Origin of the sequence: Rhodococcus sp. TAF43, from assembly GCF_052113525.1 — a bacterium.
Lineage (GTDB): Bacteria > Actinomycetota > Actinomycetes > Mycobacteriales > Mycobacteriaceae > Prescottella.
Genome location: NZ_JBFRDL010000022.1, coordinates 57,672 through 115,342, shown reverse-complemented (window position 1 = coordinate 115,342; position 57,671 = coordinate 57,672). Strand labels below are relative to the sequence as shown.

Here is a 57,671-nt window from a genome sequence, read left to right as displayed (position 1 = left end):
TCGCCCCGTCCGGACAACCGGGCGGCCTCGCGCCACACCGACACCGACACGCCGAGCCCTTCGTGTTCGGGCCGCAACCCGCGGAGGGCGGGCAACACGGCCGGCAGGTCCACCGCCCGCGCCTCCACCGTGCGTGGTTCCACCCTCGTGCCGTCGACGGGCACCGCGAGCCGGCACGTCGTGGGCCGCCCCGCCGGTAGTCCGTTGTCCGCCAGCGCCGCCTCGACGTCGTCGACACCCCACCACACGAGCGTCCCGAGCGCGGGATCGAAGGTGGCCTGCAGCCGTCCGGGATTCACGCTCGACTCGTCCATGTCCGCCGAGACTAGCGCCGCAGGGGCCTCCGCCGCCATCGGAATCGGCCCGGAAGTTCGCAGTTCAGGTGTGGTTTTCCCAACATTGACGGCCGCAGGTTTGCGGTGCCTCGAGGCCGTTCCGGCTAGGGTTCTGCAGCATGGAACGCAGCGACGCCTCGTTGGACGTGTGGCCGGGCAGTGCGTATCCACTGGGCGCGACCTACGACGGTGGCGGCACCAACTTCTCGCTCTTCTCCGAGGTGGCCGACGCGGTCGAACTGTGCCTGATTGCGCGAGACGGGACCGAGACCCGCATCCCGCTCGACGAGGTTGACGGGTACGTGTGGCACGCGTACCTGCCCACGGTCACCCCCGGTCAGCGCTACGGCTTCCGGGTCCACGGGCCACACGACCCGGCGGCGGGTCTGCGGTGCGATCCGTCGAAGCTGCTGCTGGACCCGTACGGCAAGGCGTTCGACGGAGCCTTCGACGGAGATTCGTCGCTGTACACGTTCGGCGAGGACACGTTGGGGCACACCATGACCACCGTCGTGATCAACCCGTACTTCGACTGGGCCGCGGACCGGCCGCCGCGGACGCCGTATCACGAGACCCTCATCTACGAGACCCACGTCAAGGGGATGACCGCGACGCACCCGGAGGTGCCGGAGGAACTGCGCGGCACGTACGCCGGGCTGGCCCATCCGGCGGTCATCGAGCACTTGCGCTCGTTGGGAGTCACCGCGGTCGAGCTGATGCCGGTCCACCAGTTCATGCACGACCAGATCCTGCTGGACCAGGGCCTGCGGAACTACTGGGGCTACAACACCTTCGGGTTCCTCGCCCCGCACGCCGAGTATTCGTCGGTGACGAAGCCGAGCGGTGTCGTCACCGAGTTCAAGGCGATGGTGCGCACCTTCCACGAGGCAGGCATCGAGGTCATCCTCGACGTCGTCTACAACCACACCGCGGAGGGTGATCACCGCGGGCCCACCATCGCGTTCCGCGGCATCGACAACGCCGCCTACTACCGGCTCGACGACGAGGACCCCGAACTCTACAAGGACTACACCGGCACCGGGAACAGTCTGGGTGCCCGGCATCCGCACACCCTGCAGCTGATCATGGATTCGCTGCGGTACTGGGTCACCGAGATGCACGTCGACGGCTTCCGGTTCGACCTCGCGTCCACCCTCGCCCGCGAGTTGCACGACGTGGACCGGCTTTCCGCGTTCTTCGACCTCGTCCAGCAGGATCCGGTGGTGAGTCAGGTCAAGCTGATCGCCGAGCCGTGGGACGTGGGCGAGGGCGGCTACCAGGTCGGCAACTTCCCCGGCCTGTGGACCGAGTGGAACGGCAAGTACCGCGACACCGTGCGCGACTACTGGCGCGGTCAGCCGTCGACACTCGGTGAGTTCGCCTCGCGTCTGACCGGGTCGTCGGACCTGTACGAGGCAACCGGGCGGCGCCCCGGGGCGAGCATCAATTTCGTGACCGCCCACGACGGCTTCACGCTCGCCGACCTGGTGTCCTACGACGAGAAGCACAACGCGGCCAACGGCGAGGACAACCGGGACGGCGAGAGCCACAACCGGTCCTGGAACTGCGGCGTCGAGGGCCCCACCGACGACCCCGGAATCCTCGCCCTGCGCGCCCGCCAGCGCCGGAACATCCTCGCCACGCTCCTGCTCAGCCAGGGCACACCGATGCTCGCCCACGGCGACGAGATGGGGCGCACCCAACAGGGCAACAACAACGTCTACTGCCAGGACTCGACGCTGTCGTGGATGGACTGGACGCTCCTCGACGCCAACGCGGACCTGGTCGAGTTCACCCGACGGGTCAGCGCCCTGCGATCGACGCACCCCGTGTTCCGCCGGCGGCGGTTCTTCGCGGGCCGCCCGGTACGCGACGCCGAGCACAGCCGCGACATCGCGTGGTTGACTCCGTCGGGACGCGAGATGACCACCGCGGACTGGGACAGCGCGTTCGGCAAGGGCCTGGCGGTCTATCTCGGCGGAGACGCGATACCGGAACCCGACCAGCGCGGCCGTCGGGTGGTCGACGACTCCTTCCTGTTGCTGTTCAACGCCCACGACGACGCCCTCGAGTTCACCGTGCCGCACGGCGAGGTCGACTCCCCATGGACCGGCGAACTGGACACCACCGCACCCACGGGGGGCACCGATGTCGTTGTCGCGCCGGGTGACTCCATCGCCGTCTCGTCCCGCTCCCTGCTGGTACTGCGCCGGGACCGAATGCCATGAGGCCGATCACCGCCACCTACCGGCTCCAGTTGCGCGGTGACGCGTTCACCCTCGACGACGCCCGGCGCCTGGCCGACTACCTGGACCGGCTCGGCGTCTCCCACCTGTATCTCTCGCCCATCCTCACCGCCACCGCCGGATCGACGCACGGGTACGACGTCATCGACCCGACCACGGTCTCGGCCGAAATCGGGGGGCGGGCGGCACTGGTCGCACTGTCCGCGGAACTCGCCGAACGCGACATGGGGCTGATCGTCGATCTGGTGCCCAATCACGTCGGCGTCGGCCGGCCACGGGAGAACCGTTGGTGGTGGGACGTGCTGACCAACGGCCGACGGTCGCCGTTCGCCCGGTTCTTCGACGTCGACTGGCGCGAGGACAACGGGGCGGACGGGCGAATCGCACTGCCCGTCCTGGCCGATGAATCCGACCTCGGCGGTTTGAGTTTCGACCACGACCGGGGCACCCCGATGCTCGCGCTCGGCGACCAGCGGTTCCCCATCGCTCCCGGCACCGAGGACGGCAACCCCCGCGAGGTCCACGACCGGCAGGCGTATCGGCTCGTCGGCTGGCGCGACGGGGCGGTGGGATATCGGAGGTTCTTCGCGATCAACGACCTCGCCGCGCTCCGACAGGAGGATCAGCGGGTGTTCGACACGACGCACCACCAGTTCGCGTCGTGGGTGCGCGACGAACTGGTCGACGGCGTCCGCGTCGACCACCCGGACGGCCTGAGCGATCCGTCCCGCTACCTGCGCACCCTGCGGGAGGTGATCGGCACCGACCGTTGGCTGCTCGCCGAGAAGGTCCTCGCGGCCGGGGAACCGCTCGACCCGACGCTGCCGATCGACGGAACCACCGGATACGACGCCCTCGCCGAGTACGGCGGCGTGTTCGTCGACCCCGCCGGTGAGGCGACGCTGACAGCGCTGGCCGACCGTGCGGGGGCACCCGGCGATGCGGCCTGGCTGCGCGACAACGGAATCGAACTCCGACGGCGTGCCGCGCGCACCGAGTTGGCGCCCGAGGTGCGGCGCCTGGTGCGGGCGGTACTGCGCGACTCGCCGACCTTCTGCAACCCGGACCAGTTGCGCGATGCGCTCGTCGAGGTACTCGTCCACATGCCGGTCTATCGCGCCGACTACGCACCACTGGCGGGCACGATCCCCCGGATGATCGGGGAGACACTCGATCGGCACCCCGAGTGGGCCGCCGCGCTGACGACCCTGGCCGGCGCGCTCACGGATGCGGCCAGCGAAGCGAGCACCCGCTTCCATCAGGTGTGCGGCGCACTGACCGCCAAGGCGGTCGAGGACTGCCTGTTCTACCGCACCTCCCGGCTCGTCTCACTGCTGGAGGTCGGCGGCGATCCCGGCCGGTTCGGCTGCTCCCCCGCTGAGTTCCACCTCCGCGCCGCCGAACGCGCCCGGCTGTGGCCGAGGACGATGACGACACTGTCGACGCACGACACCAAACGCGGCGAGGACGTCCGCGCGCGCATCGGGGTGCTGTCGCAGGTTCCGGAACTGTGGGCTCGCTGCGTCGCCGACTGGGAGATGTCCACCCCGAGCCCCGACGGCACCACCGGACTCTTCCTGTGGCAGAACATGTTCGGAGTGTGGCCGGCGGACGGATCGGTCCCGACATCCGCCCTGCGGGGACGACTCCACCAGTATGCGGAGAAGGCCACCCGCGAGGCCGGACTACGCACCGCCTGGACGGACATCGACCAGCACTTCGAGACCGCGCTGCACACCTGGCTCGACAGGGTCGCCGACGGACCGGTCGGCCGCAGCATCGGCCGGATCGCGCAGCAACTCGCCCCGCACGGATGGTCCGACGCGTTGGGACAGAAGCTGCTGCAACTGTGCGGACCGGGCGTCCCGGACGTCTACCAGGGCACAGAGTTGTGGGAGGACTCGCTGGTCGATCCGGACAACCGGCGGCCGGTGGACTATCGGCCTCGCCGGAGGCTGCTGCAGTCGATGGACACCCCCGGCGTCGAGACGCCGCCCCTCGACGGATCGGGTGCCGCGAAGTTGCACGTCACCCGCACCGCGCTGCGACTGCGCCGCGAACGCCCGGACAGCTTCGTCGGAGGCCACTACCGCCCCATGTTCGGCGTCGGACCCGCCCACGATCATCTCGTCGGCTTTGCTCGCGGCCCGGCCGGTCAGGCGTCGGACGTCATCGTCCTCGCCACGCGGCACAGCGTGCGACTCAACGAAACCGGTTGGGGCAGTTCCAGCATCGCACTACCGAACGGAAGCTGGTTCGACCGGCTCACCGGCGAACTGTATGCCGGGGCTGCTCCGCTGACGAAGATGTTCGACCGACTGCCCGTGGCACTGCTGGTGCGACTGGACCGGCCGTGACGAGTCGAGTCTTGCCCGCTTCGCGTGCGCGCCCGACGCCGTCGCAGCACTGAAGGCCGCTGCCGTACCCGACCAGCCGGGTGTGGCAACGACCTTCAGCAACCCCTACGCCCCAAGGATGGGGCGCGCTACTACTTCAACACCAGACGTGAAGTCGGACCTTTTCTCAGCTGAAGGTGGCGAGCGCACCGATCAGGCTGAGCAGTGCGCCGACGCCCGCGAGTACGCCGCCGATACCACTCACGACAGGCTGAATCTGCTTGATCAACGCGAGGTCTGCATCAGAAGAACCCATAACCACTCCTCATCCGAATGTCGTTGCGCGGTTGCGCAAGCAAAAATGTACTACAGCACGTAGTAGCCGCGCTACGCGTGAGAGGAGCTCACTCGGAGCCATCGAGCCCGACAGACGTTTGATCGCTGATAGCGTACCGTCCGCCCTGCCGACCACCCCCGCCGGCTGGCGGACGGGTACGCCGGCAGCGGCGGGATGTGTGCGCGCCCACGTCACCCGGGGCTTCTCCGCTCGGGTCGAGGGCTGCGGGCGCTCTCGCGCCGCCGCGTTGCGCACCGATCCCCGCGGCCACGACGAAGCCGATGCCGAGTACGGCCAGGGGATTCGGGATCTGCCGTAGCGCCACGAGTCCGATGAGAGCCGCGATCGCAGGTTCGAGGCTCATCAGTGTGCCGAACGTCCCCGCGTCGAGGCGGCGCAGCGCAACCAACTCCAGCGCATAGGGCACCACCGGGAGCAGCACCGCAAGCCCGAGGCCGAGGAGTACGAGCTGCGGTGTCAGGCGCGCGAAGACGTCCGGCGCTGCTACCAACGTCGTGACAACCCCGGCGACCGGCATCGAGATGGACAGGCCGGCAAGGCCGCCCACCTCGTCACCGACCTTCTGCGTGAGCAAGATGTATGCCGCCCAACACACGGCAGCGCCCAGCGCGAAACCCGCACCCGTCGGATCGACGTGGCCGCTCCAGGGTTGCGTCAGCAGCACGACACCGCCGCCGGCGACCAGCGCCCACAGCCGGCCGACTCCGCGGGTTCGGGTCACCGCGATCCCCAGGGGTCCGAGAAACTCCAGTGCACTCGCAGTTCCGAGAGGGATCCGCGACGCGGCGGCCATGAACAGCATCGTCATGCCGGCAGTGGCCACACCCAGTGCCGCCGCGGAACGAAATGCGCGGCGAGTGAACTGCTCTGGACGTGGTCGAACGATCGCGACGAGGAGCAGACCGGCCCAGGCGAGCCGTAGCCAGGCGGCACCGGCTACACCCACCTGGTCGATGAGCGCAACCGAGGCCGCGAGACCCAGCTGCACGCACAGCATCGCAGAGAGCGCCATCCCGGCTCCGGCCCGCGATGCACTTCGGGCCTCGATCGTCGTCATCACGTCAGTGAACCGAACTCATCCGTCAAACTCCACGCGAATAAAGTGGACTGATCGTTCACGAATCCTGAACAATGCCTGCATGGACCTGCACCGACTCCGCATCCTTCTCGAACTGTCCCGGTGGGGTTCGATGCGCGAGGTCGCCGACGAGCTCGGAATGACCACTTCTTCTGTCTCCCAACATATTGCGGCGCTGGCCCGAAGGATCGGCACGCCGCTGACAGAACCCGACGGTCGACGGGTGCGCCTGACCCCGGCGGGCCGGCGACTCGCCGAGCACGCGGTGACGATCCTGGCCGCGGTCGATGCCGCGATAGTGGATCTCGACGTGGACGCAGCGCCGGCCGGTACGGTGCGTGTAGCGGGCTTCGCGTCCGCCATTCGGCGCTCGCTGTTGCCGACCATCGCTCGGCTCGGGGCGGCTCAATCGGCGGTGACGGTCATGATCGCCGAGCAGGAGCCGTTCGAGGCTCTCGAACGGCTCGCCCGCGACGACGTCGACATCGCGCTCACGTACGACTACAACCTCGCTCCGGCGACACTTCGCAACGACTTCAGCGCGACCGCACTCTGGACGATGAAATGGGGCCTCGGCACACATGCGGCCCAGCGCCCCGGCCCGCTGTCCTCATACGCAGGCAGCAACTGGATCGTCAACTCGCGCAACACTGCAGACGAAGAGGTCCTACGCATCCTCGCCTCCATGGCCGGCTTCACTCCCCGGATTACCCACCACATCGACAGCCTCGAGCTCATCGACGATCTCATCGCCGCGGGCCACGGCGTCGGTTTGCTCCCCCTCGAGCGCACCCGCCAGCACTCCGAGGTACGGGTCAGGAGCCTCGACGATCTCGAGGTGATCATGCGAACCTATGCCGTCATTCGCCGCGGTCGCGAACAATGGTCGCCGCTGCGGCTCGTACTGGACGAATTGAACGCCGAGGAGCCCTGATCCAGGAACAAGACTGCGAACGCGTCCGCACAACCGCGTCCACCCCATCACCGGTAGCGGCACCGGCGAGCATTTTTCGATGCGACCGCTGCCGTCCGCCCCGCGATCTCACTTCCTCACGGCCGACACCAACCACCGGTTTCCCGGCCGCAACTGCTTCAGCACCGAGTGTTCGGGCAGCACACGCCCGTACCGCCGCGCGAGGTCGTCGACGATCACAGCGGTGGCACGCCAACCGTACGAGTCGAACCAGGCCTCCGGATCCGCGGGACCGTTCGAGTGCAACAGGGCGAGCCAGTCGCGCCGACTGAGGGGGCTACCCCGGAACAGCGGTGCGTCGTCCATCGCCGCCGTGAAGTCGACGTTGGTTATGGTGGCGCCGATCGCACTTCCCGCTCCCGACAACTCCCCCACGTGCCGCATCAGGGCGTCCACGCCGTCCTCGGGTAGATACGCCAGCAGACCCTCGAGGATCCAGGCTGTGGGGACGTCGGGACCGAACCCGGCTCCGCGCAGGGCCGCGGGCCAGTCGTCGCGCAGGTCGATCGGCACCGTGACGCGGGCCGCCTGCGCGGACGAGACACCGTCCAGGACGGCGTCCTTGAACTGCACCATCTCGGCGGTATCGAGTTCGTAGACGGTCACCGGCTGCGGCCAGGGCAGCCGGAAAGCGCGCGTGTCCAGGCCGGCGCCGAGGAGGACGAGCTGCCGACAGCCCGCCGCAACGGCGTCCAACACGAAGTCGTCGAGGAACTTCGTCCGCACCGCGACCCACGTCGTCAGCTCCTCGCGGCTGCCGTCGTCCATCTGATCGGTCGGCGGATTCCAGCCGGATGCTCTGACGAATTCACCGGCCCACGGGTCGTCGAACAATCTGTCGGCGCGACCGCTCTCCATCGCGCGGGCCGCTGCGACGAACACCGCGGTCACTCCGACGCCTCGAGGTTGATTCACGGCGGCACCTCCTCGGTCTACCGTCGATTGTGCTCCCGGTCACCGAGAATGCACGTCCGCGCACCCCGTCGGCCGAATATGGTCCAGGTCACATGACCGTCAAGGACTGGAGGACATACCCATGAGCGCGAACCGTTTCGTCGGCAAGGTCGCTTTCATCACCGGAGCCGCCCGCGGCCAGGGTCGCGCCGAGGCGGTCCGGCTCGCGTCCGAGGGTGCCGACATCATTGCGCTCGACGCGTGCGCGGATTTCGACTCCACCGCCTACGACGGCGCGACCGAGGCCGATCTCGCCGAGACCGTCGCCCTCGTCGAAGGTCTGGGCCGCAAGATCGTCGCCACCAAGACCGATGTCCGGGACTTCGACGCGCTCGCGGCCGCCCTCGCCGACGGCATCGGCACCCTCGGTCGCCTCGACGTCGTGGTCGCGAACGCCGGCATCTGCTCGGGCGCCATGTCGTGGGAGATCACCCCCGAGCAGTGGCAGGAGACCCTCGACGTCAACCTCACCGGCGTCTTTTACACCGTCAAGGCCGCGATCCCGCACCTCATCGAGCAGGGCGAGGGCGGCTCCATCGTCATCACGAGTTCGGTCGCCGGCCTGCGCGGCCTGCCGTTCCTCGGGCACTACGTCGCCAGCAAGCACGGCGTCACCGGACTCGCGAAGACCCTCGCGGTGGAACTGGGCGCACACAACATCCGCGTCAACACCGTCCATCCCAACGGTGTCGAGACCGGCATGCAGGTCAACGACATGCACGCGCTCGTCCAGGAGTACAGCACCACCCTGGCCCCGATCTTCATGGGCAGCCTGCCGGACCAGATCAGCCAGCCCGAGGACATCGCCAACGCCGTCGCATGGCTGGCGTCCGACGAGGCCCGGCACGTCACCGGCATCCAGCTGCCGGTCGATCTCGGCACGCTGATTCGCTGACGCCACCCCCGGACGGCTGCGGTGTGCACGTGATCGGTGCATTCTGATCACGTGCACACCTTCGAGGTCTGGGCCCCCCTTCCGAGTTCGGTGCGCGTCGAGGTCGACGGGTACGCGCACGAGATGACCCGCTCCCCCGACGGCTGGTGGCGCGCCGACGTCGCCGCCGAACCGGGCGCGCGGTACGGATTCGTGCTCGACGGCACGCCGCCGGTGCTGCCCGATCCACGCTCGCGACGGCAGCCGGACGGGGTCCACCTGCCGTCGCAACTGCATCGGCTCGATCCCGCAGGCTGGACCGACTCGGCGTGGACGGGCCGCCAACTGGCGGGCAGCGTCGTCTACGAACTGCACGTCGGCACCTTCACGGCGGAGGGCACGTTCGACGCCGCGATCGCCCGGCTCGATCACCTCGTCGATCTCGGCGTCGGATTCGTCGAACTGATGCCGGTCGCCGCCTTCAACGGCACCCACAACTGGGGCTACGACGGCGTGCTCTGGTACGCGGTGCACGAGGGCTACGGCGGCCCGGACGGCTTGCAGCGCTTCGTCGACGCCTGCCATCGGCGCGGACTGGCGGTGATCCTCGACGTCGTCTACAACCACTTCGGCCCGTCCGGCAACTACCTGGACCGGTTCGGCCCGTATCTCGCGGACGGCGCCAACTCGTGGGGTCGCGAGGTGAACCTGTGCGGCCCGCACAGCCACGAGGTGCGTCGCTACATCATCGAGAACGCGCTGAGCTGGTTCCGCGACTTCCACATCGATGCGCTGCGCCTCGACGCCGTCCACGCGCTCGTCGACAACACCGCCGTGCACCTGCTCGAGGATCTCGCGGTGGAGGTGCACCGACTGTCGGCGCACCTGCGACGGCCACTGACCCTGATCGCGGAGAGCGACCTCAACGACCCCAAGATCATCTCGGCTCGGGCCGCCGGTGGCTACGGCCTCGACGCGCAGTGGGACGACGACGTCCACCACGCCATCCATGCCGCAGTGTCCGGCGAGAGGCAGGGATACTATGGCGATTTCGGCTCCCTGCAGGCGTTGTCGCACACGCTCACGCACGGCTACTTCCACGCCGGCACCTTCTCGACGTTCCGGGGCCGCAACCACGGCCGCCCCATCGACATCCGCAGGATTCCCGCCGACGCCCTGCTCGCGTACACCTGCACCCACGACCAGATCGGCAACCGCGCCACGGGCGACCGACCCGGTTCGTACCTCACCGCGGGTCAACTCGCGATCAAGGCCGCCCTGGTCCTGTGCTCCCCGTACACACCGATGCTGTTCATGGGCGAGGAATGGGGTGCGCGAACACCCTTCCAGTACTTCACGTCTCACCCCGAACCCGAACTCGCGAAGGCGACCGCGGAGGGTCGCCGCCGCGAGTTCGCGGAACACGGCTGGGACAGCGCCGACATCCCGGATCCGCAGGATCCTCGAACGTTCCAGCGATCGAAACTCGATTGGGGCGAGACGGCGATCGCGGCGCACGCACGGTTGCTCGAGTGCTATCGGGAACTGATCGCGTTGCGGCACAGCCGCGCCGATCTGACCGACCCGTGGCTCGAGCACCTCAAGGTCGAATACGACGAGAACGAACGCTGGCTCGCACTCATTCGCGGCGACCTGCGGATCGCCTGCAATCTGGGCACCGACCCCGTGACCGTGCCCATCGGCGGGATTCCCCTCCTGTGGTGGGAGGAGCCGACGGTGGACGAGACGGCGTCGGCGATCGTTCTGCCCGGGCACTCGTTCGCGGTTCTCGACGCCGGCCGGATCGGATAGCCCGGAACAGGACGGCGCAGCCTATACGGTGACGTCCGAGTAGGGCATGTGCTCGGAGACCCAGGGAAATACCACTTCCATGAGCAGCAGCACGAGCGCGACAACGAGGACGATCAGGAGTAGTGCCTTCACCGGCCGGGGGCCGGGGAGCGCGTGCCAGAGGTAGCCGTACATTCATCGCTCCTGCAACGCCGCGGGACCGTGGCCCGAGGACTTGGGGATTGTTTCGACGAGCATGGCATGCACGATCATGCGCTCGGTGTTCGAGAACAGCGGATGGCACGTGGTCAGCGTCAGCATGCTTTCCAGCCCGGGGGCTGCCTCCACCCAAGCGGCGCCGGGCAGCGGGTTGACGACCTCGACGTCGGTGGGCACGGTGATGTGCCGCCCCAGGACGTGGGCGTAGTCGCCGTCCGAGACGCGATCGGTCTGCTCGGGGCTCAGACAGGCTTCCGCCGCCGCACGCCTTTCGGGCGAGGCCGCCTCGAGTGGGAGCAGCCGGTAGGTCATCCATTGGAACTCGGTCTCCACGACGACGGCATCGCACGACGCGAGCCGATCCAGGTGCTGGAACACCGCACCGGTACCGATACGATGCCCGGCGAGCGCGAAGTTTCCTGCCTCGCCGGGCATCTGCGTCTCGGGATAGTGGCCGGGGCCGGCCCGCAGGTCCTCGTTGCGGGTGCCCTCGACGACGGCGTACACGGTGTCGAGGGCGGGGAGGTGCACCCGCGCGAACCCCTCGCCGAGCGCCGGGGGCAGCGGGGCAACCGGCTCATCACCGGCCGCCCCGGAGTCGTTGCCCCAGGACTGCTCCAGGTGGGCGTTGACATCGTCCTGCAGCCGCCCCGAGACGATATTGGTCCAGAACGCCTCATAGATGACGAAAAGCAGGACGAGGACCCCGGCCGTGAGGAGCAGCTCGCCGAGAATCTGCCCTGCGCCCGGCCGCGGCCGATGCGGGCCCGGAACCTTGCTGTCACTCACGGACCGGGGCCCCTTCCACAGATGTGTTGACCTAGCTGCCCGCGTTGATCATGACGCTTCCGGTGCCGCCGAGAAGATCATAGAGAAGCACGGACAGGCGACCGAGCCCGTCGATCGCGGCGGAACCGGTGGTCTGGATGTCGCGGGCGGGTGCGACCAGGTGTATGTAGGTCGCACCCGCCCCGCTACCGTGTGCCGGCTGGGGGTTATCCCTCGCCGGACACCCGCCTGCGGTTGCGCAGGGTCAGCCATGCGCCGCCGACGATCAACGCCAGCCCCACACCGGCGAGCCAGATGACGTTCGCACCCGTCACGGGCAGGGACGGCGACTGGTCCGGCTGGGTCGGAGCCGGCTTACCCGGAGCACCGTTGTGTCCGGAGTCGCCCGGCTTGGACGGCTGCTCCGGCGAACCAGGTCCGCCCGGCTGGTTGGAGACCGGAGGGGTCGGCCACTCGGAGCCAGATCCCGGCGGGATCAGCGATCCGTCCCACGGCGGGATCGGGATGGGGAGCGGAATGATGACCAGCCCATTGCTGCTGGTCTTGTTCTCGAGTCCCAGCACCACCGATCCGTCCGCGTCACCGGCGAGGGTGACGGAGACTCCGGTCGGCTTGCCGTCGATCGTGACGACGTCCGCACTTCCCTCGTTGACGCCCCACACCACGTCGCCCCACTTGACGTTGGTCACGTCAGTGTGGGCGCCGGTCTCGACGAAGGTGATCTCGGTGTCGAGCGGGAACTGGACCCGGCCGTCGATGACGGCGGCGTCGCACTGGGCGGTCGGGGTGACCGATGCGCCCGGCTTGACGTCGAGGATGCAGGTACGCGCCTCGTCGTCGACGTCCGTCCATGTCGCCGTGACCTGGAACGTCGTGGACGGGTCCTTCGTGACCTGGTTGCCCTTGGGGCCGGTCACGATCTTCTCGATATCCACATCCGTGGTCGGGATCGGGCGGTTGTGGATCTCCACCTTCGCCTCGTCTCCGGGCACGATTGCGACGGTGTTGCGGTAGTCCGCGTCGCCGGCGTCCTCAGCCACCCAGTAATACGGCCGCGCCCAGGCGATGCCGGGCAGGGGGTTGGGATCGACCTCGGAGAAGGTGACCACGGTGTTCCGCGGCAGCACGTCGCCGGACTTCCAGCTGAAGCCGTTTCCTGCGTTGAGGGTGATGGTCTCGCCCACTGCCGGGAAATCGGTGCCCGCGGGGAGCGCCGGATCGATGCCGTCGATCCGAACCTGGAACTCCGCGCCTGAGGGCAGGTCGGCTTCGGTGGCGGGGATGGGGTCGTCGCCGTCGAGGATGTACTTCGTGAACTCGACCGAGCCGAAGGCCCACAGGGCCTCGTTCGTCAGCGTGATCAGACGCCCCTCGGTGGGATCGTCGGACACGATGCCCGTCACCGAGCCATTGCCGTTGTCCTTGAGCCAGGACTCACCGTTGGGGTCGGTGCCCCACTGGATCGTGCCCCACTCGCCGGCAACATCCGGGCGGCCAACCTCGGTAAAGGTCACCTCGGTGCCGACGGGAAGCTTGGCGTTCAGCGGCGTGGCCACGCCCTTCTTGACGGTCAGCGTCTCCTTGGCGTAGTTGACACCGTCCTTCCAGCTGGCCTCGACCGTGAACTCCACGTCGTCGCCGATCTCGCCGGCGGCCTCGCCCTCAACCTGCTTGAGGATGCGCAGGGTGCCGTCGTTCTTGTCGACGAAGTTGACGACCTCGACCTTGCGCAGGTCCTTGCCGATGGTGACCACGCCGGACTCACCGATCGTGACATCCCCGGTGTATGCGGGCACGCCATAGGCGAGACCATTGCCGTTGGCCGGAACCGTCTCGGTCAGCGTGATCTTGGTGCCGCCGGGCAGGTTCTCACCGAACGGAACCGCGGTGCCGTCGGACGGGAGCGTCAGCGTCTTGGACTGCGGAACGTTGTTCGCGTCGGTCCACGTGGCGACCACGTCGAAGGTCTTGGGAACGTCCTTGTTGAACGCCTCCGGGCCCGTGAGCTTCTTGCTCAGCTCGAAGGTGCCCTGCGTGATCTTCGCCTCGTTGGTGACGGAGACCGTGTTCGCTGCCGCATCGGTGCCGATGACGAGCGTCTTCGGTTCGATGACGGGCGCCGACCACGTCACACGGTCGGTGTCCGTCGGCTGAACCTCGGTGAAGGTGACCTTCGCTCCGATGGGCAGGTTCTTCAGATCGAAGACCCCGCCGTGCGTCAGCGTGAACGGGCGGATCTCGTTACCGGAACCGTCACCGAGGTCGATCTCCGCATTGACGACGAAGGCCTCGTTGCCGGTGAGTGCGCCGAGCGCCTCACCGATGACGGTCTTGGTGATCTTCGCCGAGCCCAGGACGGCCTTGTTGACAAGGGTGACGCCGACGTTGCTCTTCGGCGTGATGGTCACCAGCGCCTGGGTGCGGTCCGCGTTGAGCGTCACGCCCTCCGCCGGGCGGAACGTCCCCTGCTCGAAGTAGACGCCGTCGACCGTGGGCAGGTCGATCTCGGACAGGCGGATCTGCCAGCCGGTGCCGCGGGGGTAGAAGCCACTGACCGGTGTGCCGTCAGCCTTCACCTTGACGTTGTAGGTCGCCGACGGCTTGTCCATCTCCGGGTTCTTCCCGGGGGCGAACTCCTCGACCTTCACGGTGAACTCGGTGCCCTCCGGGAACTTCTCGGAGGAGGAATCGATCTGCTTCAGCAGCGAGTTCCGGGGATTTCCACGTGCCAGTCCATGGTGGTGCCTGCCGACTGCTTCTCGCCGGCGACCTCCCGCGAATCGGTGTTGATCTTGCCGTTCTTCTTGCCGTTGAAGTCGGGACCCTTCACCGAACCCTTGACCGGCGTGCCGTTGACGGTCGCCGTGTTGGTGAACACATCTCCGGAGTCCGGCACTTTGTCCTCGGTGAGGCAGGTCCGGTACGTCACGTAGTAGTACTGCTTCGGGTCGACCTTGCCGGCGTCCTTCGGCGTGATCGTCACGGACATGTCTTTGGCACCAGCCGCGGCGGTGGAAACGATGTCGAACTCGCCGGTGACGTCGGTGCGTTTGGGCCCTGAGCCGTCCGGCCCGGGCAGACGGTCGGCGCGCCAAACCTTGAGCCCAAGGCCCTCCTCACAGACGGCATGATTGCCACCGAGAGTGTCCGCAATGGTGACTACCTTGCCGGGGCTGGTTTCGATGAAGCTGCCCGGGACCGTGATGGTCCACTCGGCCGCCTTGTACCGCTCACCATGCAGGAGATTGCCGGACTTCTCTGGCCCAGTCTTCGGACGCCAGTCCTGCCCGACACCGGGCGCGCTCACCGTCGTGCCGCCGATCCTCACGGAGTTGTCGTAGACGGCTTGCAGGCCGTCCTCCCCGGGGAGATCCACCTCGCCGCTGGTCGTGCACGAGGTGTACTCGACGCGGTAGAGCTTGCCCTTCTCGAAGGGTGCGCCGTTAGTGATCGTGATGCCGACCGCACCCGCGCCGCCAGGCTGGGTGACGGCGACGCCGCCGGGGACGTTCTTGAGATCGCCCGGGCGACCGGACAGCAACTTCGCGTTGAGCACTGCGTCCTCGCACAGCTTCATGTTGCTCGAGAGCGTGTCGCTCAGGGTCACCGAACCRTTGCCAGCTGTGTCCAGAGCGGCCAGGTCGGCGCCGGGGATGTCAATGGTCCAACGCACAGACTGTTTGTTGTCCTGGAGCTTGCCGGACTTCGTGGCCTCGCCGATCACGCGGCCATCGCTGATGCCGCCCTCGCCGGGCAGATCGACCGGCACGACCTTCTCGTTGATCTCGAAGTCGATCGTCTCGGACGTGGTGTACTCGACCGCCTTCGTGAAGACCTCGAAGTCGCCGAACACTTCTTCGGGGCGATCCGTCACGGCGTCGGTGAGCACACAGGTCATGACATTGGTGGCGGCCACCAGATTGCAGGTGCCCCAGGCCGTCCCGTCGTCGCCCTCGAGGACGAACGCGGGGTTGGTCCCGAGCTTCAATTCGGCAGGGAACTTGATCGTGAACTCGTCGCCCGACTGCGGGTCCGCCTTGCTCGCGTCCCAGGTGCCCTTCACAGTGACGGAGTCGCCGACCGTGATCTGCTGGCCGTTCTTCCCCTCGACCTGAACGTCGGTGATCTGTACATCGATCTTGGGATTGAGTCCGCGCGGGGTGACCGCCGCGCTTCGCTTCGCCGTCGTCGGGGCCACGCTGGTCGTGCTCGCGGGCGACTTCGACGTGGACGCGGACGGCGCCTTCGTCGTGGTCGCGGGCGACTCCGATGCGGGCGCCGTCGTCGTGGTTGCAGGAGCCTTCGTCGTGGTCGCGGTCGACTCAGACGTGGACGACTCCGGCGTGGACGCGGGCGGCGCCTTCGTCGTCGAGGTGGCCGGAGTGGTGGTCGCGGTCTCGCTTGGGTCCGCCGAGGCAACCGGGGCGAGCGAGAACGACGTCAAGACCAGGGTCAGGGCCATGAACATCAACCCCAGCGCCGTCCACCGAGACACCACCCCCTCTCCGGCACGGCGAAGGAAGACACGGTTACGCATGGGTTATACCTTTCGTTACACACACAAATTTTCTATCGACCTGCCGGAGGCTGCCGACCTGGCACACGGGATTCTCAGATCGGCCCTGCCCCACTCCAGCGGCCTACCCGAGGACCGGGAACGACTTGCAACTACCCCCGGGCGGCGCCACCAAAGTGCGCGCAAGTTCGGATGTCGACGCTGCGACCGGCGAGCAGTCTTCGGGCCGCGCGTGACGCGGCCACAAGGCTTGCCATTCGACCCCTTCCACTGAACGGCACAAGTTGGACAACTATCCATATATACGATCGGGGGACACACGCGCTGAGCCGAACCAACGTTTGATTCCGGGCCTTCGGACCACAGACGAGCGCCGGTACGTAGCGAAACCTGTTGCGCTACAGGGCGATTGAGTCGCTTCCAGCGAGAGCGGAGCGAACCATGGAGCAGTCGCGGCCGAGCGGAAACTTCACCCCCGGAATCACCCTCATCTACTGGTCGCCCGTCCAACTCCGTTGGTCATTCGTTTGGCGGAGGCGCCCGCTTTCGCGACGGCGGGGTGGCTGCGGACTGCAGTGTCGGCGCACACTCCACCGCGTGTGAGTGATGTACACCACTGTCCCGCAAGGGATCTGATGCGATGGCGGGACGAGCTGGTGAGGATCTCGCGGGAAGCGATGTTCACGGGTCACGTACCCACAAAGTCGTTCAAGACCGAGCGCAAGGTCGAAGCATCCCATCGGGTGATCGATTCGGGCCGGACGATCGCCGCCGGATCGAGGCGGCCGCCGCCCAGGGTGATCAACCCCTCGACGGTGCCGAGTGCGCCGAGTTGCTGCGGTTGCGCAAGCAGGTCGCCGAGTAGAGGCCCGGATGACTGACCTGCTCGAGGCATCGCCCTCCGGACACTACGAATACTGCACGCGTTCTGCAGCAACAGGATTGATTCTTCGGATGTAGCGGCGGGCAGAGTTGGCGGTCAAGATCGCCGAATGTCACCGAGCCTCGGGTGGAGTGTACGGGTCGCCAAAGATCATGGCCGAACACGGGATCGTCGGGATCAGTTCACGCACGAGTACTACTACCGGATCAGAACGGGACAGCGGTCACCACCACGTTCTCCAGATACGTCCCGCGCCCCTGCGCATCCTTCACGATCTCCCCACCACACGTCACGACATGCAACTCACGCGGACCACCAGCACCCTGGAACACCCACTCCGGCAACACCTGCTTGACGAACCGCTCCATCCGCGTCACCTTCCACCGGGTGACCACCCCGTCCTTCGTCAGATACACCGCATCACCCGGATACAACGTGTGCATCCAATACAACGCACCCTCACCCTGATTCGCGTTGTCCACATGACCGGCCACCAGAATCCCGCCATCCGGCGCCTCGATCGGCGCCGACCCGGTCCAGTACGTCACCGCACTCACATCCCGAGGCAGCAACAAACTCCCGTCCGCCGCCAACCCCAACGGATCGAGCGCCGTCTCCACCCCGATCGCCGGAACCACCACGCTGTCGTCCGGCAACGGACCGAACGGAATCTGCGGCCGGTCAGCTGGATTCGCCGCCGCCGGACCCGGCTTACGCGCCTTCCCGCCGTCGCCGATCACGGGCGCCGGCCCAGCAACGGGATCGTGGACTCCGTCCGGCGACAAGTCGAACGTCGACTCGGGCACCGGCGCCGCGGACGCCGACTCCGGTTGCAGGCCACGGAAGACCAGAAGACCACCACCCGCGAGCAGCACCAACGCCATGACTACCAGCAGAATCGTCCCGCTCCGACCCGACCCACGCTTGGCCGCATGCTTCCCCACGCTTCACAACCCTCTCCATCACCCCCGACCTGAACGCGGGTGGCCCGAGACGGTTCTCGTCTCGGGCCACCCGGTCAATCATCAGCGGTCATCACAGATCTGTGACGTCACCTTCCGCAGCCTTGCGCCTGCGCAGTGCCATGAACAGGACACCAGCCGCGGCGACCAGCAGCGCCAGTCCACCGGCGACGAGGCCCGTGTTCAGACCGCCGTCACCGTCGGCGCCCAGACCCGAATCGATCAGCGCGCCCTTCTCGGTGTCGGAGTTGCCGGCGGCTCCACCATTTCCGGCATTCCCGTTCCCGGAGTTGCCCGCGTTGCCGGGAGTACCCGGGTCACCGGGCGTACCGGGGTTGGCGGGAGTACCGGGATTGCCACCGGGAGTACCGGGGTTACCACCGGGAGTACCGGGGTTACCGGAACCCGATCCGGCCGAACCCGAGTTCTCCTGCGAACCAGCAGAACCCGACGAGCCGGCCGAACCCGCGTTCTCCTGCGAGCCGGAGTTCTCCAGCGAACCCGCTGCGAGGGATCCGGCCGCGAGCGAACCTGCCGCCAGCGAGCCCGCCGCCAGCGAACCGCTGCCGAGGGAACCGAGCGAACCGAGGCCCAGCGAGCCGAGCGAACCTGTTCCGCCGGGCTGTTCCCCAGCGGTGACCGTCGCGTCCGACGGATTCGATTCGATCGGAGCCTTCGACGGCGGGGTGCCGGTTGCCGTGGCGACGTTGTCGATCGAGCCGGCCTTCATGTCCTCATCCGTGAACGTGTAGGTGGCCTCGCAGGTCACCGACTCGCCGGGATCCAGCGAGTTGTCCGGGCACGTGATGTCCGACAGCGTTCCGGTGCCGGAGAACTCGTTCTCCTTGACCTTCACCTCGGTGAGGGTCTGATCACCGGTGTTCGTGATCGCGAACTTGTAGGTGACGGTGTCACCCACCTGGACGTTCTCGCGCGGCTCCGCGGTCTTCTCGAGCGTCAACCCCGACTTCGGATCCCCTGCCAGGTTCTCCTCGTCCTGGGGCGACTCGATCGGAGTCTCGGTGCCCGGAGGCGTACCCGTGGCGATCGCGACGTTGTCGATCTTGCCGGCGTTGACGTCGTCCTGCGTGATCGTGTACTTCGCCGAGCACGTCACCTTCGCGCCGGGCGCCATCGACGTCGCCTCTTCCGGGCAGGACAGGTCGGTGATCTTTCCCGAGCCCGAGAACGCGCCCTCGGCAACCTTGACGTTCGACAGCGTCTGGTTACCCGTGTTGGTGATGTCGAACGTGTACGTGATCTCCTGGCCGACCTTGAAGTCCTCGACACCCTTTGGCGACGCGGTCTTCACGATCTCGAGTGCAGGCTTCTGGTTGCCCGACAGGTTCACGTCATCGGGTTCCGAGGTCACGTCCCCACCCGACGGCGGGGTACCGGTCGCGGTGGCGGTGTTATCGAGAGTGCCCCGATCGACGTCGGCCTGGGTCAGCTCATACGTGGCGGTGCACACCGTAGACGCATTGGGCGCCAAAGGCTTCGACGCATCTGGGCAGACGAAGTCACTCAGTTTCGTCTTGTCACCCGAGAAGGTGACCTCGTTCGGATGCACGTCCGTCAGCGTCACATTGCCGGTGTTGGTCATCGTGAAGCTGTAGGTGACGGTCTCACCCACCGCGAACTTGTCCGCCTCGGTCGGCGTGGCGGTCTTCTCCAGGCTGATCGCCGGCTTCGGCTCGCCCGACAGCGTCTTGCCCGACGGCTTCGACGTGACCGGCTCACCCGACGGAGGCGTCCCCGTCGCGGTCGCGGTGTTCTCCAGCTTGCCGGCATCGATGTCGGCCTGCGTCAGCGTGTACTTCGCCGTGCAGGTCGTCGACTCGCCCGGTGCCAGCGACTTCGCGCCCGCTGGGCAATCGAACGCCGACATGTCGCCGTCACCCGTGAACTTGGTCTCGTTCGGATGCACGTCCGTGAGCGTCACTTCACCGGTGTTGGTGATCTTGAAGGTGTAGTCGATCTCCTGGCCGACCTTGTAGGACTCGGTCGTCGACGGCGATGCGTCCTTCACGATGGACAGCGACTTCGCGGGATTGCCCTCGAGCGTCTCCGTGTCCGGCGGGGACGTGATCGGTTCACCCGCCGGAGGCTTGCCCGTCGCGGTCGCGGTGTTCTCGATGCGCCCGCTGTCGATGTCCGCCTGGGTCAGCGTGTACTCCGCGGTGCACGTCACCGTGCCACCAGGGGCGACGGACGTCACCGGGCAGTCGACGGCCGACAGCTTGCCATTGCCGGTGAAATCACCCTCGTTGACCTTCAGATCGTTCAACGTCACGTTGCCGGTGTTGCTGATCTTGAAGGTGTACTTGATGGTCTGGCCGAGCTTGTAGGCCTCGGCTTCCTTCGGCGACGCGATCTTGTCGAGCGTGATGCCGGGAGTGGCCGGACCGCCGACGAGAGGGACGCTCGACTCGTTCGAGTTGACCGGCTTGCCACCCGGATCGGTTCCGGTCGCGGTCGCGGTGTTGTCGAGCTTGCCGCGGTCGATGTCCTCCTGCTGGAGGACGTACGTCGCGGTGCACGTCACAGATGCCTTGGGCGCCAACGACTTAGCGCCATCGGGACAGGTGAAGTCCGACATGTCCGCCTTGCCGGTGAACGTCTTCTCGACCGGCTTGACGTCCTTGAGAGTCACGGCGCCGGTGTTCGTCATCTTGAAGCTGTAAGTGACGGTCTTGCCGACGACGAAGTCTGCGGCCGTGTTCGGCGAAGCCGACTTCACCAGCTCCAGGCCAGGCTTCTTCGCCGCGTTGGTGAACGTGCAACTGGTGCTCTTGCCGCTCTGACCAGCTGGAATCTCCACGGTGATGGTCGCGCCTTCGCCGGACTTCTTCGTCTGGGTCTTGGCGTCGACGCACTCCCACGTGGTGACGTAGTTGTCGAGGCTCGCGCCGCCCTGGGCGGTTTCCGTGAGGGTGTAGGTCTTGCCTGCAAGTCCGAGGACTGGGCCGGCAGCCTGCTCCTGGATCCCCGTCTTGGTGCCCGACGTGGTCGCCGTGTTGCCCTCGCTCAGACCGCCACCGGAGATCTCCAGGCCGAACTGATCGTCCTTCCCAACGCGACCGTCGGGCAGGTTCTTGCGCAACTCGATCGTGTTCGGATCATTGCAGGAACCCATATCGGTCATGGGCGAGCTGGTCAGGTTTGCAGGGACTTCGTTGCCGGTACTCGGATCGACCTTGAGGAGGCTTCCGCCGCCACCGACGAACAGGTAACCGTTCGGTCCGAAAGCAATGGAATTGCTCTTCCTGAAGGCCTTCGATTCATCCGTGATCGCCTTGCCCGTCAGAGTCTTCAGGGAAGAGGTCGGCATCGGCCCCGGGACAGAGTAGATGCGGCCCTTTTCATCCCCAGCTGCGACGATGAACAGATTGCCGTTCGCATCGAAAGCGAGGTCGCCGTTACCGCCTGGGACCGTCGTCTTCTTGTCGAACGTCACCTTGAGGACGACATCGAGGGACGTGTTGTTGGCAGGGTCGTACGCCCCGAACGTGAACGAATCGGCGCGATCGTCCTTGCCGCCGTAGTAGTACAGGCCGTTCGCGGGGTTGATCGCACCGTGTGTAGTCTTCGCAACCTTGCTGTCGCGATCCGTCGAACTCGTCGTCCCGTTGGCGGCGTCATACTTGTAGATCTTGCCGTCGCCTGACGTGTAGATCGCGTATGTCCCACCCGGACCGATTCCGAGCTGGTTGTGGTCCGAATCCTTCGGCTTCAGTTCGAAGGCATCCGTCGCATTACCCGTGACGGGGTCAACCCACTTTGCCTTGTTCGCACCGTTGTTGACCGAGTACAGCACATCACATCTCAGGTTTTCCGCCGCTGCTGCGGTCCCTGCGCCGACCGTTACGGTCGACACTGTGGCCACGCCGGCGAACATCGCCATGACCACAGTTCGAATGACGCCCTTACGCAGGGCGCCGCCTAACCCCCCCATTTGAGGCCCTTCTTATGAACGCCCGGCCAGACCTGGCCACGGCGAAATGGATGATGAATGGAAAATCACCCCGACGCCGGACATACAAACACAAACGTCGATACAGCCCGCACCACCCGAATCGACGCGCCTCACCCCCGAAAGGATGGGGAATTCGAATGAAATACCCTGTTCAACAACATGATTCGATAGATTGTACTGAAGTGCAAAACGCATATCGAAGGCCGGAGGTGAGGCGGCAAATCACCCTCAGTTTCACCCGTTGAAAGTTGAACCAAAAGTCCCGAGCCGGACAGCCCCCTACCGGGCACTGGGCATAGCAGTTGCGGCACATGGCATCCGAGGCGTTGCCACTCGGACACGAAAGCGGCCGGTCCGATCTGCAGATCGGACCGGCCGCTCGAGCCGTTACACGTCAACTACAGGTCAACGCCGGCGCAGCATCCGCGCCACCAGGATCGCGGTCGCGAACAGGATGACCGCGGTCGCTCCGGCAGCGATGTTCATGCCGTCGACGAAGGCTGCTTGGGCCGAGTCGACGAACGCGGCCGCCTGCTCCACCGGCATCGACTTCGACACCTCCACCGCGCCGCCGAGCGTGCCCTGCGCGATGTGCGCCTGATCCGCGTCCAGCGCCGAGACGTCCAGTCCGCGACGGAAGATCGCGAGCACCACACTGCCGAGCACGGCGACACCCAGCGCCACACCAAGTTCGTACGCGGTCTCGGAGACCGCCGACGCGGCACCCGCGCGTTCCGGCTCGACCGCGCTGACCACGAGGTCGGAGGTGAGCGTCAACGCCACGCCGACGCCGGCGCCGGCCAGGATGAATCCGACGACGAACGCCTCCGGCCCACTGTCCGGCCCCAGCGCGATCATCACCGCCGCACCGAGGGCGGCGATCACGAGTCCGACGCTCAACACCCGGCTGGGCTCCCAGCGACGCACGAGCCATGCCGCCGCGAGCGACGCGGCCGCGCTGACGAGCGTGCCGGGCAGCATCAGCAGACCCGCCTCCAGCGGGCTGTAGCCGAGCACCAGCTGCAGGTACTGCGATCCGAAGAACAGCACGCCGGCGAGCGCGAAGATCGACAGCAGGTTCGTCACGACCGCCGTCGAGAACGCCGGCCGCGCAAACAACGACAGATCGATCATCGGGTCGGCGAGGGACCGCTGCCTGCGGATGAACACCCAGCCGGCGAGGGCGCCGACGAGACCGACTCCGGTGAGAATCCACGACGGGCCGTGCACGACGGACTCCTTGACCGCGTACACCATCGGGATCATTGCCACGATCGACAATCCGGCGCTGGCGAGGTCGAAGCGCCCCGGCTCCGGGTTCTTCGACTCCGGAATCACCAGCGGGCCGAGGGCGATGAGCGCGATCATCACCGGAATGTTGATGAGGAACACCGAACCCCACCAGTAGTGCTCGAGCAGCCAGCCGCCGACCAGCGGTCCGGCCGCGGCGCCGCCACCGGCCATCGCGCCCCACACGCCGATCGCGGTGGTGCGCTGGCGCGGGTTGACGAACATGGTCCGGATCAGACCCAGTGTCGCGGGCATCAGCGTTGCACCCGAGACGCCCTGCAGGACACGGGCGGCGATCAGCATCTCGGGGCTGGCCGACCATGCGGCGATCAACGACGCCAGGCCGAACCCGGCCGCACCGATGAGAAGCAGCTTCCGGCGCCCGATCCGGTCGCCGAGCGTGCCCATCGTGACCAGCAGGCCGGCGAGGACGAACGAATAGACGTCGATGATCCACAGCAGCTGCGTGCTGCTCGGCGCCAGGTCCTCACTGATGAACGGCAGCGCCAGGTCCAGCACTGTCGCGTCGACAGAGATGAGAAGGACCGCGAAGGCGAGCACGACCAGCCCGAGCCAGTCCTTCCGGCCGGCCCGAACGTCGTGCGGATCCCGCACCGTACCCAGAGACATCTCTACTCCCACGAAACTTCTTCGATGAACGAAAACCGACCAGAAGGTGAACCGTCCAGCCGGTACAGTGCCCAACCCAGGGTAGCAGTTCACCGTCCAGCCGGTACAGTGATTTTCATGGCCTCCGACACACGCGATCGCATCCTCGACGCCCTCGAACGCCTGCTGCACGACGTCGGCGTCGCCCACGTGACGCTCGAGGCGGTCGCCACCGCGGCAGGCGTCTCCAAGGGCGGTCTGCTCTACCACTTCCCCAGCAAGGAAGCGCTGCTCGCGTCGATGGTCCGCCGTCTCGGCGACCGGTCCGACCAACAGCTCGCCGACGCCGTCGCCGGCGGGCGGACCGTGTCCGAGATCTACCTGCAGTACCCCGGCGCCGACTCGGCGGAYGAGATGGCGCTGTACCGTTCGATGCTCGCCGCGATGCGCAGTGCCGACGGGCAGCACGACGAGGTGCAGCAGGCCGTCGCGGACGTCATGCGATCGTGGGACGACGGGCTGCTCGCCGAGATCGACGATCCGGTCCAGGCCGAGATCGTGCGCCTGGTCGGCGACGGCATCTACCTCGCCGCCCTGCTCGGCCTACCCGAGCCCGACCCGGAACTCCACCGCCGGGTGGTGAACCGACTGCTCGGCCCCACCGCGGCGGCGGAGGACGACTCCGCTACGTGAGGTAGCGGTACGCCGGGGACCCGGGCTCGAGCTGTTCCACCTGGAGGCGCGAGGCACGCATCCGGTCGAGCAGGTCGGTCAACCCGTCCGCCGAACCGAGCTCGACGCCGACCAGCGCGGCACCCGTCTCCCGGTTGTTGCGCTTGACGTACTCGAACAGGGTGATGTCGTCGTCCGGCCCGAGCACCTCGTCGAGGAATCGACGCAGCGCACCCGGCTCCTGCGGGAAGTCCACCAGGAAGTAGTGCTTGAGACCGAGGTGGACAAGCGAGCGCTCGAGGATCTCGCCGTACCGGGACACGTCGTTGTTGCCACCCGAGATCAGGCACACCACGGTGCTCCCCGGCTCGACATCGAGATGACCGAGCGCGGTCACCGACAACGCACCGGCAGGCTCGGCGATGATGCCCTCGTTCTGGTACAGCTCCAGCATCGCGGTGCAGATCGCGCCCTCGTCGACCTGGGTCATCGCGAACTTCTCCGAGCCGTGCCCCGTGCGGGTGCCCGCCACCAACGGCAGCGACGCGTGCGAGACGACGCTCGCGCCGAGCTCGGAGACCACCGCGTAGGGCAGGTCGCCGACCCGCTTGACCGCGGCACCGTCGACGAACGGGTCGACCTCGGGCAGCGTCACCGGGCCACCGGCGACGAGGGCCGCCGTCATCGACGCCGCCCCCACCGGCTCGACACCAACGATCGTGGTCTGCGGCGCGCGCTCGTGCAGGTACGTGGCGATGCCGGCGATGCAACCGCCGCCGCCGACCGGGACAATCACGCTGTCCGGCGCCTGACCCAGCTGCTCGAGGATCTCCGCCGCGATGGTGCCCTGGCCCGCCGCGGTGCGGGCGTCGTCGAACGGCGGCACCATGGTGGCGCCCGTCCGCTCGACGTCGGCGGCCGCGGCGGCCGCGGCGGMGTCGTAGGTCTCCCCCGTCGGGATCAGTTCGACGAAGCCACCGCCGTGGACCATGATCCGGTCGCGCTTCTGCTTGGGCGTGTTGGCCGGAACGTAGATGCGCCCGCGGATCTCCATCGCCCGGCACGCGAACGCCACACCCTGCGCATGGTTGCCGGCGCTGGCCGTGACCACACCCGCGGCGCGCTCGGCGTCGTTCAACTGCATGATCAGGTTGTAGGCGCCGCGCAGCTTGTAGGAGCGGACCACCTGAAGATCTTCACGCTTGAGGTACACCCGAGCGCCGGTCAGCGCCGACAGTCGATCACTGAGCTGCAGGGGTGTCGCGTCGATAATGTGCGCAATTCGCTCGGCAGCAGCATCGATCTCGTCCGCGGTGAGAGCGGGCGAGGTGACCTTCAGTTCTGCGAGTTTCGGCGAATTTGACACCCAACCATGTTCCCACTGCGCACCCGGTCGCGCGCAACCGCCCCGGCATCGACGGACGGGCGTCAATCCTTCCGCGAGAACTGCGACGGCCGCGGCACATTCCGCAGATTGGACTTCGCCATCTGAACAGCTTCTCCCACACCGCCGTTCATCACCATCCGCGACATCGCCAGCGCGAAGCCACGCACCTGCTCGCCGGTGATGGTGGGGGGCAACGACAGCGCGTTCGGATCGGTGACGATGTCGACCAGCGCCGGACCGTCGTGGTCGAGCGCCGACCGCAATCCCGACTCCAGATCGGCCGGATTCTCGATCCTTCGGGAGTAGATCCCCAGCGCCGCAGCAACAGCCGCATAGTCGACGGACGGGACATCGACACCGAAATCGGGCAGGCCGTCGACCAACATCTCGAGCTTGACCATGCCGAGCGTCGAGTTGTCGAACACGACGATCTTGACCGGCAGCTTGTACATCGCGACGGTGACGAGATCGCCCAGCAGCATCGACAGCCCGCCGTCACCCGACATCGCCACCACCTGACGGTCCGGCCGCGCGAACTGCGCGCCGATCGCGTGCGGCAGCGCGTTCGCCATCGAACCGTGCAGGGCCGACGACAGGAACCGGCGTCGGCCGTTGGGATTGAGGTAGCGGGCGGTCCACACATTGCACATGCCGGTGTCCGCGGTGAAGATCGCGTTGTCGGCGGCGAGGTCGTCGAGGATCGACGCCGCGAACTCGGGATGGATCGGGACCCGCTGCTTGGCCGCCTCGGTGTAGGCCCCGACGACCTTCGTCATGAGCTTCTCGTGCCGGTCGAGGGTCCGGTCGAGGAAGCCGCGATCGGACTTGCGGTCGACGAGCGGCGCGAGCGCCCGCAGCACCGACCGCGTGTCGCCGTGCACCGCGAGGTCGACGCCCGTGCGCCGGCCGAGTTTCTCCGCCGCGATGTCGATCTGCGCGGTGCGCACGTCGTCGGGCAGGAACTGGTCGTACGGGAAGTCGGTCCCGACCAGCAGCAGCAGATCCGCGCCGTGGATGCCGTCGTGCGCCGCGCCGTAGCCGAGCAGACCGGTCATGCCGACGTCGAACGGGTTGTCGTACTGGATCCACTCCTTGCCCCGCAGGGAATGTCCGACCGGGGCACCGATCGCGTCCGCGAGGGCGAGCAGTTCGTCGCGGGCGCCGCGGACACCGGCACCGGCGAAGATCGCCACCGCCGACGCGGTGTTGATCGCGTCGGCGAGCGCCCGGACGTCGTCCTCCGCCGGCACCACCGACGGGGTGCCGGTCCGCACGAGCGGGGGCGCCGAGCCCTCCGCCGGCTGATCGGCGACATCGCCCGGCAGCGTGATCACGGCGACCCCCGACTGCGCGATCGCGTGCTGCATCGCGCTCTGCACGATCCGCGGCGCCTGCACGGGGACGCTGATCATCTCGTTGTACCGGGAGCACTCGACGAACAGCCGGTCGGGATGCGTTTCCTGGAAGTATCCGGTCCCGATCTGCGCGCTCGGAATGTGGGACGCGATCGCGAGCACCGGCGCGCCCGAGCGGTTCGCGTCGTACAGGCCGTTGATCAGATGCAGGTTCCCGGGGCCGCACGAGCCCGCGCACACCGCGAGCCTGCCGGTGATCTGTGCCTCGGCCGCGGCCGCGAAGGCCGCGACTTCCTCGTGCCGGACGTGGACCCAGTCGATGCCACCGGATGCCGATCCGCCCGTGCGCCGCACCGCGTCCACGACCGGATTGAGACTGTCTCCGACGATGCCGTAGATACGCTGCACGCCCGCATCCACCAACTGGGAAACGAGTTGATCCGCAACAGTTTTCGCCGCCATATCCGCCTCCGCCCGAACGGTCCGGAATCGAGAGCTTGCTTCTCGCAGGCTACCCGGGTCCGCCCCGTTCGGCGCAGAGACGACGACTGTCCCGGCGAGCTAGTCCTGCGGGGACAACACGAAGACCGGAATCTGACGCTCGGTCTTGGTCTGGTAGTCGGCATAGGGCGGCCACGCCTCGACCGCACGCTTCCACCACTCGGCCTTCTCGTCGCCGGTGACCTCGCGCGCGATCATGTCCTGCTTGACCGGACCGTCCTGCAACTCGACGTGCGGGTCGGCGACCACGTTGTGGTACCAGACCGGGTGCTGCGGGGCGCCGCCGAGCGACGCGACCACCGCGTACTGCCCGTCGTGCTCGACGCGCATGAGCGGCGTCTTGCGCAGCTTGCCGGACTTGGCGCCCTTGGTGGTCAGGACGACGACGGGCTTGCCCTCCATCATCGTTCCCTCGGTGCCGCCGGAGCGMTCGTACAGATCGACCTGGTCCGCGGCCCACGAGCTGGGGCTGGGTTCGTATTCACCGGTGAGAGGCATGTATCCAGTGAACACCGCGCACATGATCTTGACCACCCGAATGCCCGGACGCTGGGAGTTTCATCCGCCTCCTCCAATTGTTCGCTGGACCGAACTTCGAAGTATGCGTACTCTGAACTCACCGGAGGAACGGACCGAAACCAGGAGACGAGGTGATCGCGATGACGACCGCAGCGCCGTCACGCCACACACGTCACCGGTCGAGTCTCACCGTCGACATCGCCGGCACCGCCTGGCCGCTCTACAAGATCGAGGCTCTGGTCGCCGCGCTCGGCGTGTTCCTCCTCGTCCTGGCGATCGCACAGGTCCTGCAGACCGCGGTCCTCACCGCCGCCGCCGTGGCGGTCGTCGTCTGGTGGACCCGGCGCGCCATGCTCGCGCACCGGCGCGACTGACCGGATCCCCGGTCAGGGCCCGAGCGGACCTGTAATTCTCTGCGAGCAACGGCCGGCTTGCGGAATGTCATGACTGTGCCGTCGTGGCAGTTGCAGCGCCGTCCTCGGTCGTCAGTCGCACCGGGACCCCGGCGGGGTCCAGCAGAACATCCACCGTGGTGTGACCGTCGGCGGAGACGGCCTCCACCGCGTAGCGGGTGCCGTCGCCGGGGGCGACGACCATGCCGACGTCGCCGGAATGCGACCGTAAGTCGACCTCGGCGCGCGTGTCGGTGACCGTCAGGTCCCCGGAGCGGGTGTCGGCCCGGACGACACTGCCGTAGGGCACCTCGATCTCGTAGTGGGCGATGCATGTGGGGTGCCCGACCGCGAAGCGATCGGGACATCGCGTGGTGATCGTCAGGCCGCCCCACTCCTGTTCGATGGTCTCCTCCGGCTTGTCGCCGTCGGTGTACTCGAAGGTCCGGCGAACCTGGATGTCGTGGCGGTCGGCGCCGACGATGTGAGCGTTGAGAGCGGCGGTGGTGAAGCCGATCTGCTTCGCGCCCGAATCATCGAACTGCAGTACGACGGTGGCGATGTCGCCGGCGTAGGTGTCGCTGCGCGACTCCTGGCTCGTCGTTCCGCTGGTGCAGGCGGTGAGCGTGACGGCGGCAAGTGTCATCGCCGCGACACCGCTGCCGCGCCGACACCATCGGAGACCCCGGGTACGAGGTGTGACGGATTCAGCGACGGACATGACGAACCTCCTGAACGAGCAACGCGGCGGCGATCAGCACGACGCCGACGGCGAGAGAGAAGACGGGCGAAGGACCGGCGAGCCGACCGTCGTCGCGGAGTGCACCCATGACGTCGACGGCGGCCACGCCGTTGAGGACCGCGTACCAGAGCACCAGGTAGACGGCCTGGAACACGCGAGGACTGCGGACGATCGAGCCGATCAGGAGTGCGAGCGCGGGAATCAGGGCCGCGCCGGTGACCCACGCGGCAATGCCGCTCACATCCGCTGCCGCCAGCATCCGCAGCAGCGGTCCGGCACCGGCCAGGACCGCGATGAGCACGCCGGCACCCCACTGGGCGACGAGTCGCGTGCGGAACGACACGCCACACTCCACGAGAGGATCGACGCCCTGTTCGAGGGCGTGCGTGCCCAGACGCGACCAGATCAGCACCGGCAGCAGCCACGCGAAGAGCAGCGCGGTGTCGACGCCGTCGGCCGGGACCACCAGTGCCGCACCCGTCACGATCGCAAGCGCGAGCCACCACCACCGCGACACGCCTCCGAGGTGGATGCGCACCTCGCCGACGAGAAGCCCCCAGAACGGGTTTCCGCGGGCGACCGGAGACAACGTTCGTGCGGTCCCGGCGAAGGCGGTCGACGCGCGCGCGACAGGCGATTCGACAGAAGTGGTCGCCGACGAGCTCCTGGCACCGATGCGCCGGGAAAGGCGGCCGCGGCGTGACGGGTCGAACCGACTGAACCACAGGGCCGGCAGTGCCGCGACGACCGTCGAGGCCACCGCCAGTCCCACCCCCGCGACGACGAGAGACAACGCGATATCCATACCGGACCACGCGAACTGCCCGAGCGCACCGGGTTCCGCTGTGAGACCGATGGAGATCTCGTCGTTCGCTCCGGGGTACTGGGCGGCCAGGTCGGCTTGGAACCCTGCGGTCGTCTCGGCGTAGATCAGGGGAAGGCCGGCAAGGAACATCGCGGGATACGCGAAGAACCACACGATGTTTCCCAGACCGCCTCGCAGCGGCGGGATCGTCTCGAAGACGATGGCGGCCGCCGCCGCGACGGTGAGGACCGGGAGACAGAAGAGCACGATCGGCAGCCACAGCGCCGTCAGGTCGAGGGTCGAGGATTCGCCGCGGAGCAGCTGCATCACAGGTGCGATCAGCGCGAGTGCCACAGCCATCGCGGCCAGCACCAGCAGGTTGCTGAAGTACTTGCCCAGCAGGTACATCGGAGTGCGCAGTGGGCTCGCGGCGAGTGTTTCACCGACGCCGGTGGAGACGTCGCGGCCGATGCTGTCCCGAACGACGTAGAACCCGAACAGCGGGAGCCACAGGCTGCCGATCATCGCGAGCATGACCCCGACATAGCCGCTGTCATATATGCCCCGGAACGATCCGACCTTGACCATCGCGTAGGTGGCCGACGCGGGCGGGATCGCGACGTAGCCGAGGGCGAGAGCTCCGAGCACGGTGACCAGGAACGCGGGACGTCGCGAGCGGTCCCGGAAATCTGCGAGCGAGACTGCGGCGACTGCAGTCGTCATCGGGTCACCTCGAACTGCGTGGTCGCCGGACCCACGGCGAACATGTAGGCGTCCTCGAGATCGGGTTCGACCGGACACGCATCGGCAGTCGGCGGGGCGGTGGCGACCGCGCGGACCCGTACGCCGCCAGCCGTGCGGACAGTCCTGGTGACCATGCCCCGCCGACGGATGTCCGCGACCGCATCGGCCGGCACCACCAACTCCCACACCGTCCCGGTCGCGGAGCGGAGCAGATCCGCCGGAGCGCCGCGCCACCGCAGGTGCCCGCCCGCGAGAACCGCGATGTCGTCGGCGATCGCCTCGATGTCCGACACGATGTGGGTGGACAGGATGACGATTCGGTCGGACGCCAGATCACCGAGCAGGTTGCGGAACCGCATGCGCTCCTCGGGGTCCAGCCCCACCGTGGGTTCGTCGACGACGAGGACCTCGGGATCGCCCAAGAGTGCCTGCGCGATCCCGAGCCGTTGGCGCATGCCTCCGGAGAACTTGCCCACCGGCCGCGAGCCCGTATCGGCAAGGTTGACGAGTTCGAGCAACTCGTCCACCCGCGACCGGGCCGATCGCGCACTCAGCCCCTTGACCGCGGCGAGGTACCGCAGGAACTCCCTGGCACTGAGGTGCGGGTAGACCCCGAAATCCTGTGGCAGATAGCCGAGTACCCGCCGAAGGCTCGCGGGTCGGACCGCGATGTCGGCGCCGTTCCAGGTGACCGAACCGGCGGTCGGGCGGGTGATCGTGGCGAGAATCCGCATCAGCGAGGACTTTCCGGCTCCGTTAGGTCCGAGAAGACCGAGCACGCCGGGTCCGATCCGCATCGTGACGTCGGAGACGGCCGGTTTGCCGCGATACGTCTTGGTGACATTGCTCAGCTCCAGTTTCATGGGTCCTCGTTCCTCTGCGAAATCACTGGCAGCAAGCGGACCATTCGACAGGTGATGCGGGCACTGGGTCCACGCGGYGAAAACGGGGTGGTGCCAGCACCACCCACGAGGTGCGCTCCGGACCATTCGCACCAGGCAACCAGCCCGATAGGCTCTGCGGGGTGCCCTCCGACGAACCGCTCACACCTCTCGCCGCGATCACGCGGCGGCGGTTCCTGCTCACGGGTTGGCCGTGGCGCGCACTGGCCTATCTGTTGACGACGCCGCCGGTGGTACTGGCGGCAGCGTTGCCGTTCTCCGGGCTCGTCGCGCCCTGGATCGTGCTGATGGTCTGGGCCGGAGACGGCTCGTACCCACAGCCACTCGGCACGGTTCTGTTCCTGGTCGTCCTCGGCGCGATTCTGGTCGTGGGACTCGGACCGCTGCTCGCGGTACCCCTGGCGGCACTGGAACGACAACGGATCAGGCTGGTGATCCCCGGCCGGGCGATCACCGCACATCGCCACCCACCCGCAGCAGGATTGTGGCCGCGGCTGCGAACGCGATACACCGAGGCGGCCACCTGGAAGGCACTCGCCTACGCGAGTCTGTTGATCGTCGTGGCGCCCGCGGCATACGTCCTGGCGGCGGTGTTCGTGTTGCTGATTCTCATCATGCTGGCCAGCCCTCTGCTGGTGAGCGAGGGGCAGCCGGTCGCGCTGGGACTCAGCCAGCTCACGTCGGCCCCGCAGGCTGTCCCCTACGCGATCGCGGGTCTGGCTCTGCTGCCGACGATCCCGTACGTGTTCGCGATCCTGGCGGGTCTCCATGCCGTGATCGCCCGGGCGCTGCTGCTGGCCGACGACCCGGACAATCTGCGCGCTCAACTCGTCGATGTCGCTCGATCCCGCGCACGGTTGGTGGACGCGTTCGAAGCCGAGCGGCGACGAATCGAACGGGACCTGCACGACGGCGCCCAGTCTCTACTGCTCAACCTCACGCTGCAGCTCGGCATGGCCCGGCTCGATCTGCCGACAGGATCTCCGGCCTCGGYGAGTGTGGCGCACGCGCACGAGCAGGCCAAGCAGCTCATGACCGAACTGCGGCAGCTCATCCGTGGAATCCATCCGCGAGTGCTGACCGACCGTGGCCTGCCCGCTGCGTTGCGCGAGCTGACCGAGGACGTGGCGATTCCGGTGACCGTCACCGCCGACATCCCGCGCCGACCACCATCGCATGCCGAGATCGCCGCGTACTTCGTGGTGGTCGAAGCGCTCAACAACGTCACCAAGCACGCCGATGCCACCGAGGTCGCGGTGACCGCCCGCATTCAGGGCGACGCGTTGACCGTCGAGGTCGTCGACGACGGCCACGGTGGTGCCGATCCGGGCCGGGGCAGTGGCCTGACCGGCCTGGCCGACCGGGTCGCCGTGATCGACGGCAGAATGCTGTTGTCCAGCCCGCCCGGCGGGCCCACCATCGTCCGTGTGGAGCTTCCGTGCAGCCAGAATTGACAACCGACATCCGGGTGGTGCTCGCCGAGGACGGCGCGCTGCTGCGAGAGAGCCTTGCCCTGATGCTCGAGCGGTTCGGATTCCTTGTCGTGGCAGCGGTGTCGGACGCCGACGCACTGGAATCGGCTGTGGCCGAGCATGCCCCGGACATGGTTGTCACCGATGTGCGGATGCCGCCGGGGTTCACCGACGAAGGGTTGCGTGCCGCCGTGGGGTTGCGGCGCCGGTACCCGGATCTCGCCGTCGTCGTGCTGAGCCAGTACGTGGAACTGAGTTACGCGGACGACCTCCTCGGCGGGGAGGGCGGTCGGGTCGGTTACCTCTTGAAGGACCGTGTCGTCGACGTCGAAGACTTCGCCGCCACGCTGCGGCAGATTGCGAGCGGCGCCACAGTCATCGATCCCACGGTCGTACGCCAACTCTTCCGCCGCCACCGTGACCCGCTGTCCGCACTGTCACCGCGCGAGCGCGAGGTACTCGCCTTGATCGCCGAGGGCCACTCCAACATGGCCATCGCGAAGCTGTTGTTCATCACCGAATCGGCGGTCGGCAAACACGTCGGGAACATCTTCGCCAAGCTGGTTCTGCCGCCGACCGACGATGCGAACCGCCGGGTCCTCGCGGTGCTCGCGTACTTGAGACGCGACGAGGTGGACTAGTCGACACCAGGGCGGCCCTCGGGACATCCTCCGTACCACCGAAACTCCCGGGCGCATTTGTGGCGGACCATTCCGGGATACGCTGACCTACGCATTCTCGCCGAGGCGACGCGCACGACACGCCGCCAACCCCGTCTGGCGAGGTTCGACGATGGCGCGATACGGGGTCTGTCAGGTGGCCGAGGACATCTATCGCACCGCCGACGACTGAGCCGACGAACGGAGAATCGATGCGAACCCGCCGCTCTCCCGCACCCCTCATCGTCGTGCTCGGCGCCCTACTGACAGTGGTCGCACCCGGGCCGGCGCAGGCAGACGCGCCGCAATCCGTATCGACGGCGTGCGGATCACCCCTGAGCGCAAACGAGGTCGATCGAGTCCTGGAACTCGCCGACACCTCAACCGTGCCGGGATCCGGGCTGGACCGCTTCGAGGCCGCCGTGGAGCGGCACCGCGAGATCACCGACATCCTTGTTGCGCACAGGGATCGGCGCGGGCTGTTCTCCCTCGGACTGAACGCCGTGGAGCACGAGGCCGTCCTGCCCCTGCAGCGCGACCCCGCCGCACTCCCCGACCGACGATGGTCCCCCGCGATCAGCTACGACCTGCTGGCCCGCTATCTCCGCAATGTGCACGCCGAGTTCTCCGGCACCGCCACCGACCCCGCGTGGGCGAACTACTTCGCGATGACCCGGCAGTGCTCACTGAGCCCGGCGCGGGTCGCGATGGCCGGCTACAACGCCCATCTCACCGTCGACCTCGCGCACGCGGTCGCGACCAGCGGAACCACCACCGACAACGTTCCCGACTACTACGAGATCGTCGACTCGATTGCCGTCAGGGGCGGTTCCATCGTCACGCTCTCGAAGGATCTCTACGGCGCCGACCTCGGGCCGCTGTGGCGGTTCTACTTCGTCGGTGAGGGACTCGACCGCCTGGCCGGGAACAGCGAGCCGTCGAAGCTGCTGCTGCGCGCCGCCGACAGCGGATACAACACGATCACCCTCGCCAACGGATTCGCGCTGCAGGACCCCCGGACCGCGCAGCCCGCCGACCAGGAGATCGACGGGCTGTGGCGCGCCACCGACGGCGCCCTGCAGACCCTGTCCGACATCGGCGGACTCTGACGAACCAGCCGACTTCGGCGCGCGTGGCTTCCTGTGAGTCTCCTAGGAGTTTCGACCAACCGGACAAAACCGGCAATATCATGGGGCTTGCAGCAACAGCAGCGGTGCGCCTGAGAGCCGCCCTCGAGGACGCCAGTGGACGTGCCGCGCCGGCCCCACGACACCGTCGACCGCCCACCGGGACGACGCGATCCGACCCCGCCATACCGACCCGAGCCGAACCGCTCCGACGATGCACCCGAGACGCAAACCCGTCCGGGGGCCGTGCGGAAAGGATCGCCATGGAACACAGGAAGCAAACCCCGGACACGGCGCGCAGCGCACGCCGGGTACTCGCGAGAGTCCTCGTCACGCTGTCGTTGGCGGCCGTCCCCCTGGGGCTGGTCGCAGCACCGGCACTCGCCGATCCCGCGACGCCCGCAACCAGCCCGAGCGCGGTTGCAGTGACGCAGGTGCACCACCACCACCATCACCACCATCACGGCGGTTGCCGGCGCTGGGAGCAGAACCATCAGGGCCAGTGGAACTGGATGTGGCACGAACACCACCGGTGACACTGCGCCACACCCCACCGTCCGGGCCTTGCCGACCCGGACGGTTCGCGTCACCGCTCAGCCGGCGAGGCAACTCGGCCCGAGCAACGCCTTGAGATCGCCCATCAGCGCCGACGACGGCTCCACCCGCAGGACCTCGTCCACCATCCACAGCGACGTGCCGCGACTGCCGATCAACCGCACATGGACGTCGGACGTACCGGGGTGACGCGTCAGCACCTGCTTGAGGGCACCGAGCTTCTCCTTGGTGCACTGCCGCACCGGCAGGCTCACCGCGACCGGCTTCGCGACACCGATAGCCGAAAGGTCCGGCACCGCAAGGTCGTTCGCGATCAGCGAGACGCGATCGTCCCGGATCGACACGCGCGCCTTGACGAGCACCACCGAGTCCTCGACCACATCCATCCCGTACACCGAGTACGCCTGCGGGAAGAACAACACCTCGATACCACCGGAGAGGTCCTCGAGCTGCGCGGACGCCCACGTCAGTCCGTTCTTGTTGATCCGCCGGTTGACCGACGCGAGGATGCCGCCGACGGTGACCTGGGTGCCGTCCTTGATGTCGCCCTCGAGGATGGTCGGGATCGCCGTGTCCGACTGCGAGGCGAGGACGTGCTCGATGCCGTTGAGCGGATGCCCGGAGACGTACAGGCCCAGCATCTCGCGCTCGAGCGCGAGCCGGTGCTTGGTGTCCCACTCCTCGTCGGGAATCTTCACGTTGAAGACCGACGTCACCGACTCGTCCGCGTCGTCGCCACCGAACAGGTCGAACTGCCCCATCGCCTCGGCCTTCTTGGTGCCCATCACCGCGTCGATCGCGTCGGCGTGCACCAGCATCAGACCCTTGCGCGGATGCTCGAGCGAGTCGAATCCGCCTGCCTTGATGAGTGATTCGGTGACCTTCTTGGAACAGGCCAGCGCGTCGATCTTCCCGAGGTAGTCGGAGAAGTCGGTGAACTTCGACTTCTCGGTGCGCGCCTTGATGATCGACGCCACGACATTCGCGCCGACGTTGCGGACCGCACCGAGGCCGAACCGGATGTCCTCACCGACCGAAGCGAAGTTGACCTCGGACTCGTTGACGTCCGGCGGCAGCACCGTGATGCCCATCTTCCGGCAATCCGACAGGTACACCGCCGCCTTGTCCTTGTCGTCGCCGACGGACGTGAGCAGACCGGCCATGTACTCGGCCGGATAGTTCGCCTTGAGGTACGCCGTCCAGAACGACACCAGGCCGTAGCCGGCGGCGTGCGACTTGTTGAACGCGTAGCCGGCGAACGGGAGGATCGTGTCCCACAGCGCCTTGATCGCAGGCTCGGAGAACTCGTTCTTGAGCATCCCCTCGCGGAAGCCGGCGTAGGCCTCCTCCAGCACCGAGAGCTTCTTCTTACCCATGGCTCGACGGAGAATGTCTGCCTGTCCCAGCGAGTAGCCGGCCACCTTCTGAGCGATCTGCATGATCTGCTCCTGGTAGACGATCAGGCCGAAGGTGTCCTTGAGGATCTCCTTGAGCGGCTCCTCGAGCTCCGGGTGGATCGGCTTGACTTCCTGCCGCCCGTTCTTGCGGTCGGCGTAGTCGTTGTGCGCGTTCATGCCCATCGGACCCGGGCGATACAGCGCCAGCACCGCGACGATGTCCTCGAAGCCGGTGGGCTGCATGCGCCGCAGCAGATCCCGCATCGCACTGCCGTCGAGCTGGAAGACACCGAGGGTGTCACCACGCGCGAGCAACTCGTACGTGGCCGGGTCCTCGATGGGCAGCGTGTCGAGATCGATGTCGATGCCGCGGTTGGCCTTGATGTTCTCGATCGCGTCACCGATGACGGTGAGGTTGCGCAGACCGAGGAAGTCCATCTTCAGCAGGCCGATGGCCTCGCACGACGGGTAGTCCCAGCCGGTGATGATCGCGCCGTCCTGCGCGCGCTTCCACACCGGGATCGCGTCGGTGAGCGGCTCGGAGGACATGATGACCGCGCAGGCGTGCACGCCGGCGTTGCGGATCAGGCCCTCGAGGCCCTTCGCGGTCTGGTAGATCTTCGCGACGTCCGGGTTGGAGTCGATGAGCGCGCGGACCTCGACGGCCTCCTTGTAGCGCTCGTGCTCGGGATCGGTGATGCCCGCGACCGAGATGTCCTTCGCCATGATCGGCGGCGGCAGCGCCTTGGTGATCTGATCGGCGATCGCGAAACCGGGCTGCCCGAACTGGACTCGCGCGGAGTCCTTGATGGCGGCCTTGGTCTTGATGGTGCCGAACGTGATGACCTGGGCGACCTTGTCGCTGCCCCACTTCTCGGTGGCGTAACGCACCATCTCGCCGCGGCGACGGTCGTCGAAGTCGACCGGGGAAGCGACGGTCGAGTCCGCGCAGCACCTCGTGACGCAGGAACGTCTGCTGGGTGTGCCCGTCCGGGACCGGGAAGATCGGCATCCGGTCGTGGTGGGCCCACACGTCGTCGTACGACTGCACCCGCTCGGCGATGAGCAGCGAGCTGTCACACGCCTCCGGGACCTCGGAGTCCCAGATCGCGCGCATCTCCTCGGCCGACTTGAGGTAGTACCCGTCACCGTCGAACTTGAAGCGCGTCGGGTCCGATAGCGTCTTGCCGGTCTGGATGCACAGCAGAGCCTCGTGGTTCTCGGCCGCGTCCTTGGTCACGTAGTGGCAGTCGTTGGTGGCGAGCGGGCGGATGCCCAACTGCTTGCCGATATCGAGCAGGCCCTCACGGACGCGGCGCTCGATCGACAGGCCGTGGTCCATGAGTTCGAGGAAGAAGTTGTCCTTGCCCCAGATCTCCTGCCACTTCGCGGCGGCCTCGAGCGCCTCCCGGTCGTGGCCGAGGCGCAGGCGGGTCTGGATCTCACCCGACGGGCAGCCGGTCGTGGCGATGATGCCCTCGGCGTGCGTGGCGATGAGTTCCTCGTCCATGCGCGGCCACTTGCCGAGCTGACCCTCGATCGACGCGAGGGACGACAGCTTGAACAGGTTCCGCAGCCCGGTCGCGTTCTCGGCGACCATCGTCATGTGCGTGTAGGCGCCCGAACCCGAAACGTCGTCGGACTTCTGGCTGCGATCGCCCCACAGCACGCGCTTGGTGTTGAACCGCGACTCCGGCGCGATGTACGCCTCGATGCCGATGATCGGCTTGATGCCGTGCTTCTTGGCGACGTTGTAGAACTCGCTGGCGCCGTACATGTTGCCGTGGTCGGTCATACCGACCGCGGTCATCCCGAGGCGCTCCGCCTCCTTGAACAGCGGGCCGACCTTTGCCGCACCGTCGAGCATCGAGTACTCGGTGTGATTGTGCAGGTGAACGAACGAGTCAGCCACGCGCGCCTCTCTGTCTACGGCCGGTGTGCGAGCACCGGCGGGTCCAGCAGCCTCCAGCAGCCACTGAGTCTATGCCCTGGCACCGACGGCCCGGACAGTCGCTACCGAACGTCTGTCACCGCGCCGCGGCGGGTGATTCTCACGGCACCGCGACGGCTTCGACGGCCGACTGAGCCCGCCTGCGGGTCCGCCGCGCACGGACCAGAGCGTCGGTGGTGAACACCACCAGCGCGGTCCAGATCAACGCGAACCCGATCCACCGCGACGGCGGCATGACTTCGTGCATCACCGCCACACCCCACACCATCTGGAGGACCGGCGTGAGGTACTGCAGAATGCCGAGCGTGGTCAGCGGAATGCGTTGCGCCGCGACTCCGAACAGGAGAAGCGGTACCGCGGTGACCGGCCCTGCCGCCATGAGCAACAGACTGTGGCCGACGCCGTTGCCGAAGAACGAACCGGCGCCCGTGACGGCGAGCACCACCAGATAGGCCACCGCGAACGGCGCCGCGACCACCCCTTCCGCCGTCAGGCTCGTGCGCGGGTCGAGCGGGATCACCTTCTTGATCAACCCGTACGTCGCGAACGACAGGGCCAGCGTGAGCGCGACGAGTGGCGGTCGGCCGTAGTCGACGGTGATGATCACCACCGCGATCGCCGCCAGCACCAACGCCGCGACCTGCGCGCGGGACAGCTTCTCCCGGAAGATCAGCACACCGAGAAGCACGCTGACCAACGGGTTGACGAAGTATCCGAGCGCCGCCTCGACGACGTGGCCCGACACGATGGCGTAGATGTACGTGCCCCAGTTGATCCCGATCGCGACGGTGGCCGCCGACACCAGACCCCACGTCCGCGCGCCCATCCCCCGCAGCGAACYGAGCCTGCCCAGCACGACGAGCACGACGAGCATCAGCAGCACCGTCCACACCATCCGGTGGGCCAGCACCTCGAGCGATCCGGCGGGGGCGAGGAGACCGAAGAAGATCGGGAACAGGCCCCAGATCAGGTAGGCGCCGACACCCGACAGCAGTCCGGTGGAATCGTCACTTCGGGCCCGCTGTGTCACGTAGTCCGACGATAGCCGCCGGGCTACTGTGACTCGTCACGCACCGGTACGGATCCGGGGCGCAGACGCAGGAGCCCGCGGTGACGACGACCACAGAGCCCGAGAACACGAATGCCGCGCGGTCGGCGGGTCATCCGTGGCGACGACGCTCCGCATGGACCCTCGGCCTGCTGCTCACCGTCGTCCTGGTCTTCGCCCTCGCCTTCCTGACCACGCCGTGGCCCGGCTCGATCCTTGTGCGCTTCATCTTCGACAAGGGCGCGCAGAAGACGACGGAGGCCCTCGAGAAGCACGCGCCCGACGGCATCGCGTCGATCCCGGACCTGCAGTACCGGACCGGCGACAACGACGCCTACCTCGACGTCTACTTCCCCGAGGGCCTGGCGGGCACGCCGCAGGTGCTGCCGACCGTGATCTGGACGCACGGCGGCGCCTGGATCTCGGGCCACCGCACGAACTACGCACCGTACTTCCAGCTGATCGCCGACGCCGGATTCACCGTCGTCTCGCTCGACTACTCACTCGGACCCGGACGCAAGTACCCGACCGCCGTCGAGCAACTGCGCGACGCTCACGCGTACGTCCTCGCGAACGCCGAACGCCTGCATGTCGATTCGAGTCGGATCGTGCTGGCCGGCGACTCGGCCGGCGCGCAGCTGTCGAGCCAGCTCGCGACGATCGCGACCAATCCCGAGTATGCGCGGGCCGTCGGGATCGAGTCGGCGCTGCAGCCGGAGCAGCTGCGCGGGGTCGTGCTCAACTGCGGCATCTACGACGTGCCGAACATGGTCGGCGGGCCCGGCATCATCGGATGGGGCACCACCGAGTCGATCTGGGCGTACACCGGCACCAAGGACTTCGAGAACTCGGAGGCGGTGGCGCAGATGTCCACGCTCCACCACGTCACCGACCAATTCCCGCCCTCGTACATCTCCGGCGGCAACGCGGACGGGCTGACCGAGGAGCAGTCCCAGGCGCTCGCCGCGAAGCTGACCGGCCTCGGGGTCGACGTGACCACGCTGTTCTACCCGGACGACCACGAACCGGCCCTGGGGCACGAGTACCAGTTCGACCTCGACAACGCCGACGGCATGAACGCGCTCGCCCAGACCATCGAGTTCATCCGCAAGCACACCGCGGATGCCCCCGTGAACTAGACGACCGATCGGGCTTCGATGCTACTGATAGCCCTCTGGGTTCCGCGGCGTGTACGGAGTTTCGAGTAGGTCGATGTCGTCGGGCTCGAGTGTGAGCTCGAGCGACTCGAGCGCGTCGTCGAGATGCTCGGGCTTCGTCGCCCCGATGATCGGTGCCGTAACCGGCCCTTGCTGACGAACCCAAGCCAGGGCCACTTGTGCCCGCGACACGCCGTGGCGTTCGGCGACGACGCCGACGGCATCAACGATCCCCTGGTTGGAGTCGATGGTCTGGCGGTAGTACGACCGCAGGACGGTGTCGGTTTCGGCGCGGGCACTGGTTGCACCGCGCGGCCGCGTCAACTGCCCACGTGCGAGCGGGCTCCATGCGAGTACACCTACCCCCATGTCCTGGCACATCGGGTGCATCTCGCGTTCCGCCTCGCGTTGGAGCAAGTTGTACTGGTCCTGCATGGACACGAAGCGCGTCCACCCACCGAGATCGGCGGTGTGCTGCGCCTTGGCGAACTGCCAGGCGTACATCGAGGACGCGCCGAGGTAGCGGACCTTGCCTGCGCGGACGACGTCGTGCAACGCCTCCATGGTCTCTTCGATCGGCGTGCCTGGATCCCACCGATGAATCTGGTAAAGATCGATGTAGTCGGTGCCCAGGCGACGCAGGCTCTCGTCGATCTGCCACAGGATGTGCTTGCGCGACAGTCCCGCTCCGTGCGGGCCGGGACGCATCGGGAAGAACACCTTGGTCGCGAGCACGAGTTCGTCGCGTCGGGCCAACTCGCCGAGCACCCGACCTGTGACCTCCTCACTCGTACCGTCCGAGTACATGTTCGCGGTGTCGAACGTGTTGATGCCGGCTTCGACGGCCTTGCGGTAGAACACCTTCGCGTCCTCTAGCGGCACCGTCCACGCGTGGTTGCCACGCCGTGGATCGCCGAAGCTCATGCAACCCAGAACCAACTCCGAAACCCGTAGCCCACTGTTGCCGAGTCGGCCATACCTCATCGGACGGTCCCCCATACCCGTGATCACTGAATCCTCCACATTCGTCAGCAAGTCCTTCGGCGCAAACAAGTCTCGGACCGAACGCTGCCGAATTGAAGGCCGAACCGTTCCTGGCACTGATGCAGCCAGGAACGGACACACCTCGTACTGGCAGAATCCTGCGGGTGAGCACATCCGGCCCGCTGGGCGAGTTCCTGCGATCACGACGGTCACTCGTCCGGCCGCCGGACGTCGGTCTGCCCGTCGGTCCAGGTCTGCGCCGGACTCCTGGGCTACGCCGGGAGGAACTCGCCACGCTCTCCGGCGTCAGTTTCGACTACTACACCCGACTGGAACAGGGACGCGAACGCCGGCCGAGCCGCGCAGTCATCGAAAGCCTGGCCCGCGCCCTGCATCTGGCCGTCGACGACACCCGTCATCTCCACCACCTCGCGGCCCTGACCGCGGATCCGCCCACGACCGGGACACCGGCACCCGCCACGACCCTGCGGCCCAGTATTGAGCGCCTCCTGACCCGGCTGAGCCCGTCACCCGCGTATGTACTCAACCGGGTCAGCGACATGATCGCCGCCAACCCTGAGGGCATCGCGCTCTTCCACGGCATCGGGTCCTGGCCACGAGGGCGGCGCAACACCGTTCGTTACATCTTCACGCACCCGACCGCACGCAGCCTCTTCGTCGACTGGGAGGCCACCGCCCGAGCAAGCGTCGCCCAGTTGCGGACGATGAATGCGCACTGCCCCACCGATCCTTACCTACTCGACCTGGTGTCCGACCTCGAGTCAGCCGATCCGACGTTCCACCACCTCTGGGCGAGTCATGCTGTCGGACCACGCCGACACACCAGGAAAGATCTCGACCACCCCGATCTCGGCACCATCTCGTACGACTTCGAAACCCTGTATCTCCCGCACGACGAGCTGCGTGTCTCCGTCTATACGAACACCGCCACCTGACAGTGTCGCCACGACGCGCAGGCCCGGTCGCGATCCCTCAGGCCGCAGGCATCCTTTCACCAACCGACGTCACGCCCGATTGGGGTATTCGCTCCACCGGGGACGTGAAATGACCTCGCCCAGAACGGCTCCCGCCTGCCACCTCACCCTCCGAAAACCCTGAGACTCTTCAAGCCTCGGACCACTCACCGAGTGGTACCGGACAGCGAATTTGCCGCGCGCACAACCGCCTCGGCGTCTGCGATATGGTCGGTGGCGAATCCATTGTCAGGGGAGGACAATTGTGACGACCATCTACCTTGCTTGTCTCGCCATGGGTCTCGTGGGGATTGTCGGGACACTTGTCGTCGGCGAGACCGGATCGGATGTCGGTGACACAGACGGAGGAAGCGGGCTGCCGTTTCTGAGTCTGACCACCGTCGCGACTGCACTGTTCGGTGTAGGTGTCGGCGGCAGCGGCGCGAGTGTGGCGGGCGGGAGTGGCCTCGTTGCCGCGCTCACCGCGACTGCCGGCKCAATCGTTCTGGTCGGTCTCACCCGAGGTGTGCTGTTGCCGTATCTACTGCGGCAACAGTCCAACTCCCACATCGGACGGCAGACCTACATCGGTCTCGTCGGCACGGTCACCATCCCGATCGCCCCCGGAGGTTGGGGTGAGGTCGCGTTCACCGACACCGAAGGCAACCGGGTCCGCGCGCGAGCAGTATCGGCCGAAGCTGTGATGCTTCCCGTCGACGCGCGGGTCTACATCGGCGATATCGATGCCGACAACGTTCACGTCGTGGCCGTCCCCGACGATCTCGCATCGGATTCTCCACTGCACAAATCGAACTGAGGAATCTTCATGGTGACAGTCGTGGCCGCCATTGTGGTGGCTCTGGTGATCTTCATCGGATTACCGCTCGTGTACGTCCGGAATTACATCAAGGTGCCGCCGAACGAGGTCGCGGTCTTCACCGGCCGCGGCAAGCCGAAGGTCGTCCGCGGCGGCGCGCGCTTCAAGATCCCCGGCATCGAGCGGGTCGACATCATGTCGCTCGAGCCGTTCAACGTCAGCATCAACCTCCAGAACGCGCTGTCCAACGACGGCGTACCGGTGAACGTCGAGGCCGTCGGCCTGGTGCGCATCGGATCCGCCGACGAGGCCGTGCAGACCGCGGTCCAGCGGTTCCTGACCTCCGATCTCGACGAACTGCGCCGACAGATCAACGAGATCCTGTCCGGGTCGCTGCGCGGCATCACCGCAACCATGACCGTCGAGGATCTGAACTCGAATCGCGAGACCCTCGCCCGCAGCGTCGTCGAGGAGGCCGGTACCGACCTCGCCCGCATCGGTATGGAGGTCGACGTCCTCAAGATCGCCGGGATCAACGACCACAACGGATATCTCGAGTCCCTCGGGCAGCGGCGCATCGCGGAGGTCAAGCGTGACGCCGCCGTCGGCACCGCCAACGCCGAACGCGACGCGCAGATCCAGTCGGCCAAGGCCCGACAGGAGGGCGCCGTCGCGCAAGCCGAAGCCGATACCGCCATCGCGACTGCCAACCAGGCGCGCGACGTCGAACTCGCGAAGCTGCGCGCCCGGACCGAGGCGGAGAACGCCGAAGCGGACCAGGCCGGACCGTTGGCCCGCGCGACCGCCGAGAAGGCCGTCCGCATCGCGCTGGAGCAGGCCGAAGCGGCACGGGTGGAGGCTCGGATCGAGGTCGAACAGCGGCGCGCCGAGCAAGCCAAGGCGGCGCTCGAAGCCGACGTCATCGCCCCTGCGGAGGCGGAGCGTCAGGCCGCGGTCGCCCGCGCCGAGGGCGAGAAGCAGGCCGCAATCCTCAAGGCCGACGCGAACGCCGAGGCCGCTCGCCGCTCCGGAGCCGCCCAGGCGGACTCCCGCAAGCTCGCGGCCGATGCCGTGCGCGCCGAACAGCAGGCCGAGGCCGACGGCATCAAGGCCCGGCTGGGTGCCGAGGCGGAAGGCCGCAAGGTGTCCGCCGACGCGCTGCGCGCGGAGCAGCAGGCCGAGGCCGACGGTTTGCGTGCCCGGCTCGAGGCCGAGGCCGACGGCAAGCGGAAGGTCGCAGAGGCCCTCAACGCGTACACCCCTGCCGCGGCCCAGATGCTGATGCTCCCCGACGTCCTCGCGGCACTCGTCGAGGCCACCGAGGCAGCAGCGAAGCCAGTCGGTGACATCGACCGGATCTCCATCGTCGGCAGCGCCGACGGCGTGTCCGGCAGCGTCGGCTCCATCCTCGGCATCAGCCCGTCGACGATCGCCGGAGTCATCGAGACCCTCGAATCCTCGGGCATCGACATCACCGGCATTCTCAATTCGGTCGGGCACCACCCCCAGCAGGGCGCACCGACGGATATCTCGCCCACGGTGGCGACGGCACGCGTACCCGTGAGCGCCGGCAGCAACGGCGTGAGCGACACACCTGGCGCGTGACCGCATACGAACGGCCCGCGCCACGGATTGTGGTGGGCGGGCCGTTCGTGTTCGGTCCCACCGGTCACGGCAGCGCCGGTACCGGCCCGTCGTCCGGCCCCGGCACCACCACCGTGGTCTGGGACGGCAGCAGCGGGCTGACCGCGAACGCCCCGGCGACGGCGTCCGCGGGCAGCGCCTCGACCGCGCGCGCGRTCGGGGTCGCGGCCAGTGCCCGCAGCTGCGCGAGCGAACCGCGGACCACCGCACCCACCACACACGTGCACCCCGTGGACAGGCGCGCCGCCGAGTACGCCATGACCTGCGACTGCCGGTCCACGCCTGCCCCGGCCATCGACAGCCGCGCCGACGCCACCGTGGACGCGCGTTCGACGGATTCCCGATTCGCCGCGACCGGGATCGTGACGATCGGTGTCTGCACCCGCTCGATCGGCACCCGGAACATCACCTGGGACACCCTCAGGTCGCCCACGGTGTCGAGCAGGGTCGACGCCGTCGCCGGCGCATCCAACGACACCAACGCCCAGTGCTCCGCGCCGGCGTCGGGCACCGCGTCCTCGACCAGTGACGCGTTCGCACGGTCGAGATACGCGGCGACCGGCTCCCCGGCGTCCGGGCCCAGCCTGTCGGTCGACACCCGCGCCGGGGGCACCGGGTTCGCCACCCCGAGCGCGACGACGGTACCGGTGAGCGCGACCGCCGCAACGATGGTCGGCCACCTCCGCGAACTCATCTCACGTGCCCCGCAGAACTCCGAGCGCGTGCTGCAGATCCTTCGAGTAGTCGCTGGTGATCTCCACCCAGTGACCGTCCGCCGGATGTGCGAACCCGAGGGAGCGCGCGTGCAGCCACTGACGTTCCAGGCCCAGACGCTCGGCCAGGCGCGGATCCGCACCGTAGGTGAGGTCACCGCAGCACGGGTGCCGCAGCGCCGAGAAGTGGACCCGGATCTGATGGGTCCGACCCGTCTCCAGGTGGATGTCGAGCAGGCTGGCCGCCTGGAACGCCTCGACAGTGTCGTAGTGCGTGATGCTCGGCTTGCCGTCCGCGGTGACCGTGAACTTCCAGTCATTGCTGCGGTGCCGGCCGATCGGCGCGTCGATCGTGCCGCTGCTCGGATCGGGATGGCCCTGCACGAGTGCGTGGTAGCGCTTGTCGATGGTGCGCTGCTTGAACGCGCGCTTGAGCACCGTGTACGCGCGCTCCGACGTCGCGACCACCATGACGCCGGACGTGCCGACGTCGAGACGGTGCACGATGCCCTGACGCTCGTGCGCCCCGGACGTCGAGATCCGGAAGCCCGCCGCGGCGAGGCCACCGATCACCGTCGGGCCGGTCCAGCCGACGCTCGCGTGAGCCGCGACTCCGACCGGCTTGTCGACCGCGACGATGTCGTCGTCGGCGTAGAGGATCTCCATCCCCTCGACCGGTTCCGCCTCGATCGTGAGCGGACGCGGCGGCTCGGGCAGCTCCACCTCGAGCCACGTGCCGGCGGACAGCCGATCGGACTTCCCGACGGCGGCACCGTCGATCCGGACCGCGCCTTCCTCCGTGAGCACGGCCACCGCGGTGCGCGAGAGTCCCAGCAGGCGCGCCAGTCCGGCGTCGACCCGCATGCCCTCGAGTCCGTCGGGAACCGGCATCGATCGTGTCTCCCTCATGCCGCATCCCCCTTCCGCGAGGTCTCTGTCGTCGCGTCAGTCTTCGTGCCGCTCGGTTCGATTCCGAACAACGTGAGCGCCACCAGCAGGATCGCACCGCACACGATGGACGAGTCGGCGACGTTGAACACCGGCCACCAGCCCACCGAGACGAAGTCGACGACGTGACCCTGCAGCGGTCCCGGCGAGCGGAAGAGTCGGTCGATCAGGTTGCCGAGCGCGCCGCCGAGGACCAGGCCCAGGCCGAGCGCCCACCACGGCGAGCTGAGGGTCCGGCCGATCTTGATCACGCCGATCACGACACCGACCGCGACCAGCGTGAGGAGCCACGTCATTCCGGTCGCCATGGAGAAGGCGGCACCCGGGTTGCGGATCAGGGTCAGGGTGACCGTGTCGCCGATGATGCGGACCGGATCCCTGGGATCGATCAGCGCGACGGCCAGGACCTTCGTCACCAGATCGAGGGCGAACACCACGACCGCGACGGCGACGAGCAGGAACATGCGACGCGGGCCGCGCGGTGCCGCCTCGGCGTCGCCGCCCGACGACGCCTCGACGGGATTGTCGGGGTCCGGTACGGGCTGATCGGGAATGGGTTTACCTTTCACGGCGCGGTCGTCGCTGTCGGTGCGGTCGTCACTCACTCCGCCATCATCCCCTACCCGGGAGACAGACCGGTCATCCCACCCGCGCCGACTAACCTGTTGGCGTGCCACTGCCGTCGAAACTCTTTCGTCCCGGAACCGCGCTGATCGCGGTCACCCTCTCCCTCACCGTCCTCGTCACCGGGTGCGGAAGCGGCGGCGATGCCGCCCCGTCCAGCCCCGATGCGGTCGGTGCCGCGTCCGACGAGGTGACGGTCCCGGTGACGGCCGCCACCACGGAGATCGTCGACGCGGGAGCCGAGCCGCGGAGTGTGGTGCAGTTCCGTCCCCCGCAAGGCACCCGGCAGCAGGCCCGGCTGGTGACCACCGGCACCGTCCAGCAGCAGATCGACGATCAGCCCGCACAGGATTTCTCCAGCCCGGAGTTGACGATGCCGCTCACCGCCCTGGTGACGCAGGGGGCGTCCGACAGCACGCCGGCCACGACCACCGATCTGACGCTCGGAACCCTCACCACGGCGGACGACGCGACGAACGAACTCCTTTCGCCCGCAACCGATTCGCACGCCGGGTTCACGATGAACCTGTCGGGAGCGATCACTGCGCTGCGGCTGCGTCCGGACCCCGACGCCCAGAACAAGGCCCGGTCGATGATCGAGCAGGCGTTCTACCAGGCCGTCTACCGCACCGTCGCGTTCCCGGAGCAGCCGATCGGCGTGGGCTCGGTGTGGACGATCCACCAGCAGGTGATGAGCGCCGTCGCGCTGAACCAGGTGACCACCGCAACCCTGACCGCACGCGACGGCGATCGGCTCACGATCGATGTTCGGGTGGCGCAGTCCCCGCAGTCACCCGTCTTCGAACTCCCGAACGGCGCGGGAACCCTGAACGTGGATTCGTACTCGCTGCAGGGCTCCGGTCGTGTCGTCGTCGATCTGGGCAAGCCCCTGCCCGTCGACGGTTCGATCAGCGTCGAGGGCACCCAGTCGTTCAGCGACCCGTCGGACGCGATGAGACTGCGTCAGACCACCAGCGAGCGGGTCGAGTGGTCCGCATGACGCGGCGCCGCTACCCCCTCGTCGCAACGGTCACAACGGTCACAACGGTCGCGGTGGTCGGGGCCGTACTGTCCGCGTGTGGATCGTCGGACGAGCCCGCGCCCGCAGCCGTCGATCTGGGCCCCGTGGTGACCGCCCCGGCATCGGCGCCCGGGACGGGGCCGATCACGGACTCCGCGGTGCTGAAGGCCGCCCTCCTCACCGCCGCGGATCTGCCGCCCGGCTTCGCACCACTGCCCGATCCCGTCGACGACCTCGGTCTCGCACCGGATCCGGGCAACGCAACGGACCGCTCGCGCACCGATCCCACCGGATGTGCGAGCGTCCTCGACACCGTCTCCCGCCAGGTTCCCGGCGCGGCCGCATCCGCCGAGGAGAACCTCGCGGGTCCGGGATTCGCCAGCGTCGACGTGGACGCGGCCGGCTACGCGGGCACGGCCGCCGCCGATGCCTTCGCGACCGTCCAGTCCACCTTCCGTGACTGCACGACCTACACCGGTACCGATTTCGACGGCACGCCCGTGCAGTACCGCCTCGATCCCCTGCAGCAGCCGGCCGTCGGTGACGCGTCGACCGCGGTCCGGCTCACCACCACCAGCGAGGGATTCACGCTGGTGTCCGACGCCGTCGTCGCGGTCGTCGGCTCGACCGTCGTACAGGTGGTCGCGACCGGACCGGACGCCGCGAACGGCGACCTGCTCACCGGGCTCGCGCGCACGACGACCGACCGTATTCGGGTGGCGTCGCAACCGAAGTAGGTGCGCCCGGCACACGAACGCCGATGCCGGCGCCACCCGAGGAGGGTGACGCCGGCATCGGCGTGACGTACGGAACTGCTACGCGGGGCAGGCCGGCGAGGTCAGGTTGGCCATCGTGACCAGCTGGCACGCGTACTGCTGCGACATCTTCCAGACGCCGTCCTCGGCGACGAAGTCGACGGTGGCCGGGTTCGCCTGGCCGTTGACGGTCAGCGTGACACCGGCGGTTACGGTCTCGTCACCGGTCGGCGTGACGTCGACGACCTCGATGCCCGCGTTGGCGTCCTTGGCGGCCTTCGCGACCTGGTTGATCAGTTCCGGATCCGCCTCGGCGCCCTGAACCAGCTGGACCTTCTGGTCCAGCGGGACGCTCTCGTCGAACGCCTTCGCGAGAGCCGCATTGAGCTCGGCCGGCGTGGGCGGGGCCAGCGCCGGCGTCGCGGCGGCAGCGGTGGTCGTGGTGGCCTGGGCGGTGGTGCGCTCGCCGCTGCCGCCGTCGTCCGAGCAGGCGGTCATGGTCAGGGCAGCCGCGATCGCCACGCCCGCGATGGTCATCTTCCGAAGCTTCAAGTCTTCGTCCTTTTCTTCTCGGTCGAAAATCGTTCACGGCTCAGCCGGGATGCACATCCACTCTCCCAGCTATGACGCCAGTTCACAGCAAGCGTACCGGGATGAGGCGGACCTCACCCGAGGCTGTCGAGCGGATCGGCCACATCCAAGTCCCCCGTGGTGTCCTCGAAGGTACGCGACTGCCCCGGTCCGCTGCTACGGGTCTCGAACCGAACCGTCACCACGCCGTGTCCAGCGCCCTGCACCCAGCCGTGTCCGTACTCGGGGTGCGACACGTCCAATCCGGGATGCCACCGGGGCCGCGACTCGGAAGCCGCACGGTCCGACGAAACGTCCTCGAGTCCACCACTTTCCGACACATCCTCACCCTGGTCCAGCTCGGGGAACAGCGACCCCTGGACCACCGCGGACAACCCACCGAAGCCCACGCCCACCAGGCGGATCGGACCCAGTTCGAGCGGGTCGATCGCCTGGCGSTGCGCCGTCGCGGTGAGCGTCTGCAGATCGGTCGTCGCGTACGGCAGCGTGATCGATCGGGTCACGATGCTCATATCCGACTTACKGAGTTTCAGGACGACGGTGCGGGCCGCGCGGCCGTCCCGCGCCAACCGCCTGTGCGCCGCGGCGGCGCTCGACTCGACGGCCCGCCGCAGCTCGGACAGTGTCACGATGTCCTGCGCGAAAGTCGTTTCGGCACTCACCTGTTTGGCGTCGGCGCGTTCCGCGACCGGACGGTCGTCGATGCCCCGGGCCAGCCGCTGCAGACCCGGTCCGATCGTCGTCCCGAGAATGGATGCCACCTCGGCCTCCGGCAGCGCCGCGAGGGCGCCGACGGTCTCGATCCCGAGCCGCTTGAGCTTCTCCTCCGCGACGGGACCGATACCCCACAGCTTGCGCACCGGCAGCGCCTCCAGCAGGGCCTGCTGGACGTCCGGGGACACCACCGTGATCCCGTCCGGCTTGGCCAGACCGGACGCGATCTTCGCGACCTGCTTGCCCGCGCCGGCGCCGATCGAGGCGACCAGCCCCGTCTCGGCGAGAACCAACGCCCGCAGCTCTTCGCAGTAGCGCTCCACCTCGGCCTTGCCGGCACCGGCGAGCTCGGCCGGTTCCCCGAACGCCTCGTCGAGCGAAAGCTGTTCCAGCACAGGCATCCGCACCCGCAGCGCCTCGAACACCTCCCGGCTCACGTGCCCGTACAGCCCACCGCGGGGCGGCAGCACGACGGCCGACGCCCCCACCAACCGGCGCGCCTGGTGCATCGGCATGGCCGAGCGCGCGCCGAAGACCCTCGCCTCGTAGCTCGCCCCCGCAACCACTCCCCGACCGCCGAGGCCGCCCACGAGCACGGGACGACCCCGCAACGTAGGACGGGTCAGCTGCTCGACGGATGCGAAGAACGCGTCCATGTCGAGATGCAGGACCCACCGGCGGCTGCGTGTGGGGTCGGCGGAGTCCATGGATGAAAAATACGCCGAGCGGACGACAGGCCCCGTCGAGGCCTTCGGCTATGCGGTGGGCGTCGCCGACGGCTGCCCGTCCGCCCGGACGGTGCCGGCCTCGGCCGTGCCGCGCGGCACGGTGAAGGTGGCGGCCACGCACGCGATCGCGACGGCGAAGCACGCGATCGTGTACCAGAGGCTGCCGATGGGATCCCCGTTGCTCGTGACGCCGTCGACCGCCCCGAAGAAGTCCGGCAACGCGCTCAGCCACAGCACGCCGAGCACCGCGATGTACACGATGGAGTAGATCCGGACGAAGTCGTTCGAGTAGGCGGGGACGTCGGACGTTCCCGCGCGCAGCCGCGACCACTGCTTGTACAGCAGCGGAATCGCGACGACCGTGACCGCGACCAGTTCGGCGGCGTAGAGAACACCCCGGACCGTGTCGCTGCCCATCCCGAAGACCGTCGCCGGGAGCGGGAGGACGAACACACCGACCGACGCCGCGAGACCGACCACGATTGTGCGCCAAACCAACCCGAGTCCGGAGAAGTGCCGGCCGTCGTCGACGTGGCGTCCGACGAAGAACTGCACGCACAGGGCCAGCGACATCGGCCACAGCGCCGCGAACACCACGACGCTCGGCAACGGAACCGAATCGAAGAAGGGCAGGTTGACCTTGTTGTCGAGGGTCCACTCCCACCACCGCAACTGCGGACCGAGCTGGTCGAACATCTCGTAGAACGCGTGGTGCACGAAGCCGACGCACACCGCGCCGAGGAACACCCCGTAGCGCCGGAACACCCCGAGCATCCGGACGATCTCGAACGCCAGCGTCGCCATCAGCGGATAGATCGCGACGATGTACAGCGGCAGTCTGCCCCACAGGAATTCGACGGTGAACCCGTTGTGCGCGAACATCGTGCCCAGGTATTCCTCCGTGCCGAACGTGGCCGGGAAGTAGATCGGCGGCTCGATCACGAAGAGGAAGGCGGTGGCACCGAACCACAGCACCAGGTTGGTGGGATCGCCGTGCCGCCGCAATCGCAGAATCGCGTACAYGAGCGCCAGCACCGCGCCGAGAACGATCGTGAACTCCAGGACCGGCAGCGTCCAGTTCTCCAACGCACCGGGGTTGCGGAACTCGACGAGCCCCCCGGCCTCGTCACACGAGAAGCCCAGCCGGGTGGCCAGATCCTCGAACGTGGGTGAACACAGATCCGACATCAGTTCACCGCCTTCGACGACACCGACTCGGCGGAGTACCAACGCGTGCAGTCGTAGCCGTCGTCGTAGCGGGTGAACCACTCGCCGGCGAGCACGGGCAGGTTCTCGTGCGTCGGGTCGTGGCCGGGCAGCTGGCTACGAACGGCGCCGCGCAGAGCGGTGAGCTGCTCGCCGAGGGCCAGGCCGTCGAACGCGCGCGGCATCGGCCCCTTGGTCAGGTAGGGCGCGAAGCTGGTGAGCACCCGCTGCTTGGTGCGGTGCCGGGCAAACATCGACATCGAGTCGACCTTCCGCTCGGACAGCGGAACGTGCTGGTTGAAGCCGGCGCATGCGATCCGGATCGACTTCATCACGTGCGCGAAGATCGACGGCGCCATCCGCATCCGGTACATCTCGTTGCCGACGAGCGAGTTGTAGATGATCAGCGCGGAGCCGCGGTGCTCGACCTCTTCGACGAAGTGCCAGAGGAACAGCGAGGCGACCCGGTCGTCGCCGGGCGCGAACAGTGTGGCCGCGTTGTCGAGCATCAGCTTGAACACCGGGGTGAAGGTCGCCTCGAGGTCCGCGGTGTACGCGAGGCGGTAGTCGATCGAGGTGCGCTCGGTGAGCAGATCGAACTCGCCGATCACCGCGTCGAGCGTGTTCTGCAGGCCGGGGTAGCGCCGGATCAGCCCGTTCACGTGCTGACGGTGCGCGGTCGAGTGGTGGCCCTCCTGACGCATGAACGCCACCGCCTCCTCGGCGACCGCCGGGTCGGTGATCAGCGGCTTGGCCTGCAGGATGAGCTTCACGATCATCTTCTCGTACCGGTACTTCCCCAGCACCGACGCCCTCCTCCGCGCCGCCGCCATCGCCTCGGTCGACGGGTTCCTCGACCGCCTGACGGCGCACGTCCGGGGACGGGCGGACCCGGCCGACGCCCTGACCGAAGCCGTGGTCTACACCCTCGACGAACTGCCCCGCACCCCGCACCTGGGCATCATGCTGTCCGGTTCGCACTCCCACACCGAGGGAATCACGTCGGACGAGGCGCCCACCTTCGGGATGACGATGATCCGACGCTTCGACGTCGACTGGGATCGGCACGGGTACGACGAACCGTCTCTGCGCGAACTCGTCGAGTACCTGCTGCGGACAATGCAGTCGTTCTTCGTCTCCCCCGGAAACCCTCCACGCGGCGAGCACGAACTCCGGCGGTACCTACGCCGCTGGATGGGCGCCGCGATCAGCGCCCAGACGACAGCACACACGACGAAGCCCTGAGGAACCTACGGTCCCTCAGGGCTTCGTTCGCGAAGCGTCGCTACCCGATCACGCCTTGGTGACCGTGGCGCGCACGCCCTCACCGAGTTCGACGACCGCGTCCCCGGAGACGTCGCCGAGTTCGAGTGTCGTCGCCAGGACCTCGCCCGCGATCAGATCGCGGTGCCGCTGTGCCCAGTCGAGACGATCCGCGGGAACCTGCAGCGTCACCGAGATGCGATCGGAGACATCGAGACCCGCCGCACGACGCGCGTCCTGCAGTTCACGGATGCGGTCCTTGGCCCAACCCTCGGCCTCGAGTTCCTCGGTCACCTGCGAGTCGAGTACCACCAGACCGGCGCCGTCGGGCAGGGCCGCCGTCGACTCGGGCTCGGCCGCGACCAGCCGCTGCGTGTACTCCTCGGGGAGCAGCGCGATTCCCGCGGCAGGAGCGGAGCCTGCGGAGCGACCCGGCCACACCGTGACCACACCGTCCGTCTCGGACCAGTCGCCCGCCTTGACCGCCTTGATGACGGTCTGCACGTCCTTGCCCAGGCGCGGACCCGCGGCCCGGGCGTTGACGACCAGCTCGAAGCGACCGTGCACGTCGACGTCGTCGGTGATGTCGACCTTCTTGACGTTCACCTCGTCGGCGATCAGGCCCAGGTACGGGCGCAGCCGATCGGCGTCGGGTGCCGCGACGGTGACCTCGGGCAGCGGCAGCCGCACCCGAAGGTTCTGCGCCTTGCGCAGACCCAGCACCGTCGAGCAGACGCCCCGGACATCGTCCATCGCGGCAACCAGCTCCGCGTCGGCCGGGAGCTCGGACGCCGTCGGCCAGTCCGTCAGGTGCACCGACCGGCCACCGGTCAGGCCCCGCCAGATCACCTCGGTCGCCATCGGCAGCAGCGGCGCCGCCAGACGGCTCACGACCTCGAGCACCGTGTGCAGGGTGTCGATCGCGTCCCGGTCCTCGTCCCAGAACCGGTTGCGCGAGCGTCGCACATACCAGTTGGTGAGCGCATCACAGAACGTGCGCAGCTCGTCGCACGCGCCGGCGATGTCGGTCGCCTCGAGCGCATCGGTGATCGCGTCCCGCGTCGCGGCGAGCTTGGCGAGGATGTACCGGTCGAGCACGTTCGACGAGTCGGTCCGCCACTGGCCGGGCTTGGACGCGTACAGCTGCAGGAAGCTCCAGGCGTTCCACATCGGCAGCAGCGCCTGTCGGACACCCTCGCGGATGCCCTGCTCGGTGACCACCAGGTTGCCGCCGCGCAGGATCGGCGACGACATCAGGAACCACCGCATGGCGTCGGAGCCGTCGCGGTCGAAGACCTCCTTGACGTCCGGGTAGTTGCCCTTGGACTTGCTCATCTTCAGGCCGTCGTCGCCCAGAACGATGCCGTGTGCGGCAACGGTTCTGAACGCAGGGCGGTCGAAGAGAGCGGTCGCGAGCACGTGCAGGTTGTAGAACCAGCCGCGGGTCTGCCCGTTGTACTCGACGATGAAGTCGCCCGGGTAGTGCGTCTCGAACCAATCCTGGTTCTCGAACGGGTAGTGGACCTGAGCGAACGGCATCGACCCCGACTCGAACCAGCAGTCCAGCACCTCGGGAACGCGACGCATCATCGACTTGCCGGTCGGGTCGTCCGGGTTGGGACGGACCAGCTCGTCGATCATCGGCCGATGCAGGTCGGACGGACGGGCACCGAAATCGGCCTCGAGCTGGTCGAGCGAGCCGTAGACGTCCACGCGCGGGTAGGCCGGGTCGTCCGAGATCCACACCGGGATCGGGCTGCCCCAGTAGCGGTTACGGCTGATGTTCCAGTCGTGGGCGCCGGCGAGCCACTTGCCGAACTGCCCGTCCTTGATGTGCTCGGGCACCCAGGTGATCTCCTGGTTGAGCTCGACCATGCGATCACGGAACTTGGTCACCGCAACGAACCACGACGGCACGGCCATGTAGATCAACGGCTGGCCCGAACGCCAGCTGTGCGGGTACGAGTGCTCGATCGTCTCGTGCCGCAACAGCTTTCCGGCAGCCTTGAGGTCCTTGATGATGACCGGGTTGGCATCGAACACCTGCAGGCCCTCGTACGGCGGCACCATCGAGGTGAACTTGCCACCCGGATCGAGCGGTTGGACGATCTCGATGCCGTTCGCCGTCGCGCACTCCATGTCCTCCTCACCGAAAGCCGGTGCGAGGTGGACGATTCCGGTACCGGAGTCGGTGGTGACGTAGTCGGCCGACAGCACGCGGTGCGCGTTGGCGTGCCCCTTGTCGGGGCCGTGGAAGAAGTCGAACGGCGGCGTGTAGGTGAGGCCGAGGAGCTCAGCGCCCTTGTACTCGCCGAGGACCTCGGGCGACTCGCCGAGCTCACGCGCGTAGTGGCCGACACGGGCGGCGGCGAGCACATAGCGCTTGCCGTCGGCGCCGAGCACCTGCACGTAGTCGACGTCGGGGTGCACCGCGATCGCCAGGTTCGACGGCAGCGTCCACGGCGTCGTCGTCCAGATCAGGGCATTCGCACCGTCGAGCGGCGAGCCCGGGGCAGTCAGCACCATGTCGACGGTGACGGCCGGGTCCTGCCGCATCTTGTACGCGTCGTCGAGGCGAGTCTCCTGGTTCGACAGCGGCGTCTGCTCGTACCAGCTGTACGGGAGCACCCGGAAGCCCTGGTAGATCAGACCCTTGTCGTAGAGCTCCTTGAACGCCCACATCACGGACTCCATGAAGTCCAGATCCAGGGTCTTGTAGTCGTTGTCGAAGTCGACCCAGCGCGCCTGACGGGTGACGTAGTCGCGCCACTCGTCGGTGTAGCGCAGCACCGACTGCTTGCAGTACGCGTTGAACTCCGCCAGACCCATCGAGTCGATCTGCGACTTGTCCTTGATGCCGAGCTGCTTCTCGGCCTCGAGTTCCGCGGGCAGACCGTGGCAGTCCCAGCCGAAGCGCCGGTCGACCTTCTTGCCGCGCATCGTCTGGAAACGTGGCACCAGATCCTTGACGTAGCCGGTGAGGAGGTGGCCGTAGTGCGGCAGACCGTTCGCGAAGGGCGGGCCGTCGTAGAAGACGAACTCCTCGGCACCGTCACGGTTCGCGATACTCGCCCGGAACGTGTCGTCCGCATCCCACGCTGCGAGCACCTTCTGC

The 57,671-nt window shown here is 67.6% G+C and carries 44 protein-coding genes and 2 pseudogenes (2 of these 46 cut by a window edge); 18 read left to right on the top strand and 28 right to left on the bottom strand.

The annotated features are described in order from the left end of the window. Positions 1–314, bottom strand: the beginning of a protein-coding gene (locus tag AB4Z09_RS15600; RefSeq protein ID WP_442240119.1) for a DEAD/DEAH box helicase. Its footprint begins 1,558 nt before the window's first position; only the first 314 of its 1,872 coding nucleotides appear in the window; the start codon lies at positions 312–314; its stop codon lies beyond the left edge, outside the window. Between the two features lie 140 nt (positions 315–454). On the opposite strand from AB4Z09_RS15600, the gene glgX reads away from it, so the two are divergent. Together glgX and treY are read left to right on the top strand one after the other, a co-directional pair. Next, complete coding sequence (gene glgX / locus AB4Z09_RS15595) at positions 455–2,563, top strand: glycogen debranching protein GlgX (protein WP_442240118.1); 2,109 nt, start codon at positions 455–457, stop codon at positions 2,561–2,563. Continuing rightward, a complete protein-coding gene (gene treY / locus AB4Z09_RS15590) occupies positions 2,560–4,938 on the top strand; it encodes a malto-oligosyltrehalose synthase (RefSeq protein ID WP_174910901.1) in 2,379 nt (792 codons plus the stop codon). The genes glgX and treY overlap by 4 nt, the downstream gene beginning before the upstream one ends. A 166-nt stretch (positions 4,939–5,104) precedes the next feature. Here the strand turns inward: treY and AB4Z09_RS15585 are convergent, their stop codons facing one another. Next, the gene (locus AB4Z09_RS15585; RefSeq protein WP_302675457.1) at positions 5,105–5,233 is read right to left on the bottom strand and encodes a hypothetical protein; all 129 of its coding nucleotides are present in this window, start codon (positions 5,231–5,233) and stop codon (positions 5,105–5,107) included. 88 nt (positions 5,234–5,321) lie between these two features. After that, the gene (locus AB4Z09_RS15580) at positions 5,322–6,332 is read right to left on the bottom strand and encodes an EamA family transporter (RefSeq protein WP_174910904.1); all 1,011 of its coding nucleotides are present in this window, start codon (positions 6,330–6,332) and stop codon (positions 5,322–5,324) included. An 82-nt stretch (positions 6,333–6,414) separates the two neighbouring features. On the opposite strand from AB4Z09_RS15580, the gene AB4Z09_RS15575 reads away from it, so the two are divergent. Continuing rightward, entirely contained in the window at positions 6,415–7,287 is an 873-nt protein-coding gene (locus tag AB4Z09_RS15575) for a LysR family transcriptional regulator (protein WP_174910907.1), read from the top strand. 108 nt (positions 7,288–7,395) lie between these two features. Here the strand turns inward: AB4Z09_RS15575 and AB4Z09_RS15570 are convergent, their stop codons facing one another. Beyond that, entirely contained in the window at positions 7,396–8,241 is an 846-nt protein-coding gene (locus AB4Z09_RS15570) for an SAM-dependent methyltransferase (protein WP_174910910.1), read from the bottom strand. 121 nt (positions 8,242–8,362) lie between these two features. On the opposite strand from AB4Z09_RS15570, the gene AB4Z09_RS15565 reads away from it, so the two are divergent. Then, on the top strand, positions 8,363–9,175 hold the full coding sequence (locus AB4Z09_RS15565; protein WP_174910913.1) for a mycofactocin-coupled SDR family oxidoreductase: 813 nt from the start codon (positions 8,363–8,365) through the stop codon (positions 9,173–9,175). A gap of 51 nt (positions 9,176–9,226) precedes the next feature. Beyond that, positions 9,227–10,966 carry a malto-oligosyltrehalose trehalohydrolase gene (gene treZ, locus AB4Z09_RS15560; protein ID WP_174910916.1) on the top strand — a complete coding sequence of 580 codons (1,740 nt, stop codon included), beginning with the start codon at positions 9,227–9,229 and terminating at the stop codon, positions 10,964–10,966. A 21-nt stretch (positions 10,967–10,987) separates the two neighbouring features. Here treZ and AB4Z09_RS15555 read toward each other — a convergent pair whose 3' ends face one another. The 7 genes from AB4Z09_RS15555 to AB4Z09_RS15525 all read right to left on the bottom strand — a co-directional run bounded on the left by AB4Z09_RS15555 (position 10,988) and on the right by AB4Z09_RS15525 (position 24,210). Beyond that, entirely contained in the window at positions 10,988–11,140 is a 153-nt protein-coding gene (locus AB4Z09_RS15555; protein WP_174910919.1) for a hypothetical protein, read from the bottom strand. Continuing rightward, complete coding sequence (locus AB4Z09_RS15550; RefSeq protein WP_429519603.1) at positions 11,141–11,953, bottom strand: class E sortase; 813 nt, start codon at positions 11,951–11,953, stop codon at positions 11,141–11,143. It abuts the gene before it with no gap. Positions 11,954–12,159: 206 nt separating this feature from the next. Beyond that, positions 12,160–14,601, bottom strand: a complete 2,442-nt coding sequence (locus AB4Z09_RS15545) for a DUF5979 domain-containing protein (RefSeq protein ID WP_442240117.1) — start codon at positions 14,599–14,601, stop codon at positions 12,160–12,162. A 50-nt stretch (positions 14,602–14,651) separates the two neighbouring features. Beyond that, the gene (locus tag AB4Z09_RS15540; RefSeq protein WP_442240116.1) at positions 14,652–16,490 is read right to left on the bottom strand and encodes an Ig-like domain-containing protein; all 1,839 of its coding nucleotides are present in this window, start codon (positions 16,488–16,490) and stop codon (positions 14,652–14,654) included. Between the two features lie 1,068 nt (positions 16,491–17,558). Then, positions 17,559–18,296, bottom strand: coding sequence for a class F sortase (locus AB4Z09_RS15535; protein WP_442240115.1), 738 nt, complete (start codon positions 18,294–18,296; stop codon positions 17,559–17,561). Between the two features lie 91 nt (positions 18,297–18,387). Further along, positions 18,388–22,269, bottom strand: a complete 3,882-nt coding sequence (locus AB4Z09_RS15530) for a DUF7507 domain-containing protein (protein WP_442240114.1) — start codon at positions 22,267–22,269, stop codon at positions 18,388–18,390. A 426-nt stretch (positions 22,270–22,695) separates the two neighbouring features. Next, positions 22,696–24,210, bottom strand: a complete 1,515-nt coding sequence (locus tag AB4Z09_RS15525) for an MFS transporter (RefSeq protein WP_442240113.1) — start codon at positions 24,208–24,210, stop codon at positions 22,696–22,698. A gap of 117 nt (positions 24,211–24,327) precedes the next feature. Between AB4Z09_RS15525 and AB4Z09_RS15520 the strand changes: the two genes are divergently transcribed. Continuing rightward, the gene (locus AB4Z09_RS15520) at positions 24,328–24,882 is read left to right on the top strand and encodes a TetR/AcrR family transcriptional regulator (protein WP_114719322.1); all 555 of its coding nucleotides are present in this window, start codon (positions 24,328–24,330) and stop codon (positions 24,880–24,882) included. On the opposite strand, the gene ilvA is transcribed toward AB4Z09_RS15520, so the two are convergent. The 3 genes from ilvA to AB4Z09_RS15505 form a co-directional block, all read right to left on the bottom strand. After that, on the bottom strand, positions 24,875–26,227 hold the full coding sequence (gene ilvA, locus AB4Z09_RS15515; RefSeq protein ID WP_442240112.1) for a threonine ammonia-lyase IlvA: 1,353 nt from the start codon (positions 26,225–26,227) through the stop codon (positions 24,875–24,877). The genes AB4Z09_RS15520 and ilvA overlap by 8 nt on opposite strands. 62 nt (positions 26,228–26,289) lie before the next feature. Next, positions 26,290–28,065, bottom strand: coding sequence for a pyruvate dehydrogenase (locus AB4Z09_RS15510; protein ID WP_174910937.1), 1,776 nt, complete (start codon positions 28,063–28,065; stop codon positions 26,290–26,292). A 99-nt stretch (positions 28,066–28,164) separates the two neighbouring features. Continuing rightward, positions 28,165–28,602: a nitroreductase family deazaflavin-dependent oxidoreductase gene (locus AB4Z09_RS15505; protein ID WP_442240111.1), complete on the bottom strand. Its 438-nt coding sequence runs from the start codon at positions 28,600–28,602 to the stop codon at positions 28,165–28,167. A gap of 161 nt (positions 28,603–28,763) precedes the next feature. On the opposite strand from AB4Z09_RS15505, the gene AB4Z09_RS15500 reads away from it, so the two are divergent. Then, positions 28,764–28,997, top strand: a complete 234-nt coding sequence (locus AB4Z09_RS15500) for a hypothetical protein (protein ID WP_114719448.1) — start codon at positions 28,764–28,766, stop codon at positions 28,995–28,997. 67 nt (positions 28,998–29,064) lie between these two features. Here the strand turns inward: AB4Z09_RS15500 and AB4Z09_RS15495 are convergent, their stop codons facing one another. The 3 genes from AB4Z09_RS15495 to AB4Z09_RS15485 are packed head-to-tail and all read right to left on the bottom strand — an operon-like array spanning position 29,065 to position 32,169. Then, the gene (locus AB4Z09_RS15495) at positions 29,065–29,736 is read right to left on the bottom strand and encodes a hypothetical protein (protein ID WP_174910942.1); all 672 of its coding nucleotides are present in this window, start codon (positions 29,734–29,736) and stop codon (positions 29,065–29,067) included. Then, positions 29,723–31,285 carry a hypothetical protein gene (locus AB4Z09_RS15490; protein ID WP_174910945.1) on the bottom strand — a complete coding sequence of 521 codons (1,563 nt, stop codon included), beginning with the start codon at positions 31,283–31,285 and terminating at the stop codon, positions 29,723–29,725. The genes AB4Z09_RS15495 and AB4Z09_RS15490 overlap by 14 nt, the downstream gene beginning before the upstream one ends. After that, positions 31,282–32,169, bottom strand: coding sequence for an ABC transporter ATP-binding protein (locus AB4Z09_RS15485; protein ID WP_174910948.1), 888 nt, complete (start codon positions 32,167–32,169; stop codon positions 31,282–31,284). Before AB4Z09_RS15485 ends, AB4Z09_RS15490 begins: the two co-directional genes overlap by 4 nt. 161 nt (positions 32,170–32,330) lie before the next feature. Here AB4Z09_RS15485 and AB4Z09_RS15480 point away from each other — a divergent pair, with 161 nt between their 5' ends. The 4 genes from AB4Z09_RS15480 (at position 32,331) to AB4Z09_RS15465 (ending at position 36,002) form a co-directional block, all read left to right on the top strand. Next, positions 32,331–33,662, top strand: coding sequence for a sensor histidine kinase (locus tag AB4Z09_RS15480; RefSeq protein WP_442240110.1), 1,332 nt, complete (start codon positions 32,331–32,333; stop codon positions 33,660–33,662). Further along, positions 33,647–34,321 (top strand): response regulator, encoded by a 675-nt coding sequence (locus AB4Z09_RS15475; protein ID WP_258557654.1) that lies wholly within the window; start codon positions 33,647–33,649, stop codon positions 34,319–34,321. Before AB4Z09_RS15480 ends, AB4Z09_RS15475 begins: the two co-directional genes overlap by 16 nt. A gap of 230 nt (positions 34,322–34,551) precedes the next feature. Further along, on the top strand, positions 34,552–35,448 hold the full coding sequence (locus AB4Z09_RS15470) for a DUF5995 family protein (RefSeq protein ID WP_114719314.1): 897 nt from the start codon (positions 34,552–34,554) through the stop codon (positions 35,446–35,448). Positions 35,449–35,729: 281 nt separating this feature from the next. Continuing rightward, positions 35,730–36,002 carry a hypothetical protein gene (locus tag AB4Z09_RS15465; RefSeq protein ID WP_442240109.1) on the top strand — a complete coding sequence of 91 codons (273 nt, stop codon included), beginning with the start codon at positions 35,730–35,732 and terminating at the stop codon, positions 36,000–36,002. Positions 36,003–36,059: 57 nt separating this feature from the next. On the opposite strand, the pseudogene AB4Z09_RS15460 reads toward AB4Z09_RS15465, so the two are convergent. Further along, positions 36,060–39,330, bottom strand: a pseudogene (locus tag AB4Z09_RS15460) (DNA polymerase III subunit alpha). Between the two features lie 139 nt (positions 39,331–39,469). Next, on the bottom strand, positions 39,470–40,399 hold the full coding sequence (gene rarD, locus AB4Z09_RS15455; protein ID WP_442240108.1) for an EamA family transporter RarD: 930 nt from the start codon (positions 40,397–40,399) through the stop codon (positions 39,470–39,472). Positions 40,400–40,569: 170 nt separating this feature from the next. On the opposite strand from rarD, the gene AB4Z09_RS15450 reads away from it, so the two are divergent. Then, the gene (locus tag AB4Z09_RS15450; protein WP_174914782.1) at positions 40,570–41,556 is read left to right on the top strand and encodes an alpha/beta hydrolase; all 987 of its coding nucleotides are present in this window, start codon (positions 40,570–40,572) and stop codon (positions 41,554–41,556) included. Positions 41,557–41,577: 21 nt separating this feature from the next. Here AB4Z09_RS15450 and AB4Z09_RS15445 read toward each other — a convergent pair whose 3' ends face one another. Then, positions 41,578–42,558 carry an aldo/keto reductase gene (locus AB4Z09_RS15445; protein ID WP_174910965.1) on the bottom strand — a complete coding sequence of 327 codons (981 nt, stop codon included), beginning with the start codon at positions 42,556–42,558 and terminating at the stop codon, positions 41,578–41,580. 164 nt (positions 42,559–42,722) lie between these two features. Between AB4Z09_RS15445 and AB4Z09_RS15440 the strand changes: the two genes are divergently transcribed. The 3 genes from AB4Z09_RS15440 to AB4Z09_RS15430 all read left to right on the top strand — a co-directional run bounded on the left by AB4Z09_RS15440 (position 42,723) and on the right by AB4Z09_RS15430 (position 45,954). Beyond that, entirely contained in the window at positions 42,723–43,514 is a 792-nt protein-coding gene (locus tag AB4Z09_RS15440; protein WP_442240107.1) for a helix-turn-helix transcriptional regulator, read from the top strand. Positions 43,515–43,797: 283 nt separating this feature from the next. Further along, positions 43,798–44,349 carry an NfeD family protein gene (locus tag AB4Z09_RS15435; protein WP_442240106.1) on the top strand — a complete coding sequence of 184 codons (552 nt, stop codon included), beginning with the start codon at positions 43,798–43,800 and terminating at the stop codon, positions 44,347–44,349. A 9-nt stretch (positions 44,350–44,358) separates the two neighbouring features. After that, positions 44,359–45,954 (top strand): flotillin family protein, encoded by a 1,596-nt coding sequence (locus tag AB4Z09_RS15430; RefSeq protein ID WP_114719310.1) that lies wholly within the window; start codon positions 44,359–44,361, stop codon positions 45,952–45,954. Between the two features lie 64 nt (positions 45,955–46,018). Here the strand turns inward: AB4Z09_RS15430 and AB4Z09_RS15425 are convergent, their stop codons facing one another. Genes AB4Z09_RS15425 through lspA form a run of 3 tightly spaced genes read right to left on the bottom strand, consistent with a single transcriptional unit; the run spans position 46,019 to position 48,118 of the window. Continuing rightward, positions 46,019–46,687 (bottom strand): hypothetical protein, encoded by a 669-nt coding sequence (locus AB4Z09_RS15425; protein WP_442240105.1) that lies wholly within the window; start codon positions 46,685–46,687, stop codon positions 46,019–46,021. Between the two features lies 1 nt (position 46,688). Continuing rightward, positions 46,689–47,615 (bottom strand): RluA family pseudouridine synthase, encoded by a 927-nt coding sequence (locus AB4Z09_RS15420; RefSeq protein WP_442240104.1) that lies wholly within the window; start codon positions 47,613–47,615, stop codon positions 46,689–46,691. Further along, entirely contained in the window at positions 47,612–48,118 is a 507-nt protein-coding gene (lspA, locus tag AB4Z09_RS15415; RefSeq protein WP_217487225.1) for a signal peptidase II, read from the bottom strand. The genes AB4Z09_RS15420 and lspA overlap by 4 nt, the downstream gene beginning before the upstream one ends. 206 nt (positions 48,119–48,324) lie before the next feature. On the opposite strand from lspA, the gene AB4Z09_RS15410 reads away from it, so the two are divergent. Next, positions 48,325–49,278 (top strand): hypothetical protein, encoded by a 954-nt coding sequence (locus AB4Z09_RS15410; RefSeq protein ID WP_174910980.1) that lies wholly within the window; start codon positions 48,325–48,327, stop codon positions 49,276–49,278. Then, positions 49,275–50,036 (top strand): hypothetical protein, encoded by a 762-nt coding sequence (locus AB4Z09_RS15405; RefSeq protein WP_174910982.1) that lies wholly within the window; start codon positions 49,275–49,277, stop codon positions 50,034–50,036. Before AB4Z09_RS15410 ends, AB4Z09_RS15405 begins: the two co-directional genes overlap by 4 nt. Before the next feature lie 78 nt (positions 50,037–50,114). Here AB4Z09_RS15405 and AB4Z09_RS15400 read toward each other — a convergent pair whose 3' ends face one another. The 4 genes and pseudogenes from AB4Z09_RS15400 to AB4Z09_RS15385 form a co-directional block, all read right to left on the bottom strand. Beyond that, complete coding sequence (locus tag AB4Z09_RS15400; RefSeq protein WP_254623005.1) at positions 50,115–50,591, bottom strand: hypothetical protein; 477 nt, start codon at positions 50,589–50,591, stop codon at positions 50,115–50,117. Between the two features lie 128 nt (positions 50,592–50,719). After that, positions 50,720–52,066, bottom strand: a complete 1,347-nt coding sequence (locus AB4Z09_RS15395) for a DNA polymerase IV (RefSeq protein ID WP_442240103.1) — start codon at positions 52,064–52,066, stop codon at positions 50,720–50,722. A gap of 48 nt (positions 52,067–52,114) precedes the next feature. Then, positions 52,115–53,275, bottom strand: a complete 1,161-nt coding sequence (locus AB4Z09_RS15390) for a hypothetical protein (RefSeq protein ID WP_442240102.1) — start codon at positions 53,273–53,275, stop codon at positions 52,115–52,117. Then, positions 53,275–54,081: pseudogene (locus AB4Z09_RS15385) on the bottom strand (metal-dependent hydrolase); the annotation flags it as partial. The pseudogene AB4Z09_RS15385 and the gene AB4Z09_RS15390, both read right to left, overlap by 1 nt. On the opposite strand from AB4Z09_RS15385, the gene AB4Z09_RS15380 reads away from it, so the two are divergent. After that, positions 54,056–54,538 carry a TetR family transcriptional regulator gene (locus AB4Z09_RS15380; protein ID WP_254622546.1) on the top strand — a complete coding sequence of 161 codons (483 nt, stop codon included), beginning with the start codon at positions 54,056–54,058 and terminating at the stop codon, positions 54,536–54,538. The pseudogene AB4Z09_RS15385 and the gene AB4Z09_RS15380 overlap by 26 nt on opposite strands. Positions 54,539–54,586: 48 nt before the next feature. Here AB4Z09_RS15380 and ileS read toward each other — a convergent pair whose 3' ends face one another. Further along, positions 54,587–57,671: the 3' portion of an isoleucine--tRNA ligase gene (gene ileS / locus AB4Z09_RS15375; RefSeq protein WP_174910994.1), read on the bottom strand. It continues 104 nt past the right edge of the window; only the last 3,085 of its 3,189 coding nucleotides appear in the window; its start codon lies off the right edge, out of view; the stop codon is at positions 54,587–54,589.

Excerpts from the sequence above, each read along its gene's own strand:
- glgX (WP_442240118.1), top strand. The coding sequence starts at position 455 with ATGGAACGCAGCGACGCCTCGTTGGACGTGTGGCCGGGCAGTGCGTAT.
- treY (WP_174910901.1), top strand. The coding sequence starts at position 2,560 with ATGAGGCCGATCACCGCCACCTACCGGCTCCAGTTGCGCGGTGACGCG.
- AB4Z09_RS15585 (WP_302675457.1), bottom strand. The coding sequence starts at position 5,233 with ATGGGTTCTTCTGATGCAGACCTCGCGTTGATCAAGCAGATTCAGCCT.
- AB4Z09_RS15580 (WP_174910904.1), bottom strand. The coding sequence starts at position 6,332 with ATGACGACGATCGAGGCCCGAAGTGCATCGCGGGCCGGAGCCGGGATG.
- AB4Z09_RS15575 (WP_174910907.1), top strand. The coding sequence starts at position 6,415 with ATGGACCTGCACCGACTCCGCATCCTTCTCGAACTGTCCCGGTGGGGT.
- AB4Z09_RS15565 (WP_174910913.1), top strand. The coding sequence starts at position 8,363 with ATGAGCGCGAACCGTTTCGTCGGCAAGGTCGCTTTCATCACCGGAGCC.
- AB4Z09_RS15555 (WP_174910919.1), bottom strand. The coding sequence starts at position 11,140 with ATGTACGGCTACCTCTGGCACGCGCTCCCCGGCCCCCGGCCGGTGAAG.
- AB4Z09_RS15530 (WP_442240114.1), bottom strand. The coding sequence starts at position 22,269 with ATGGGGGGGTTAGGCGGCGCCCTGCGTAAGGGCGTCATTCGAACTGTG.
- AB4Z09_RS15525 (WP_442240113.1), bottom strand. The coding sequence starts at position 24,210 with ATGTCTCTGGGTACGGTGCGGGATCCGCACGACGTTCGGGCCGGCCGG.
- AB4Z09_RS15510 (WP_174910937.1), bottom strand. The coding sequence starts at position 28,065 with ATGGCGGCGAAAACTGTTGCGGATCAACTCGTTTCCCAGTTGGTGGAT.
- AB4Z09_RS15500 (WP_114719448.1), top strand. The coding sequence starts at position 28,764 with ATGACGACCGCAGCGCCGTCACGCCACACACGTCACCGGTCGAGTCTC.
- AB4Z09_RS15495 (WP_174910942.1), bottom strand. The coding sequence starts at position 29,736 with ATGTCCGTCGCTGAATCCGTCACACCTCGTACCCGGGGTCTCCGATGG.
- AB4Z09_RS15490 (WP_174910945.1), bottom strand. The coding sequence starts at position 31,285 with ATGACGACTGCAGTCGCCGCAGTCTCGCTCGCAGATTTCCGGGACCGC.
- AB4Z09_RS15485 (WP_174910948.1), bottom strand. The coding sequence starts at position 32,169 with ATGAAACTGGAGCTGAGCAATGTCACCAAGACGTATCGCGGCAAACCG.
- AB4Z09_RS15470 (WP_114719314.1), top strand. The coding sequence starts at position 34,552 with ATGCGAACCCGCCGCTCTCCCGCACCCCTCATCGTCGTGCTCGGCGCC.
- AB4Z09_RS15465 (WP_442240109.1), top strand. The coding sequence starts at position 35,730 with ATGGAACACAGGAAGCAAACCCCGGACACGGCGCGCAGCGCACGCCGG.
- AB4Z09_RS15445 (WP_174910965.1), bottom strand. The coding sequence starts at position 42,558 with ATGAGGTATGGCCGACTCGGCAACAGTGGGCTACGGGTTTCGGAGTTG.
- AB4Z09_RS15430 (WP_114719310.1), top strand. The coding sequence starts at position 44,359 with ATGGTGACAGTCGTGGCCGCCATTGTGGTGGCTCTGGTGATCTTCATC.
- AB4Z09_RS15420 (WP_442240104.1), bottom strand. The coding sequence starts at position 47,615 with ATGAGGGAGACACGATCGATGCCGGTTCCCGACGGACTCGAGGGCATG.
- lspA (WP_217487225.1), bottom strand. The coding sequence starts at position 48,118 with ATGTTCCTGCTCGTCGCCGTCGCGGTCGTGGTGTTCGCCCTCGATCTG.
- AB4Z09_RS15405 (WP_174910982.1), top strand. The coding sequence starts at position 49,275 with ATGACGCGGCGCCGCTACCCCCTCGTCGCAACGGTCACAACGGTCACA.
- AB4Z09_RS15400 (WP_254623005.1), bottom strand. The coding sequence starts at position 50,591 with ATGACCATCGCGGGCGTGGCGATCGCGGCTGCCCTGACCATGACCGCC.
- AB4Z09_RS15380 (WP_254622546.1), top strand. The coding sequence starts at position 54,056 with ATGAGCTTCACGATCATCTTCTCGTACCGGTACTTCCCCAGCACCGAC.